Here is a 55586-nt window from a genome sequence, read left to right as displayed (position 1 = left end):
ATGATCAGGCGCCGCCGCGACAAGCCGCTGATCGCCGCGGTTGAGGGCCCGGCGTTCGGCGGCGGCTTCGAGATCGCGCTCGCCTGCGACCTCGTGGTCGCCGCGCGCACCGCGCGCTTCGCGCTTCCGGAAAGCAGGCGCGGAGTCGTCGCATCCTCCGGGGCTCTGTTCCGCGCGATGCGCGCCCTGCCGCTCAACGTGGCCAGGGACCTGCTGATCACCGGGGCAGTGCTTGAGGCGGAGCGCGCCTACCAGATCGGCTTCGTCAACCGGGTCACCGATCCCGGCCAGGCGCTGACGGCGGCGCTCGAGCTGGCCGCCGACATCTGCGACTCCTCCCCCGTTTCGGTTTCCGCGAGCCTCACCGCGCTCGCCGCGCAGCACGAGGCGGACGACGCCGCGGGCTGGGCCGCAACCGCCGAGGCGGTCGAGCGGGTCAGGGCCAGCGACGACCTCAGGGAAGGTGTCACCGCCTTCTTCGAGAAGCGCGCGCCCCGCTGGACAGGTCACTGACGGAGCGGCTACGCGGGTTTGCGCGCGTGAAAGCGGAAGTCCAATTCGCCATGTTCCACGGCGATCCCGGTGAATCCGATAGCGCCGAGCCACCGCGGCAGCTCATCGGGGTCAACCGGCACGAACTGGTCTCCGGCGTGCGCGCGGCGGGTCCGCTCGTTGTCATAGCCCTCCGACCCGACCAGGATTCCGCCGGGACGCAGCACCCGCAGCAACTCGGCGAAGATCTGGTCCTGGACGGCGGCCGTCTCGGTGTGGTGGAGGACGGCGAAGCAGGCGGCGGCGGAGAACCGGTCCGCCGCCAGTCCCGTTCGCTCCGCACTGGCGTTGATGACCTCAACGTTGCTGCCCGCGAGGCGGCGGGCGAGCTGCGCCGCCAGGCTAGCGTCGACCTCCACCGCCGTGATCCGGGTCGTCAGCGTGAGCAGCAGATCGGTGGTCAGGCCCGGCCCCGGGCCGATCTCAAGCACGTCGTCGCCAAGCTCGCCCACCGATTCCAGCCAGGGCAGCACATGCGTTCGCAGTACCTCGGCCCAGCGCGGGCTGGCCAGCATCCGCAGGTGGTCCTCGTTCACTGGGGCTCGATGATCGAGACGGTCTTATAGCGCAGGAACTCGTCGATGCCGGCCCGGCCGCCTTCCTTGCCGTATCCGCTGATGCCCAGCCCGCCGAACGGGGTGTGCGGAAGGTTCTGCCGGGCGCCGTTGACGTAGACCCCGCCCGCCTTGAGCCGCTCCGCCAGCCGGTGGACCCGGGTCAGGTTGGCCGACTGGATATTCGCACCGAGACCGTAGGGGGTGCTGTTGGCCAAGTCGACCGCCTCCTGCTCGGTAGTGAACGGGAACACGAGCAGCACTGGGCCGAAGATCTCCGTCTGCGCGATCTCGTGGTCGGGATCGGCGTCGACGATGACCGTGGGCTCGACGAAGTTCTTGCCCGCGAGGTCACCGCCGGGCCGCCCGCCGCCGAGCACTATCCGCCCGGCGTTGTCCCGCCTGGCCCGGTCCAGCATGCCGCAGACGCGTTCGACCGCGGCCGCATTGATCAGCGGCCCCACCTTGACCTCGGGGTCGAACGGGTCGCCGACCTTGTAGGACGCGGCCGTCACGGTGACCAGCTCGACCATCTCGTCGTAGATGTCGGCGTGCACGATGAGGCGGGTCGGCACCACACAGCCCTGCCCGGCCAGCACCCCGATGCTGTCCCTGACCGCGCGCTCGGCGACCTCCCGCAGGGCGCCGGCGTCGGGGAACACGATGCTGCCGGTCTTGCCGCCTAGCTCGAGCACGGCGGGCTTGAGCTGCTCGGCGCACACCTTCGCGATCTGCTTGGCCGCGGCCGGCCCGCCGGTGAAGCTGACCTTTTCCACCTTCGGGTTGCGGACCAGAGCCGTGCCCGCCTCCGGGCCGCCCGCCAGGATGCTGCACACGCCGGCCGGGACGCCGGCCTCGCGCAGCAGCCGCCCGTAGAGATCAGGCGCGAACGGGGTGAACTCCGACGGCTTGGTCACCACGCAGTTGCCCGCGGCCAGGGCGGGGATGACCTTCATGCCCAGCGACACCACCGGGCCGTTCCAGGTGACGATCGCGCCGATCACCCCGTACGGCTCCGGTGCGGTGTAGGAGAAGTAGCCGCGGGTGTCGAGGGTTGAGATGAGTTCCCCCGACAGCTTGTCGCACCAGCCCGCGTAGTAGCGGGTCCAGTTGACCGAGTTGTCGATGATCCGATGCCCGAAGTGGGTCGGTGTGCCGCCGTCGAGTGCCTGCAGGGCGGCGAACTCGTCCCGGTGCTCGTCGAGCAGGGCGGCGAACCGCATCAGCACGTCACGGCGCCGCTCTGGTGCCCACCGGCGCCACGACTCGGCCTGCGCGGCGGCGAGTTCGACAGCCTCGTCCACCTCGGCCGCGCCGGCCAGCGGTATCTCGGCCTGCAGTTCGCCGGTGTAGGGGTTGAGGTGCTGGTGGATCCCGCCGGAGCCGGAATCGAGGACCTTGTCGCCGTAGCGGAGGCGGACCTGGGGCGCGGTGACGGTCATGGTGTCCTTTGCAGGTCAGTGTGAGCGGGCCAGGGAAGTACCGCCGTCGTCAGCGGATGGCGAATCCGGCGTCGAGCGGCAGCTGGATGCCGGTGATGTAGGCCGCCTCGTCGGACACCAGCCAGGCGACCGCGTCGGCGATGTTCTCCGCCTGCAGGATCGGGATCGGCAGGGCGTTCTGCATCGCGCTGATGGTGTTCTTGCCGCCCGCGGCGGCCTCCGCCATCAGCTTCTCCATGGCTGGGTTGAGATTCATCCCAGTCGCGACCCCCGTCGGGTGGATGGTGTTGACCCGGATCATCTCGGGCGCGTACTGGTTGGCGAGCACCTGCATGAGGCCGACAAGGCCGCGCTTGGCGGCCGTGTAGGCCTGGGCACCCGCCTTGTCGGTACCCACGCCCTTCATGCCCGCCGTCGAGCTGGTGATCACGATCGAACCGCCGCGGCCGCCCGCGCGGATGGCCGGGAGCACGACCTCGATGGTGCGCCATACCCCCGTCAGGTTGACGTCGATGATGTCGACCCAGGTCTGGTCACGGTCGCCGTCGGGTGACAGCCGGATGATGCCCGCGTTGGCCAGCAGCACGTCTACCCGGCCGAAGCGGTCCAGGCCCATCGCGAGGACCCGGCGCAGGTCGTCATAGCTGCGCACGTCGCCCTTCGCGGCGACGATCTCCCCGCCCGCCGCCTCCACCAGCTTGACGGTCGCGCGCAGGTCGTCCTCGGTCGCGTTGGGGTAGTCCATCGACGGGATGTCGGCGCAGATGTCCAGGCCGATGATGTTCATGCCCTTGGACGCCAGCTTCACCGCGTGCGCCCGCCCTTGGCCGCGGGCCACGCCGGTGATGAACGCCACCTTCTTCACGGTCACTGTGGTCGCCTCCAGCTGCATCCAAGGTTCTGCACTGCGTGTACCGGCCCGATGCTTGCCCGGGCACCTTGCCGACGCTAACATTTTTAGTTAGATGTTTACAATAAGTGGGCGATATGGAAACGGCAGCGCCCGTCCTCGGTGGTGGTCTCCAGTCGCGACGTCGGGCATATTGGGTGACCGCAGCCAGTCGAAAGGAGAGGCCCGCCCATGACGGAGCCGACCGATTTCCGCCGGTCCGAGGACAACGGCGTACTCACCATCACCTTCACCAGGGACGACAAGCTCAACGCGGTCTCCCCGGCGATGATCGACGGCCTGCGGGCCGCCGTCGACGACCTGGGCGACAGAGACGACCTCAAGGTGCTGGTGCTCGCCGCGGAGGGCCGTTATTTCACCGCGGGCATTGACCTGCGTGACAGCGGCGCCGGCGGCCGGCGCGGGTACGCGCCAGACGGCAGCTTCAGCCCCCGGCGACTGCGCCGCGGCTACCGCAGCTTCCACCTGCTGATGGACGAACTCGAGGCCATCGAGAAGCCCTCAGTGATCGCCGTGCACGCGCGCTGCCTCGGGGTCGGCCTGGAGATCGGCGCCTCCTGCGACTTCCGGCTGGCCGCGGAGGGCGCCAGCTTCGCCCTGCCGGAACTGCCCAACCTAGCCGTGATACCCGGATCAGGCGGCATCAGCCGGGTGACCCGGCTGGTCGGTCCGCACTGGGGCAAGTGGCTGGCGTTCGGCGAGGAGGTCTCGGCGGAGCTCGCGCTCACGATGGGGCTCGTCCACGCCGTGTACCCGGCCGAGTCATTCCGCGAGCGCGTCACCGCGTTCGCGCGCAAGCTCGCGGCGCTGCCCAGCGAGGCGGCCGGGGTCACCAAGACCGCGGTCGACATCGCCGCGAGCGTGGACCGCGGCACCGCTCGCGACTTCGACCGCTACGCGAACACCATCCTGCTCACCTCCGACGAGCACCGCGCCAAGCTCGAGGCGTTCAAGAGCCGCAAGCGCCCGCCGGCTGGCGCGGCTCCAGGAGATCAGGCGGAATAGCGGTGGACTCCCCGTCGCTTGCCGCGCACATCCGGGAAGGCGCCGCCGCCCACGACGGCTGCCCGCTGGTATTCGCGGGCGCCGACGGCGAGCGCGCCACGACGCTCGGTGCCCTGGTGAGCGACGCGGAGAGGGCCGCGGCAGCGCTGCAGGCCCGGGGCATCGGCCACGGCGACGTGGTCGCAGTCCAGCTGCCAGGCTCCTACGAGGGAGCGGTGATCCAGGCGGCCGTCGGCCTGTGCGGAGCGGTCCTGCTGCCGGTGGTGATGATCTACGGCCACCGGGAGATGGACGTCCTGCTGCGCCGGTCGGGCGCCGCCGCGGTCATCCTGCCCCGCGAGCACCGCGGCCGCCCGCACGCCGACGTCGTGCTCGGCGGGCTGTCCCGGCTGCCCGCGCTGAAATTCGCGGTCGTGACGGGCGACGACGGCCCCGGCCACGGTGCGATCGGCTACGCCGGGCTGCTCGCCGAGCCGGGCGGTACGTACCGGCAGCCGCATCCCGGCCCCGATGACCGAGCCGTGCTCATGTATACCTCGGGGACCACGGCCGAACCCAAGGGCGTGCAGCATTCGCACCGCACCCTGCTGGCCGAGGCGACCTCCCGGGTGTACACGCTCAACGGGCCGGGCGCCAGGCACCTGGGGCTCTTTCCGCCCGGTCACATGGCCGGGCTGCTCAGCTTGCTGCGGATCTTGCTGCTCGGCACGCCAACGGTGATCATGCAGGCCTGGGAAGCCGCTCTGGCCGCCGAGCTGATCGACAGGCACGCGGTCACGTCCTGCGGCGGAGCACCCGTCCAGCTGTCCGGCCTGCTCGACAGGCAGGCCAGCGGCGCCGTCAGCCTCGGCACGCTGCGCGAGTTCCTGACCGGCGCGGCACCGGTCCCGCCGAGCCTGGTCCGGCGCGCGGACGCCGCGGGAATCACCGCATTCCGCTCCTACGGCAGCAGCGAGCACCCGACGGTGACCGCGGGCACCATCGACGACCCGCTCGGCGTGCGGGCCGAGACCGACGGCCGGCTGCTCCCCGGCAATCAGGTCCGCCTGGTCGGCGCCGATGGCCGCGACGTGCCCGACGGGCATGAGGGCGAGATCGTCACCCGCGGCCCCGAGCTGTTCACCGGGTACACCGACCAGGCACTGAACGCGGCCGCGTTCCTGCCAGGCGGCTGGTTCCGCACCGGGGACCTCGGGCGGATCGACGAGGCCGGGCACCTGACGGTCACCGACCGGCTCAAGGACATCATCATCCGCGGCGGGGAGAACATCTCGTCCAAGGAGGTGGAGGACCTGCTGATCACCCACCCGGCGGTGGCGGACGTGGCGGTTATCCCGGTGCCTGACCCGGCGCTCGGCGAGCGGGTCTGCGCGGTGGTCGTCGCGCGCCCAGGATTCACCTTCGATATCGAACAGGCCAGGGCCCACGTCGCCGCGGCCGGAGCCGCCAGGCAGAAGACTCCCGAGGTCATCGTGCTGGCGGACGAGCTGCCGCGCACCCCCTCTGGAAAGGTCCGCAAGGACGTGCTGCGCGCTGGGCACGTCCCGTTGAGCGGGAGGCAGATGGGACGCGAGGCGTTACGTGAGGTACATATGAAGTGCGCAGCTACCGGTAGCGTCCGCTGGCCGCCAGCCCGGACCGGCCCGCATCGGCGGTCCCCTGCACAGGGAAAGGTCGAATGACAACCACCAGAGTGGCCCTCGTTACCGGCGCGGCGGCGGGCATCGGAGCGGCCTGTTCCATCCGGCTCGCTAAGGAAGGCATCGCCGTAGGCGTACTCGACCTTGACGAGGGGCGCTGCGCCGGCACCGTCCGGGAGATTGAGGCGGACGGCGGCAAGGCCGTCGCGCTTGGTGCCGACGTCTCCGATCGCGTCCAGGTGAGGGCGGCGGTGGCCAGGCTGCGTGACACCTTCGGCCCGATCACCATCCTCGTGAACAACGCAGGCGTCACCGACTTCACGCCGTTCGAGGACATAACCGAGGAGCTGCTCAGCTTCGTCTACAAGGTCAACGTCTTCGGCCCGATCATCGTGACGCAAGAGATCTTGTCCGATATGAAGGCGGAGCACTGGGGCCGGGTGGTGAACATCTCATCCTCCAGCGCGCAGACCGGCTCGAGCAAAATGGCGGCCTATTCGTCGTCCAAGGGCGCTGTCATCAGCCTCACTCGCACGCTGGCCCAGGAGCTTGGCCCGCACGGCATCACCGTGAACACCATCCCGCCGGGCTCGATCACAGGCACGATCATGGCCGATGAGAACATCAGCGAGGCGAGCAAGGAAAGGCTCGCGGCGACGCTGCCGGTGCGGCGCGTCGGCCGCCCCGAGGACATCGCCAATGCCTGCGCATTCCTGTGCAGTGAGGCATCGAGCTACGTGACCGCACAGGTGATCGGTGTCAACGGCGGTCGCGTCGTCACCTGACAAGACGGCACCGCATCGTTTACGGGGCAGCGGGCGCGGCGGCGGGGTGAAGGGATCAGGGCTCTAGCCGCAGGTGACGACATCGAAGCGCGCGTCGCCGGCGCCGAGCCGGTGAGCGTCCATGACACAAGTGGCGAGCTGCGGAACCTTGCGGTGGTCAGCGGCCAGGGCACGGAGCATGCCGGGCGCGTTATCGATCGCGAGCACCGCCCCGCGCGGACCGACGGCCAGGGCGGCAGGTGCGGTCACCGCGTGCTGGGCCGGCTTGGTGCCGCGTCAGGAAGGCGGAACGGCGCGGTAGCGGTCCATGAGCAGGCGGCGCAGCATCTTGCCCGACGGCAGCCGCGGCAGTTCGTCCTCGAACGAGACTGAGCGGGGCGCCTTGTAGTGCGCGATCCGCGAGCGGCAGAAGGCGATCAGTTCGGCGGCCAGCTCAGGGGTGCCGCTGCCGGGGACCGCTGGCTGCACGACCGCGTGCACCCGCTGGCCCATCTCTTCGTCCGGGATGCCGAACACGACGATGTCGGAGACGGCCGGGTGGAGGGCGAGCGCGTCCTCGATCTCCCGCGGGTAGATGTTCACCCCGCCGGACAGGATCAGGTCGGTGCGCCGGTCCGCCAGGTACAGGTACCCCTCCGCGTCGACCGAGCCCATGTCACCGAGGGTGCTCCAGCCCTTGTCGTTGTACACGCCGGCCGTCTTCGCTGGGTCGTTGTGGTAGCTGAACCGTCGCGTGCCGCTGAACCATATGGTGCCGATCTCGCCGGACGGCAGCTCGTCGCCGTCGTCGGAGCAGATGTGCACCTGGCCGGCAATCGGCTTGCCGACCGAGCCCCGGTGGCGCAGCCACGCGGGACTTTCGATCAGGCAGAACCCGTTACCCTCGCTGCCCGCGTAGAACTCGCTCAAGATCGGCCCAAGCCAGGCGATCATCTGTTCCTTGACCTCGACGGAGACCGGCGCGGCGCTGTGCACGACCAGCCGCAGGCTCGAGGTGTCGAACGCGGACCGCTGCGCCTCGGGCAGCTTCAGCATCCGGACGAACATGGTTGCCACGAACTGGCCGTGGGTCACCCGGTGGTGCTCGATCAGCTCAAGCGCGCGGACCGCGTCGAAGCGCTCCATCACCACCACGGTGCCGCCGTTGCGGATCGTGCCGAGCGACCAGCCGATCGGCGCACCGTGGTAGAGCGGCCCGGTGCTGAGGAACACCGTCTCCGGCGAGAACCCGAAGAAGTTCTTCATGGTGGAGTCGATGTTCAGGCCGGCGCCGAAGGGCTGGCCGGTCAGCGCGGGCAGGATGCCCTTAGGCTGGCCGGTGGTGCCGGACGAGTAGAGCATGTAGTAACCCTCAAGCTCGTCCGGTACCGGCGTGTCCGGCATCGGCGCGATCGCCTCCGCAAGCGACTCCACGCCGGGAACCGGCGGCCCGACGCTCAGCCTGCCCTCAAGAGCGGGCGCCGAGGCGGCGGCGGAGGCCGCCAGGTCCTCCAGGTCGCCTGAGGCGACGAGCAGGCGCGCACCGCAGTCGGCCACGATGTAGGCGGCCTCGGCCGCGGACAGGTGCCAGTTCACCGGGGTGTAGAACAGCCCGGAACGCTGCGCCGCCCACACGACCGGGAAGAACTCGGGCCGGTTCTCCATGAGGACCGCGATGTGGTCGCCCGGACGCAGGCCGCGGGCGCGGAACAGCTGGGCGATCTGGTTGGACTGCCGTTCCAGCTCCGCGTAGGACAGCCGGGCGCCGGATCCGGCCATGATGACGGCCGGCTTGTCGCCGTACTCGCGGGCGAGTCGGGTCAGGTGCATGAGGCCTGCTTAAGCTGCTCGATCAGCCGGTGCTTCATCATCTTGCCCGCCACCGAGCGGGGCAGCGAGCCGACGACGATGACCGACTTGGGGCATTTGTAGTGCGCGAGACGCGCCCGGGTCCAGTCGATGATGTCGCGCTCGAGCACAACGCCGCCGGTGTACCCTTCGCGCAGCGTGACGACCGCCTGCACCGACTCGCCGTACTCGTCGTCGGGCACGCCGATGACCGCGACGTCGTCGACCGCCGGGTGCTCGATCAGCAGGTCCTCGATCTCCCGCGGGTAGATGTTGACGCCGCCGGAGATGATTGTGTGGTCGGAGCGGCCGGTGATGAATAGGTACCCGCCGGAGTCGAGGTGGCCGATGTCGCCCATCTTGGCCCAGCCCTTGTCGTTGTACATCGCGGCGGACTTGTCCGGGTCACCGTGGTAGGCGAACTTGTTGGCCGGGCGGGTGAACCAGATGATGCCGTCCTCGCCCGGTGGCAGCTCCCGCCCGGCGTCGTCGGTGATGGCCACCGAGCCGGGGGCGACCCGGCCGACCGAGCCGGGGTGCTCCAGCCATTCCTCGCTGCGGATGGAGACGTGGCCCGCCGCCTCGGTGGCGGAGTAGTACTCGCTGATGACCGGGCCGAACCACTCGATCATCCGCCGCTTGACCTCGACCGGGCAGGGCGCGGCGCTGTGCGCGATCGCGCGCAGGCTGCTGACGTCGTACCGGCGGCGCACCTCCTCGGGCAGCCGCAGCAGCCGGATGAACATCGTCGGGACGAACTGGGCGTAGGTCACCCGGTACCGCTCGATCGCCTGGAGCGTCTGCTCGGCGTCGAACCTCGGCGGCAGCACCACGGTGCCGCCGTTCCTGTGCGTCGACATGGCCGACACCAGCGGCGCGGCGTGGTAGAGCGGGCCCACGTTCAGCGTCACGGTGTCCGGGTCGAGCCCGTAGCGGTTCACCCAGAGGATGTCGCCCTCGACGTCGCCGAACCGCCGGGCGATGTCGATCTTGGCGTGCACGATCCCCTTCGGGCGGCCGGTGGTCCCCGATGAGTAGAGCATCGCCTGGCCCTCGAGCTCGGGGCCGAGCGGAGTGGTTCCTGCCGCACCGACCGTCGCCGCGTAGTCCTCCCAGCCCGCGGGGACCGCGTCCGCGTCCGCGCCAACGAGCAGCCGCAGGCCGAGCCCGGGGAGGCCGGCGGCCGCCTGGCCGGCCACGCCTGCCAGGTCGGCCGAGACGATCAGCGCCTTCGACTCCGAGTTCTCCAGCATGTAGCGCACCTCACCCGGGGTGAGGTGCCAGTTGATGGCGGTGTAGTAGTAGCCGGCCCGCCGGGCCGCCCACACCACCTCGAAGTACTCGGGCACGTTGGTCATGAAGATCGCCACGTGGTGGCCGGGCTCAAGCCCGCGGGACCGAAGCACGTTCGCCAGCCGCCTGGACTGGTCGACCATGGTCCGGTACGAGATCCGCTGGCCGGTGGCCGGCACGATCACCGCGGCGGTATCCGGTGCCTGGTCGGCATGGTCGTCGGGGCGTAGCATACGAGTAGCTTATAAAGATTAGTAATCTGATTCAACGGTGACGATGCCGGATCCGTGCACGGCTCGGGGTCCCGGCGGGCGGTGCCAGAGTCAGCCGCACCCGTTCTGGATGCTAGAGAATGAAATCCTCGATCAGCCGGGCCAGCGCCAGCGGCTGGTCGCTCTGGATGGCGTGCCCGGCGCCGGGCACCACCTCGACCCGGGCGGCCGGGAGCCGCCGGCGGAACTCGGCCACGTCCTCCTCACCGGTGAACGGCGAGTCGGCACCGAGCACCAGCAGGACGGGGACGGTGATGGCGGAGACGTCCGCCCACAGCCCGGTGTGGTCGCCAACCGACGCCGGGCGGTCACCGAACAGGTCGTACCGCCAGGTCCAGCGGCCGTCGGGGAGCCGCACGGCGTTGTGCCGCACGCCGCGCTCAACCGCCGACCTGGGGCGGCCGGGACTCGCGGCGACCGCCGCGGCGGCCATCGCCTCAAACGACTCGTAGACAGGCGGCCCGCTGACCAGGGCGACCGCGCCGCGCTTGGCTTGCGGCATGGCGCGTGAGCGGACGCCGCTGTTGGGGGTGACGTCGACAATCACCGCGCGGTGGACCAGGCCGGGACGGGTGGCCGCGAGCCGGATGAGGGTGGACCCGCCAAGCGACATGCCGACCACCGCGCGGGCGGCGGGCGCGGCCCGCTCCATGACGGCGGCGACCGCCTCGGCGTTGCGCCAGGGGCCGTAGTCGCGGTCCGGCAGGCGGCCGGAGTGCCCGTGGCCGGGCAAGTCGACCGCGAGCAGCGGGCGGCCGAGCGCGAGCGCGAGGGTGTCCCAGGTGTGCGCGTTCTGCCCGCCGCCGTGCAGCAGCACGAGCTCCGGCTCGGCATCGCCCCAGGCGAGGGCGGATATCGCCTGCCCGCCGGCCAGCGTGAAGTGCCTCCTGGTGACCGGCGGGATGGCGCTCAGCGCAAGGCCCGCCTCGGCGGCGTTGTCACCGAGCATCCCGAACTCGTCGTAATCGTCAGCTTCACCGCTCATGCTGTCCAGCCTGTCAGATGGCCGCGGATTCCACGGCGTCAGCTCATTCGCAGGGAGAGCCGGATCGCGTCGCGGCCCGGAAGCTGGCGCGACAGCATGCGCAGCGCGTCGCCGAAGCCGTCGACGGTGACGACCTCGCCAAGGAGGTCGGCGGTGGGGACCATGCCCTGCCTGATCAGCTCGACCGAGGTCTTGACGTGATCGCCGGGGAAACCCGCGTGCAGGTGCAGCTGGCGCATCGGGATCAGGTCGCTGATGAAGCCCTCGACCGGCTTACGGTCCTTCAGACCGCCGATGACGACGGTGCCGCCGCGCCTGGCCATCTGCATGCCCTGGGTGACGGTGGCGGTGGAGCCGGACGCGGCGTCGATCACCACGTGGACGCCGTCGCCGGTGAGCTCGCGGATACGCTCGACAGGATCGGCGGCGCCGATGTCGATCGCCTCCTCCACCCCCAGCTTGCGGGCCGCGTCGAGCCGCATGGCGTCGGCCGGGGTGCCGGTGATGAAGACGCGCTCCGCGCCGGCCGCCCGGGCGGCGACGATCGAGGCGAGGCCCAGGTGCCCGGGGCCGAGGATGGCCACCGAGTCGCCCGGCTTGACCGCGGTCGCCCAGCGGACGGCGATGGCGAGCGGTTCCCAGACGGTGAGCTCGGCGGCGGGGATGTCGTCGGGTAGCGGTTCAACCAGGGTCTCCGGCAGCAGCTCCATGTAGTCGGCGAATCCGCCGAACAGCCCGGACCGCTCGTCGATGGCGTAGTCGTGGCCGTAGACGCGGATGCCGCCTGGCAGCGGCACCGACTCGCGGACGGCGACCCGCTGTCCTTCGACGACGCCCCAGCGGGCGGCGGTCCCCTCGCCCAGGGCGTGGATGCGCCCGACGATCTCGTGCCCGGCGATCGACGGGTACGCTCCGCCCCACGGGGTGTGCACGATGCCGTGCATGTGGTCGACGTCGCTGTGGCACATGCCGACGGCTTCCACCCGCAGTACCGCGCCGCCAGGCTCCGGGTCGGGCACCGGCAGTTCGCGCAGTTCCCAGGTTCCGTCACCGGGCATGACGAGTGCCCTGCTCATCTGGGCCATCGGGCTCCTCCTTATCGCTTCACCGCTACAGTCCGGCGTTGGCCAGCATCGCCGCGGCGGCGGAGACGCCGCGGCGGATGACCGGCCCGTACCCCTCGCTGTCGCCGGGCGGGCCGACCAGCTCGAGCTCGAGCGGGCCGGCGTAGCCGGTGTCCTTGATGTCGGCCAGGATGCGCGCGACCGGCAGGTCGCCCTCGCCGAACGGCACCCGGCCGCCCGACGGCGGGTCGTCCGGGCTGAGCACGGCGCCAATCGAGACGTCGGTCAGCTGCACGAGGCCGATGTGCGGGGCCGCGCGCAGCAGGGTCGCCCGCAGGTCGCGCTCCATCCAGAAGTTGCCGATGTCGGCCACGATTTCCAGCCCGGTCCGCTCGGCCACGTCAACCGCGTCGGCCAGGTTGTTCACGAACGACACCTCGGTCCGCTTGGACGGCTCGAACGCCAGCCGCAGGCCGCGGTCGCGCGCGTACGCCACGCTCGGCGCGGCCGCCTCCGCGAGCCGTTCGAGCAGTTCCTCCCAGAGGTCGCCGGTGGGGCGGCCCGGGGTCAGGTATACGGACCAGCCGTCGTACTTGGCAACCGCGTCGATCCACCGGCGGTGCGCCTCGTGCGTCGCCGCCCAGCTGGCGCGGGCGCCCAGGTCGAACCGGGGGACGATCACGGTGGAGACCCGGATGCCCGCCTCGGCCAGAGCGGCGGTGCCGGCCTCGATCCCGTCGCCAAGCTTGGCCCCGATCAGGCCGGCCCAGCCGAGGCCGAGATCCCGCCACAGGGCAAGATCCTCCTCGAAGGACCAGCGGACGGAGCTCATCGCGCTGACGGAGATGCGCGGGTGGGCTGGCATCAGGCGGGCACGCTGCCGGTATGGAGGCGGGCAAGGTGCAGCCCCTCCTCCTCGGTCGGCGCCTCGACCAGCCATTCACCGCACGAGCACCAGCACTTGTAGTGGTCGCCCTCGGGGACGATCGCCTGCCCGTCATGCTCGCCGCCGGTGATGCCGATGCTGGCCAGAAACTCCGACGGCTTCTCGTCGAGCGGGCTTTCCCCGTCGAAATCACTCACGCGCGCTCCTTGACGGCAGGGCCGGGGACAGGCGAGCCTGCCACCCGGAACACGGGCAGTAGCCAGCCGTCGGAGACCGGGTGGAAGTCGACCGTCAGCGCGGTGCCGATCGAGACGTCGGCCGGGTCCACGTCGATGACGTTGGTGACCAGCCGGGCGCCTGGTGCGTCGGGCAGGTCGACGACCGCCGGGACCAGGGTGATGTCCGGCAGCCCGGGAAACCCGTGCACCACCGTGAACGTGTATACGGTGCCCCGGCCGGACAGCTCTGTCCAGTCCACGGCGGTCGACTGGCAGTGCGGGCAGAACGGCGACGGCGGCAGCCGGAACCGGCCGCAGTCCGCGCACCTGGGGGCGACCAGGCGGCGTTCCCGCGCGGCCAGCCAGAACGGCTCGGTGCTCGGGTCGGTGGCGATCTTGACCGCGCCGGCCGGCAGGGCGGTCGCCAGCGTGGGTGTGCTCATCGGTCACGTCCCAGGATCAGCCCGCTGTTCGGGATCGCGGAGGGGCCGCCGGTAACCAGCGCGAGCTCGGCCCCGGCGACCTGGTTGACGGCGGTGCCGCGCAGTTGCTCGACGCCTTCCAGGATGTGGGTGGCGCCGATGACGTAGGCCTCGGAGAGCTGGCCGCCGTGCGTGTTCACCGGGATGCCGCCAGGCTTGCGCTCCGGCGTGTACCTGATCGCGCCGCTGAGCACGAACGGGCCGCCCTCGCCCTTCTTGCAGAAGCCGTAGTCCTCGAGCTGCATGAGCACCATCGGCGAGAAGTGGTCGTAGATTAGCGCCACGTCGATGTCCTGGGCGGTGATCCCGGCCCGGGCGTACAGCCGGTCGGCGATGGGCTTGTTCCCGGACGAGGCGAAGGTCTCGTCGTCTGGCATGCCGAACCAGGAGAACGCGCGTCCCCACTCGCGGGTGCCGCCGTGCGCGGCCGCGACCACGGGCACCGGCGGCTGCCGCAGGTCACGGGCGCGCTCGATGGAGGTGGTGACGATGGCGACCGCGCCCTCGCTCTCCAGGCAGAAGTCGTACAGGCAGAGCGGGTCGGCGATCATCCGCGCGGCGAAGTACTGCTCGCGGGTGAGCGGCTCGCGGTAGCGTGCCTTCGGCCGGCTGAGCGCGTTCTGCCTGGTGGAGATGGCGATCTCGGCGAACGCGTCGCGCGTCGTCCCGTACTGGTACATGTGCCGCCGGGTCAGCAGCGACATCAGGTGGCCGGGCCCGGCCAGGCCGGACGGCTGCACGAAGGAGCTGACCGGGGTGACCGCCTTAGTCGCAACCACTGTGCCCAGCCGGGTCCGCTGCTGCAGCGCCATCACGGTCACCACGACCGAGGCGTCGCCCGCCACGATCGCGGCCCTGGCGAGTCCGATCGCGCCCGCCGAGCCACCGCCTCCCCCGGTCAGCGCGGCCGAGAACTTCAGCTCGCGGATCCCGAGGGTCTCGACCAGCTCGCCAGCTTCCATCTGCTCGCCGTAGCCCGCCCGGGCGAGCGAGTAGAACGCCAGGCCGTCGACGTCGGTGACCGAGACGCCAGCGTCCGCGCAGGCGGCAAGGATGGCCTCGCCCGCGAGGTGGGTGATGCTCTTGTCCGCGGTCTCGCCGCGCTTGTAGTAAGGCGTCGCCCCGATGCCGGCGATGGCGACGTCGCGCACGCCGGTGTCTCGCGCCACCGGTTAGACCTCGTCCGCGGGAGCGGGCGGCACGTGCGGGAACAGTTCGGCGAAGGCACCCTGGGTGATCCGCAGCCGGGTCTCGACGGGCACGCCGTCGAACAGCTCCTTCAGGGTGTCCTGGGTGTGGCCGTAGGTGCCCTCCATGTGCGGGTAGTCCGACCCGAACATGACGTTCCGGTAGCCCATCGCCGTGTAGGCCGCCACCGCGCTCTCGTCGTGCTGGAAGGACGCGTAGACCTGCGTCATCAGGATGTCCTTGGGGTCGCGGGTCAGCTTCGGCCTGACCGCCATGTGATGCTGCCGGTAGCCCTCCCGCATCCGGTCACCGAGGAACGGGATCCAGCTGGCCCCGCCCTCGGAGATCAGCACCTTCAGGTCCGGGTGCCGGTCCAGCGCACCCGACGCCACCAGCTTCATGGCGAACCGCTGACCCGAGAAAGTCGTCTCGGTGTAGTTCATGACCGCGCCGCCCGGGCCCCGGTAGGCGACGCCGACCTTGCCTGACGTCAGGTCGACTGGGTCGGTGCCAATATGGATGGCGAGCACCATGCCCGCCTGCTCGGCCGCCCGCCAGAGCGGCTCCCAGTCGGCCATGTGCCAGTCGGGGGCGCTCGGGTGCGGCCGGGTCGGCAGGAACACCGACCTGAAGCCCTGCCCGGCCGCCCACTCGAGTTCCGTGACGGCGTCCTCGACCACGAGGGTGGAGACCTGGGCGGTGACGACGTAGCGGTCGGATACCGACGCGACTTCCTCGAGCGCCCACTCGTTGCTTGCGCGCATGCACGCCTTCAGCAGCTCCGGCGTGCGGAAGGTGGACGACCACATGCCGAGCGAGGGGAAGATCACCTCGCCCCAGACCCCCTCGTGGTCGAGGTCGCCGAGCCGCAGCCGGGCATCCCTGATGCCCTCGGCCTTGCGGGTGTTCTCAAGGAACTGCACCGCGGCGGAGGTGGGCAGCTTGCGGCGGAACGTCTGCCCGTCCACCCGCACGGTCTCGTACTCGCCGTCGGGGTCCTTGTCCGCCTTCGGCGTGAGGTCGGCCAGCCGCCTGGGCAGCCGAGACTCCCACAGGTCAGCGGGCTCAAGGAAGTGGGAGTCGCCCGAGTTGGTCCAGATCTTCGGCATGATCCGAGCATTTCACTAACTGATTCAACTGTCTAGAGTTTCTAAGAGCAACTCATTATCTTTTCCATGAGACGGCATGGCCCGCTGATACGATGAACCATGACTGCGCAAGCGCAGAACGCGCGGAGCCGACGCCCCCATGCCACCGGCGAAGCGACCCGTGAGCTGCTCATGGTGGCCGCGGAACGCCTGTTCGCGATGAACGGCGTCGAGGGCGTCACACTGCGCGAGATCCAGACGGCCGCCGGGCAGGCGAACGCCTCCGTGATCACCTACCACTTCGGGTCGCAGGCCGGCCTGGTGCGCGCGCTGCTCGAGTTCCGCTACCGCAAGATCAACGCACGCCGGGCGGAGCTGCTGCGGGAGGCGCAGGAACGCGGGGTCCTCGGTGACCCACGCGAGGCGGTGTGGATCATCGTGCGCCCGCTGATCGAGAGCATCGACGCGGGCGAGATGTTCGTGCCGTTCCTGGCGCGAGTCAGCGCCAATACCCGCACGTTCGCGGAGTACCTGCCGCCGCAGACGCTCGACAGCACCGCCGGCGTGCTGCGGGACGCCGTGCCCGGCCTGCTTTCCGGCTTGCCAGAGCGGGCCAGGGCCGGCCGCGAGGTGCAGCTTTACAACAGCGTGCTCAACCTGCTGGCCGAGCTCGCGCGCGGCCATCAGCGGATCAGCCAGGCCCAGCTCAGCAATTACGTCGACGGCTGGGTGGGGATGCTCACCGCGCCGATGTCACCCGCCACCGCCGAGCTGATGACGCCGGAGTAGCGGGCGTCGCTACGCGCTTGAGCCGCGCCGTTCCCAGCCGTCGATCCCGCTCGACGCCATCGCGTCGTCCAGCTCAGCCGAGCTGTAGGTGAAGAAATCAACCGGGGTGAACTCGATCACCACCCGGGCCGGGGTGTCGAACAGCTCCATCAGCTGTGCGCGGGACTCCGGGTCGGGCCCGAGGCCGGTGCGGTCGAAGAACAAGGGCAGCAGCCAGCGCACGAGCTCACGGTCGCCATGATGGACGGTGGCGCGGGTCTTGGCGGTGACCATGGCCCCGTTCATCTCGGTGCCCTTGCTCGTGACCACGATGCAGCTCTCCGGGCGGGCGGTGAGCGCCTTTACGCGCGCGCGCCTGGTCGTGGTGTGCACCCAGAACTTGCCGTCCGACCATACGAACGAATGCGGCATGCCGACCGGCCAGCCGCTGGAGTTCGTCCAGCAGACGACGCACTCGTTAGTCAGGGCGAAGAGCCGCTCCCGCCCGGCGGCCGAGAGCTTGAAGGTAGAGACATCGTCGAGGTCGCGCAGAGGCTGGTCCATGGCCGGAAGGTAACCCCGCCAGCAGGTCCGTGCTACCTGCCGGTCCCGGCCAACGGGACTAGATCCCTGGCGGCCTCAGCCTGCGTCCGCGTGACCGCCGATGGGCCGGCCGGCCGCGCCCGGCATGTGCGCCAGCAGGCCGCCGTTGACGTCGATGGTCGCGGCCTGCACGTACCTGGCATCATCCGAGGCGAGGAACGCTACCACCGGGGCGATGTCCTGCGGCCTCGCCAGCTCGGTCATGCAGACGTCTTCCAGCGCCGCCGCGAACAGCCCGCGCTGCGCGTCGGTGAAGTTCTCGTCCGCTCCGGTCCAGCCCGTCTCGATCGTCCAGCCGGGCACGATCGTGTTGCAGCGGATACCCCGTTTGCCGTACTGGGTGGCGATGTACTTGGTCAGCACGACCACGCCGGCCTTGGCCGCTCCGTACGCGGCGGCGGTCGCGCTGCCGGCCAGGCCGTTGCCGGAGGACACGTTGATGATCGACCCGGTACCGTTGCGCAGCATGTGCGGCAGTACCGCCCGGGCGCAAAGGAACTGGCTTGTCAGGCAGGTTCTGATCGTCCAGTCCCACGCGTCGAGGCTGGTGCCGATCAGGTCGGTCGCGGCGCCCGGGTGGACCGCGTAGGCGTTGTTGTACAGCGCGTGGACCGCACCGAAGCGGCCGACCGCCGCCTCCACCAGCTGGTGCACGTCGTCTTCGGCGGTCAGGTCGGCAACCTGAGCCAGCGCCGTGCCGCCCGACGACTCGATCTCGGCGGCAACGGCATGGACGCCGTCAGCGTTCAGGTCGGCCGCGACCACCGCCGCGCCGCGCGCCGCGCACAGCAGCGCCGCCGCGCGTCCCATGCCGGACGCCGCGCCGGTGATGATCACCACCTTGCCGTCCAGCGGGCTGACCGGGTAGCCCATCGTCATTGGCAGCCTCCGTCGGCGATCGTCACCGTGTAACGGCCGAACTCCGGCCCGCGGTCAGCCCGCGGGCCGGAGTTCCGTCAGTCAGGATTCGTCAGCTCGCCGTCTTGCTGGGCTGCCGGTCGACCGCCAGCTTCTTGCTCGCGTCGAACCCGGCCACCTTGGCCAGGGTGCCGCCGAGGATCGCGGCGCGGTCCTCGTCGGACACGGTGCTGTCAAAGTGCTCGGCGATGACCTCTTCGGTGCCGTTGAAGGTGCCCTCGGCGTGCGGGTAGTCGTTGCCCCAGACCACCGTGGACACCCCGGTGATGTGCCGGGCCTGGACCGCCACCGGGTCGTCGGCGAACTGGATGTGGAACTGCCGCCGCACGTACTCGGTCGGCTTGAGCGGGTACGGCCACTTCTCGTTGATGTTGAACAGGCGGCCCATGGCGGGCTGCTCGTAGGGCGACTTGCCCTCCTCCCAGAAGCCGAGCCACCAGTTCGGGTCCTGGCCGGTGCCCCGGCGCCACGACTTGTCCATGAACGCCATGTACGACACCAGCCAGCTGGCGCCGAACTCGACCAGGGTGAACTGCAGGCCCGGGTGCCGCTCGGGAACCCCGCCGCCGATCAGGTCGGCCATGATCTTCGACGGGCTGGCGGCCGCGGTGTTCCCGCCGCCCATGGTGCGGCCGGCCACCATGTCATCGGTCAGCTGGCCCTTGCCCATGTTCATCGCGGTCATCATGCCCTTGACCGTGCTTCCGGTCTTGGACGCGTCTTCCTTGACCATGACACCGCCAGTGGCCACGTGGAAGAAGATCGGCAGGCCGTGCGCCTCGGCGCAGTTCCAGACCGGCTCGTACCTGCGCGACCAGTACGGCTCCGGCGGGATTTCCGGGATCATGATCGCCTGCAGGCCGAGCTTGACCGACCGCTCGATCTCGGCCACCGCGTCCGCGATGTTGGTCAGCGGAATGGCCGCGACGGGGCGCATCCGGTCCTTGTACTGCAGGTAGGTCTCGGCGACCCAGCTGTTCCATGCCCGCGCGTGGGCGATGGAGAGCTCGTGGTCGTCGGTGAACAGCACGAACAGCGCCAGGTTGGGGAAGTACACGGCGGCGTCGACGCCTTCCATGTCCATGTCGGCGATGATGTCATCAGGAATCCAGCCCGGCGTCGTGCCGTCATGGCCCTCGAACTGGCGGTACTTCGACACCGTCCAGCCGTCAAAGCCAATCGTGTGCAGCTTCCTGAACTCGGTGTGCCCGCCAGGGACGATCGGCTCCTCGAGGGTGAACTCCTCCTCCCACAGCGCGCGGTCGCGCATGTTGGCGGGGAGCCGGCTCTTGAACAGGTCGGGCGGCTCGATGATGTGGCAGTCGCCTGAAACGAGGAACTCTTTGTACGCGGCCATCGGCAGGCCTCTCCCTTGAGCAGTTACCTGGACACCAGATAGTCGGGCTTCCATGTATTAACATAGAGGCGGATGCGGGCGGCGGTCAACCCGTGTTGCCGGGGCCGCAGGGATCGAACTCGATGTGCAATTCCTCCATCGCCCGCAGCATCCAGGTCGGCTCGTAGCTGAATCGGCGGTCGGCGGCCGGGCCGTGATGGGTCTCCGACAGGCGGATGTTGCGGGTGCGCCGCAGCAGGCGCTCGATGGTGATCCGGCCTTCGGCGCGGGCGAGCGGGCTGCCGGGACACGTGTGGATGCCGCGGCCGAAGGCGAGGTGCTGCCGCGCGTTGGGACGATCGGCCTGGAACTCGTCGGGTGACGGGAACTTGCGCGGGTCGTGATTGGCCGCGCCAAGAAGCACCGCCACGGTGGATCCGGCTGGGATGCTGACGCCGGCGACCGTGCTGGTGTGCCGGGCGAGCCGGCAGTCGGTCTTGGTCGGCGATTCGATCCGCAGCGTCTCCTCGATCAGGTTGGGTATGCGCTGCGGATGCTCGCGCAGCTCGTCCTGCAGTGACTGATCCTCGGCGAGGTGGCGGACCGCCTGGGCGAGCATGCGGGCCGAGGTCTCCTGGCCCGCGGCGAACAGGAACGTGGCCGTGCGCACCACGGCGGCCACCTCGGGCGTGGAGCCGTCCGGGTACTTGGCCAGCGCGAGTCCGGACATGACGTCGTCGCGCGGATTGCGCCGCCGGTCCTCGATGTAAGCGGTGAACGTGCCCGCCAGCCAGCGGAGCGAGTCACCCTGGGTCGGCCGGTCCGGCTGCCGCAGGTTACCGGCACCGTCGCTCAGCCCGAAGCCGGCTCGTATCTGGCCGAAGTCCTCCTCCGGCACGCCGAGCAGTTCGGCGATGACCAGGGTGGCCAGCGGGGAGGCGTACTCGTGGATGAACTCGCAGCGGCCCGCGCCGATGACGGACTCGAGCTGCTGGTCGGCCAGGACGCCGATGAACTCCTCGTTCTCGCGGAGTCTGCCCGGCGTCAGCAGCCGCATCAGCAGCGCGCGCTCCCGGGTGTGGGCCGGCTGGTCCATGGTCACCATGTGGTCGTTCTGCGGCAGCCGGTGCCGGTGCCGCTCGATGAGCTCGCTCACGTCGTCGCCGGAAAACGGCTCAGGGAAATCAGCGAACGGGCCCACCACCGTGACGCAGGCTGAGAAGTCATCGTGCCGGCGGAGGATCTCGGAGGCTTCCTCGTATCCGGTCACGGCGACGACGTCGTGATGCGGGGTCGGCTGCACCGGGCACTGCGATCTCAGCTCGGCCAGGTATGGGTACGGGTCTTGCGCCAGCGATTCGTCGGCGAACCAGTTGCGCGGCTCATCACCCGTCATTTGGGCTACCGCCTGTTCAGCGAGCCGGCGTCGACCGGCAGCACCGTGCCCGACACGTACCGTCCCTCGTCGGACACGAGCCAGGCGATCGCGTTGGAGATGTCGATCGGCTCGACCATCTCGACCGGCAGCGAGTTCGACATCGCCCGCGCCAGCGCCGGATTGACCTCGAAGAGTCGCTCGAGGGAAACGTTGGCCGCCATCGGCGTGCGGACGGCGGTCGGCGCGATGCAGTTGACCCGGATGTTGTGCGGGCCCAGGTAGTTGGCCCAGCTGCGCATCAGCCCGACGACGCCCGTCTTCGCCGCCGTATAGCCGAGCAGCCCGGTCTCGTTGGTGCCGACGCCGAGCAGGCCGGCGGTCGAACTGGTGAGCACGATCGAACCGCCCCGGCCGGCCTCGATCATGGCCGGAATCGCGATGCGGCCCGTATTCCAGACGCCGGTCAGGTTGACCGCGATTACGTCGTGCCAGTCCTGGTCGCTCGAGTTCGGGCCGCCGACGCCGATGCCGGCGTTGGCCAGCACGATCCGCGGGACCCCGAGCTCGGCGATGCCGTCCTCCAGGGCGCTGCGCAGGCCCTCGACGTCACGCACGTCGGCCTGGCGGGCGACGATCCGCCGCCCGGTGGCCTCGACCTCTTTCACGGTCTGCGCGAGGTCGTCTGGGGTGGACATCGCGTAGGACACCGAGGAGATCTGCGCGCAGATGTCGACGGCGATGATGTCGGCGCCCTCCTGCGCGAGCCGAACCGCATGACTTCGACCCTGGCCCCGCGCCGCGCCGGTGATGAACGCGACCTGACCCTCAAGCTTGCCCACGTGCCCACCTCACTCAAGCCAATCACGCGTGAACGTAGTCAGGCGCCTGGCCCGGGTCAACGGGCACGTGCCGGCCAACGGAACGCTAGCTGTCAGGCCGGTCGGCCCTTCATGGGAAAGTCCCGCCCGGCGTAGCCGGGCGGGACTGGTGGTCAGGGTCAGTGGGCAGACTGGAATTCGTGGATGGGCACCCGGGCGAAGATGGCGTCGGTGAACGGGGCCGCGCTGTCGCGACCGTCCGACCAGACCACGTAGACGTTCCCGTTGGCCAGGTCGATCGACCGTCGCGGTGAAAACGAGATTGTTCGGATCGCGGGGGTTGACGGCGATGGTGGGCCGGCCGTTCAGGTCAGTCGGTGAGTTCGTCACGTTGACTTCGAGTGCTTGGTTACCGCCGCCTTGCCCGCTGGCTTGGGACGGTGCGGCGATTGCGACGGAAGACCCGCCGAGCAGGGCCAGCACCGCCACGACGGACAGCACGAACGTGCGCCGCCGGCCGATTCTGAATCTTGACTTCTGAGAGAAAATCTCGGGTTTCGGCATGTGATCCCTCATGTTCACTTCGTCGGAAATAGGGCTCGCGTCGCACGCCTGCGTTCCGAGGCTAGAAGTGAGCACCGGGCATTACATGGACCCGGAGGAGACAATCACCGCCGACCGCTGGTACTTGGGTACCAGGTGCGTCCTGATCACGATAGCTGCCTGGCGAGGGCGGGGACGGCGGTCAGCGCCCGGAGCATGTCGTTGAGGTGGGTGCAGCCGAGCGGGCCGCGCAGCCGCTCGAGCACCGCGCCGCGCAGCCCGCTCAGCGGCAGCCCGGCCAGGGCGGTGACGTTGACGACGGCCAGCGGGCACTCGTCGTAGGGCAGCACCCGCGGCACCGGGGTCACCGCGCGCACGGTCCCCGTCTCCAGGTCGGCCTCCGCGGTCAGGGTGTACTCGTGGATCGACACCCGCCCGCCCTCGGGCAGCGTCGAGGAGTCCTGGAAGAACGCGTCGACGTGAATGACCGGGCCGGCCAGCCACACGTCGATGCGGCGGGCGCGCCGCATGGCCACCCCATCGGGGTGTGCGTGATGGTGCCACGCGAGGTCGTCGTCCACGGCGTCGATGTCCACCGCGAGCCGGCGGTCCTGGCGCCAGCGCAGGGTTCCGTCCGGCTGCAGCGCGCTTGAGCCCTGCTGGTAGCCGGTGCACACGTCGGTCATCACCCGCTGCGCGACGTCGGCCTTGATCTCCAGGTAGCGGTCCATGTCGTACCAGCGCTGCCAGGCGGCCCCGGAGACCAGGGTCGCTCCTGGCACGTCGTCGAGCAGCTGGTACAGCGGTGTCCCGGCGGCGGTCCCCTCCCCGGTCGCACCAGCTACCCCGGTCGCGGCCAGCCGCCGCCTGAACCCCGACATCGCCGACTCGCCCGCCAGGCCCCGCAGCGCGCCATCGCCGGCCGCCGAGCTGACCTCCTTGATGACCCGGCGCGGGTCGGTTACCATGCGCAGCGAGGCCGCGGCGAGGACCGTCGCCGTGCCGTCGCCGCCGGTGCGCAGGTCACGCGCGCGCCCGTCAAGGACCGTGTCCCCTTCCATGCCGTCGGGCCAGGTGAAGTCCATGGTGACGGTGCGGCGGACGGACCCGGGCCGGCGGGCCGGCGCGGATGCCACCGAGCCGCGCGGCTTCAGGGCTTCAGGAACCGGGATGGCCATGTGTCCTCCTTTACCGCACGACGTCGCGCTTGCGCAGGCCGGCGATCTGTTCGTCGTCGTAGCCGAGCTCGCGCAGCAGCGCGTTCGTGTGCTGCCCGAGGCGGCAGCCCGACTCAGGCTTGGTCGCGGACCGGGAGAAACGGTTGAGCGGTGCCGCCCTGCGGTGCTCATCGAAGATCGGGCTGACCACGTCGGCGGCGTAGCCGGCCTGGTAGAACTCGTCGTCCTGCATCCGCCACTCGGCGTTCACCTGGGCGACGGCGACGCAGCCGACGTCGGCGGCGGTCAGCTGCGCTTCCCATTCGTCCTTGGCCCTCGTCACGAAGATGGCTTCGAGCGCCGCCGTGAGGGCGGCGGCGTTGGCCGCGCGGCCGGCCTCGGTGGCGAAGCGCTCGTCGGAAAGGCTTCCGTAGCCGGCCAGCGCCTCCGCCAGGGCGGGCCAGTCCCGCCCGGCCGGCGCGGCGAGGAACACCCACCCGTCCGCCGCGCGGTACATCCGGTACAGCGGGCCGAGTCCGCGGAACTCGTCGTCCACTCGGCTTAGCGGCTGGCGGCCCTGATAGCCGGTGTTGCGGCTGATCAGCGCCTGGGTGCAGCTGCCGAGCATGGTCGTGGTCAGGTCGGTCAGGGTGATACCCCGCTGCCTGGCGTACAGGCCGAGCAGCAGGCCTGAGGCCACGCCGAGGGCGGCGATGCCGTCGGACTGGACGGCAGGCACGGTGCCGCCCGCCCGCAGGTTGCGCGCGCCGCTCAGCAGCTGCTCGCGGGTTTCCGGGCGCGCGCCGCCGAGCGGTGCGTCGGTCAGCGAGACCCCGGACGCGGCGCCGATCGACGGCGCGTAGGCGGGCTTGCCGCCGTACGGCCCGTCGATGCCGTATCCCGGCGCGTTCAGGTACACCAGGTGCGGGTTGACGGCCTTGAGCGCGGCCTCGTCGATCCCGATGCGGGCCGCCACGCCGGCCCGGTAGCACTGCAGCACCACATCGCAGAGCCTGGCGATCTCGTGGACGATTGCCAGGCCCTCGTGCGTGCGGATGTCGAGCGCGATGCTCTCCTTGCCCTGGAGCACCTTGCCGCCGCCCGCCTCGGGGAAGGCCATCATCCCGCGGATGGCGTCGCCGTCAAGGGGCTCGATCTTGATGACGCGGGCGCCAAGGTCGGCAAGCACGGTCGCGCCGAACGGGGCGGCGAACATGCCGCCGAGTTCGAGCACCGTCACGCCGGCCAGCGGACAGGCGGGGCTGGCGGGCCCGGCACCGCGCTCCACCGTTCCTCCTGCTTCATGTCGTGCGTCCTGCGGCACCGCGGCGCCGGCCAGCCGGCGGATCTCGGCGGCGTCCTCATCCAGCCGGGGTGCGCGGCGGATCTCGGTCAGCGGCCGGCGGCCGGCGTGCACCATGGTGGAGGGCTGGCGCACCGGCCCCAGGTCGGGGTCGTTGACCGTGACCACGCGGCCCTCGTGGACAAGCTGCGGGTGCGCGAGCGCCTCATCCGGCGTGCGGAACTGCTCGGCGAACACGTTGGAGTTGCGGTCGAACACCGCTTCCCACTCCGCGAGCGTCCGCTCCCCCACTTTGGCCAGCATCTTGTCCCACCACTCCTGGCGCAGCTCCGGCGTCGGCAGGTCGGGGAAGCCCGCCCATTTCGGTTCCCGCACCTCGTCCGCCAGGCCCAGTTCCTCAAGGAATGCCCGCGTGAGGTGGGGTGCCGACTGGGCGAACTGCAGCCAGGTGCCGTCCTTGGCGGCCGCGACGAGCAGGGCGTACATCAGCCGGGTCTGCGGCCGGCCCTGGTCGTCGAAGGCGTCGGGCAGCGGCTTGAATGCCTCCGGGTAGCGGCGCAGGATCATCTCGTAGAACCAGTTATAGGTGTCCATGGCCCCCACGCCGGACACCAGGTTGGCCTCCACCACCTGCCCGAGCCCGCTCGACTCGCGCTCGAGCAGCGCGGCGAGGATGCCGTGGACGGCGGTCTGCCCGGCCGCGAACGAGGCGTAAGGCACCGACACGTATGCCGGGTCTGGGCCGGACGTCAGCTGCCGCTTGGAGTGCAGCACGCCCGTCTTGGCCATGATCAGCGCCTCGTAGCCCTTGTAATCAGCCCATGGGCCGCGGCTTCCCCAGCCGGTGATCATCGCCGCCACCAGCCTCGGGTAGTCCGCGGCGAGCCGCTCGGCGGACAGGCCGAGCCGGACAGCGGCGGCGGGGCGCATGGTGGTGACCAGCACGTCGGCCTGACGCAGCAGCCCGTTGAGTACGGCCCGGTCGCCGTCGGCACTGTCATCGTCGCGGTGCAGTTCGAGCGCGATGCTGCGCTTGCCGCGCAGCAGTCCGGGCCAGCCGGGGTCGGACCGCAGCGGGCTGCCCTCCGGCCCTTCGACCAAGATGACGTCGGCGCCCGCGTCCGCGAGAAACTGCGTGGCCTGGGCGCCGGGCAACGTCGTCGACAGGTCGACGACGGTGAGCCCGGCAAGAGGCCCTTCCTGGGCGGTAGTGACGGTCACGAACGGCTCCCCTCAGGCCGGCCGGGTCGCCGCCACGATCCCGCCGTCGACAAGCAGGTCCGTGCCGGTGATGTAGGAGGCGCGGTCAGAGGCGAGAAACTCGATCGCGTCGGCGGTCTCGACCATGGTGCCCTCGCGGGCGATCGGCAGCTGCTGCATCAGGTTCAGCTTCACCTCGCGGCTTGGTCCGTCCAGCTCCTTGGCGCCCATCGGGGTGGCGATCGGCCCCGGCGACATGGAGACGATCCGCGCGCCCTTGGCGCCCCAGGCGCCCGCCCGGCGGCGGCACATCCGGTTTAGTGCCCACTTGGACAGTCGGTAGGCCTGCAACGAGGTCTGCTCCTCCTTGGCGATCACCTCGTCAAGGCGGTCGAAGAACCCCGGTGCGAGGGGGTCGTCGAGTACGGCCACGATGTCCGCGGCCGGGTACTCAAAAAGATGGCCGGCCGACGAGGAGACGAACACCGCCGCGGTGCCCTGGACCGCGAGTTCCAGGCAGGCCCGCTCCATCAGCGCGGTCCCGATGAGGTTCACGCCGAAGATCTGGTGCCAGTCCCCCATCGACGGCGAAAGCCCGGCCACGTGCGCCAGCGTGCGCAACTGACCTCGCTGTGCCACGAATTCGGCCAGCCCGGCCACCGACCCGGCATCGGTCACGTCGAACTGCACCGCCACCGCGTCGATGCCGTCCTCGCGCAGCGCCGCCTCGCGGTCCGCGTTCTTCCCGGCCGACTGGCTCGCCAGCACCACCCGGTGCGACTGGCCGAGCCGCCTGGCAGTCGACATGCCCATCCCGCCGCCGCCGATCACCAGCGCGATCGGCAGTCCGGGGCGCTCGTTAGTTCCTGTCTGCACTGCTGTCCTCGCTAACCGCGAACTCGGCGAGTCCGCTGATGGCCACGCGGCCGTCGTCCTTGCGCAGCTGGACGGCCAGTTCCACCCGGGTTTCCCCATCGCAGTCGAACCGGCGGACCACCTCGGCCGAGGCGGTCAGCCGGTCGCCGCGGTACACGACCGCCGCGAAGCGGGTGCGGAAGCGGCGCACGGTCTCCTCGCCCAGGTGCTCGGTGCAGTAGGCGGCCAGCCAGCCGGCGCCGAGCATGCCCACGCTGATCGCGGCGGGGAACCCGGCCGCCCGCGCGAACTCGTCGTCGTGGTGAATCGGGTTCATGTCTCCGCTCGCGCCCTGGTAGCGGACGATATCGGTCATCGTGACCGGGCCGAAGACGCGTTCCGGCAGCCGGGCGCCGGGGGCGAGCCCGGTCACGAGCCCTCCTCCGCTCCGGCGGGACGCTTTACGTAGGCCGAGGTGTAGTGGCACTCCGCCCGCAGGTCGCCGCGCTCGTCATGGAAGGAGACGGTGAACCGGATCACCACCATGGGCCGGCCGTCGCGGGTCCGCTTCACGGTGATGTCGCTCAGCCGCTCGGCGGTGCGCAGCGTCTCCCCCGCGTGCGGCGGCGTCCCGTGGTACACGTACTCCTGCTCGAGCGACAGCAGGCTGCCAAGGTCGGCCCGCACCCCGGCCTCGGCACAGGCCCTGAGTACCTCGGGTGACCGCACCGTGTCGCCGATGGGCATCCAGAACACCACCGTCGCCAGGAACGTGGGCGGGACAGGCGCCTTCGGATCGTCCAGGTAGGCCGGGCGGGCAGCCCCGGTCGCCGTCGCGTACTCGCGGATCTTCCCCCGCTCGATCGGCATGATCGTCATCGGCACGCCCCTCGGCTGTCGGCATCGGCTAACTTAAGAGTTTGTCATTAATAGTTAGCTGATCTGACCCTATACGAAACACCCCCCGGCGCGCTAGCCGCGCCGGGGGTGTTTCACTGCCTGCCTGGAGGGAGCCAGACGTTACTTCTCCTTGCCAGCCCCCTTGCGGTCGGTGACCGGTTCCGCAAGCCCTTGCTCGTCGACCGCCACCTGCATCCGGGCGATGGTCTCCACCAGCCCGTCACCGATCCGCGGGCCGGGGGTGAAGGTGGCGGGCAGGTGCTTCATGCCCTGGATGATGCCGATCGTCTGGTAGTGCTCGGCGCCCGCGGGGTCGCAGACGTAATCGGGCATCCGGTCGAGTACCGCGATGACCATCCGCTTGAACACCATGCGGGCCACGTTGGACCCGATGCAGCGGTGCAGGCCGAGGCCGAAGCTGTGGTGCCGGTTACCGGTGCGGTCCAGCTCAACCTCATTGGGGTTGGGGAAGACCTCAGGGTCGCGGTTGGACATCGCCCACGACAGCCAGAGCCGCTCGCCCTCCTTGAACTCCTGGCCCGCGATCACGCAGTCCTGGGAGATGGTGCGCCCGTCGCCGGGTGCCGGGGTGAAGAAGCGCAGGAACTCCTCGGTGGCCGGGTTGAGCAGGGTGTCCCGTTCGGCCGACAGCCGGGCCCGCTCGTCCGGGTGCTCGGACAGCCACTCGAGCGAGCGCGCGGTCAGCGCGGTGGTGGTGTCGAACCCGCCCCCCATGAGCAGCGCGATGATCCCGAGCAGCTCGAAGTCCGGCGGCACGGCGCCGTTGATCTCGCCCCGCGCGAGCGCGTCGATCAGGCCGGGCCTTCGGTTGGCCCTGATCTCCGCGAGCTGGGCGAACATGTCATTGCGCATGGCAAGGCGTTCCTCGGCGATCCGCGCCTGGTCGGGCGAGTTCGGCGAGGTGTAGACCGAGGCGTGGATCGGCTCGACGTAGATGTCCCAGTTCTTCAGCGGCATCCCGAGCATCCCCATGGTGAGCACCGCGGGGACGATGTTGGCCAGGTCGTCGACGAAGTCGATCCGGCCGGTCTCGATCTTCTCGTTCAGGCTGGCGCGGACGAGCTCGTCCACCAGTGGCTGCCACCGGGCCACTGCGGCCGGCGACAGGTACGGGTTGAGCAGCTGCCGGTAGTGCCGCTGCTCGGGCGGATCCATCTCCAGGAAGCCGCCGCGGAACCCCACCTCGGGGGTCGGGATCGAGATGCCCTTGTAGCCGCGCCGCTCGCCGGCCGGGTCGTGGTCGTTGGACACGTAATCGGCCGACCGGGCCAGCTCGAAGACCTCCGAGTGTCCGGCCGCGACCCAGTGGCCGCCGTAGGTGTCGCTCCAGGCGACCGGGCACTTGTCCAGCATGTCCGCGGTAACGTCGGCGAACTGCTCCCGGTACTCGGGCGTGTGCCGGTCGAAGTGGTAGCGGTTCTTCTTCCGCTCGGCGTCCTCGCCGACGACGGGTTCGGTGGTCATGGGGGCCTCCTGCCCGGCTAAGGGATGACCGAGATTGCTTGTTCCGGACATGAGCGGATCGCCTCGGCCGCCTTGGACTCCAGGTCGGCCGGGACCTCACCGTCGATGGCGGTGGAGTGGCCGTCCTCGTCGTCCAGGGTGAACAGGGCGGGGGCGATCATGGAGCAGAGCGTGTGCCCCTGGCACCGCTCCGGGTCGACGCGCAGCTTCACGCCGGGTTTCCCTTCTTCTTAGTCCGAACGGGTGCGGCTGACCGTGGCCCCGTCCCGAATTCCGTCAGGCGTGGTAGTCGTACCACTTGAGGTACCCGCCGGCGTCCACCCGCAGCTGCACACCGGTCACGTAGCGGGCCTCGTCCGAGGCGAGGTACAGCACCGCGTTGCTGATGTCCACCGGCTCGACCCACGGGATCGGCATCGCCTGCTGTACGTGGTAGGCCGGCAGCGCGTCCTCCAGGGTCGGGTGCTCCAGGTCGGGCCGGAAGGACCGGAACATGGGCTCGACGCGCATCATGTCGGTGTTCACGTTCGTGGGGTGGACAACGTTGGCGCGGATCTGCCGCGGGGCCAGCTCGCGGGCCAGGTCGTGCATGAAGCTCGACACCATCCGCTTGGCCACCATGTAGGCGATGCCGCCGGAGTCGGTGCCCACCTGCTGCATCGGCAGCGTGTTCATGAAGGCGGCGGTGGAGCCGGTCGCGATGATCGAGGCGCCCGCCTGCAGGTGCGGCAGCGCCGCGTGGACGGCGTTGATGATGCCGAGCCCGTTGGTGTCGAACACATCAGCCCAGGCATGCAGGGGCTGTTCGCTCTTCTGGCCGATGACGCCGGCGTTGGCAACCACGATGTCGAGTTTGCCGAACTCCGCGATCCCGCGGTCGATCGCTTCCACAAGCTGCGCCCGCTCGCGCACGTCGGCCTGCACCGCGACCACCCGGCGGTCCAGGGCCTCGATCAGGCGGGCGGTCTCCTTGAGGTCGTCCGGGCTGGCCAGGTGGTAGGGGAGGCTGTCGACGTCATGGCAGATGTCGACGGCGATGATGTCCGCGCCCTCCTCCGCCAGCCGCACCGCGTGGCTCCGCCCCTGACCGCGGCCGGCCCCGGTAATGAAGGCCACTTTGCCTTGGACGCGTCCCATGGGTATCCCTTCCTGGATGCTTCCTGCCTGAATGCTTCGTTGATGCAAGAAGCTAGCGCACACTCATTACTACAAGGATGAATAGTACTCTGATTATACTTTTACGGAAGCCCCCCGCGCCGGCGCGAGAAGGAGACCTGGATGCACCGCATGCTCATCGACGGGAAGCTGGTCACAGCCGACCGCACCTACCCGTCGGTCAACCCGGCCACCGGGCAGGTACTCGACCACGCGCCTGACGCGTCGGTCGCCGACGCCCAGGCCGCGATCGCCGCCGCACGGCGGGCCTTCGACACCACCAGCTGGGCGACGGACGCCGAGTTCCGCGCCCGGTGCCTGGACCAGCTGCACGCGGCGCTGGTCTCGCAAAAAGAAATGCTACGCGAGCTGACCATCGCCGACGTGGGCGCGCCTCGGGTGCTCACCAACGGCCCGCAGCTCGAGGAAGCCATCGAGATCGTCAGGTACTACGCCGACCTGCTCCCCGGCTACCCGATGACGCAGGAGCTCGGGCTGACCGAGTTCCGCGGCCAGCAGCACCGCCGCTGGGTAGAGAAGGAGCCCGCCGGCGTGGTCGCCGCCATCATCGGCTACAACTACCCGACCCAGCTCGCGCTGGCCAAGCTGTCCCCGGCCCTCGCCGCCGGCTGCACCGTAGTGCTCAAGGGCGCGCCGGACACCCCGCTGATCACGCTCGCGCTCGGCGAGCTGATCGCCGAGCACACCGACATCCCGGCCGGCGTGGTCAACATCCTTACCTCCACGGACGTGGCCGTGGGCGAGGCCCTCACCACCTCACCCGACGTCGACGCCGTCACGTTCACCGGCTCCACCGCGACCGGCCGCCGGATCATGGCGGCGGCAAGCTCGACCGTCAAGCGCGTCTTCCTCGAGCTCGGCGGCAAGTCCGCCCTTGTCGTGCTCGACGGCGCCGACCTCGCCGGGCCGATCGGGACCGCCGCGTTCGCGACCTGCTCGCACGCGGGGCAGGGCTGCGCGATCCCGACCAGGATGCTGGTGCCGCGCGCGCAGCATGACGCGATCGTCGCCCAGGTCGCCGGCGCGATGGGCCATGTCACGTACGGCGACCCGTCCGACGGTAACAACTACATGGGCCCGCTGATCAGCGAGCGGCAGCGGGACAAGGTGGACGGCATGGTGCGGCGCGCCGTCGAGGCCGGCGCGACCCTGGTGACCGGCGGCCAGAAGGTGGACGGCCCAGGGTACTTCTACACCCCGACGGTGCTCACCAATGTGGACCCGGACAGCGAGATCGCGCAGGAAGAAGTGTTCGGGCCGGTGCTGGTGATCATCCCGCACGACGGCGACGACGACGCGGTTCGGATCGCCAACAACTCCATCTACGGCCTGTCCGGCGCGGTGTTCGGCCCGGAGGAGCGCGCCCTCGCGGTCGCGCGGCGGATCAGGACCGGCACCATGGGCGTCAACGGCGGCGCGTGGTTCGGCCACGACGTGCCGTTCGGCGGCTACAAGCAGTCCGGAATCGGCAAGGAGAGCGGCGCCGCCGGGCTCGAGGAGTTCCTCGAGTCCAAGTCGCTGGCCATTCCGGTCTCCTAGCCGGCCTCGCCACCGAGGAGAGCTGATGGAACGCCAGAACGAGGCAGGTCTTTCCGGCAAGGTGGCGATCGTCACCGGCTCAAGCCGCGGCATCGGCAAGCGCACGGCACTCGCGCTTGCCCGCCGCGGCGCGCGGCTGGTGGTCACCGCCCGCACCGTCGAGGAGTCAGGCGGCGAGCTGCCTGGGACCATCGGCCAGACGGTCAAGGAGATCGAGTCCCTCGGCGGCGAGGCGGTGGCGGTCGCCGCCGACCTGTCGGACGAGGGGCATCTGGAGCGGATCGCGCGCACCGCCATCGACCGCTTCGGCGGCGTCGACATCCTCGTCAACAATGCCGCCGTGACCGTCGGCTATAACTGGTCGGCGCCGTTGCTTGAGATGCCACGGGCCGACTGGCTGCACCACTTCGCGGTCAACGTGCACGCACCGTTCACCCTGGCCCAGCTGGTGGTGCCGAGCATGGCAGCGCGCGGCGGCGGGCGGATACTCAACGTCACCACCGGCAGCGCGGAAGCGCACCGTCTCATCGAGGAGCCCTCGCCCGCGTCCAGCGTGCGGTATTACCACGGGGACGAGACCGGGGGCATCCCGGCGCCCGGCGCCAGCATGAACATCCCCGCACTGTGGTCGCCGGCCTACTTCGCGAGCAAGCGGGCACTTGACCGGATGTCCAACGTCCTCGCGCCGCAGCTGGTGGCCAAGAACGTGTTCATCATGGGCGTCATGCCCGGATGGGTGGCCACCGAGAGCGCCGAAGCGAACACCGAACTCGGGGAGCGGCAGGACGCGAAGATGGTGTCGATGGACGTCCCGGCCCGGGTGCTTGCCTACTTCGCGGCCTGCGAGAACCCGCTGGAGTACACCGGCCGGGTCTTCTTCGCCGAGCGCGAGCTAACCGAACTCGGCCTGGAGACCGACGACTGACCGGCGGCCCGGCGGTGCCGCCCGGTCCGGGAAGGCCGGGTGTCAGCGCCGGGCGGCGCCGGCGCCGGCGCCCCGCAGGGTGAGGTTGGCGTTCCAGATCGCGGTCGCGGTGCCCTGAACTGCCTCGGTGACCACGCTCCAGCGCATGCGGCCGGCCGGCCCGGTGACCGAGACGGCCGCTATCGCGTGTCCTGCTGAGCCGCGGATCGGCGCCGCGACGCACTCCAGCTCGGCGTAGGCTTCGCCGCGGTCGAACGCCACCCCGGCGCCGCGGACCCGCTTGAGCTCGGTCCACAGGGCGACCGGCTCGGTGATCGTCTTCGCTGTCTTCCGCGGCATCGGTCCGGCGGTCAGCGCACGCATGGCGTCGTCGTCGTAGGCCGCCATCGCCTTGCCGAGCGCGGTGCAGTAGGCGGGCTTGCGGCCGCCGCGGCGGGTGGGCAGCCGGATCGGGCCGACCACGATCCGCTCCAGGTACACCACCTCGGTCCCGTCGAGTATGGCGAGCTGCGCGGCTAGCCCGGTGCGCGACGCGAGCGCCTGCAGGTGCGGGAACGCGGCCTCGTGCAGCCGGTTCCCGTCCACCGCGAGCGTGCCGAGCTCGAACATCCGCAGGCCGATGCGGTAGCCGCCGCGATCCCGTTCGAGCCAGCCAACGTGGCATAGCTGGTCGACCAGACGGTGCAGTGTCGACTTCGGCAGCCGCGTACGCTTGTTCAGGTCGGCCAGGCTCAGCACGTGCTGGCCGCCGTTGAACGCCTCCATGATGGACGCGCTCCGCCCAAGGACGGTGTGCTCGGGAGGCCGGCGGTCGCCGTCTTCCTCCCCGCGGGCCCGCGGCATCGGGGACACCCGCGGCCCCGCGCCCTCGACCATCGATGTCATCGACACAGCCTACGCCCCTTCATCGGAATCAGGCTGAAATCATATTAATGAGTATTCTATTAATAATCTGCTATCTGGCGCCGCGCTGTCAAGAGCAGCGGGAACGGATGAGTTCCGCTTGGCGGGACCGGCGCTGGACGGACTGCCCACGTCGGCGCACAGTCGTTGGATGCGATCGCTGAGTGATCTCTTCCGCTACTTCGTGCAGCTCGGGTACGTGACCGACGACATCGACGCGGCGGCCGCGTACCTCGAGTCGGCCATGGGCACCGGCCCGTGCGTCAAGAGCTACGCCTCGTCGCTGGGGGGCGGGCGGCCGCCGGCCAGCGCGAGCGACCCCCGGACCGCGTTCGTCGTCGTGGACGGCCGCCCGGCCGACGAGTGGCGGATCGACGTCGCCCTGGTCAACGCGGGCCCCACCAACCTGGAGGTCATCCGCCCGGTGGACGGCGCGGTCGATCTCTACCGGGACGCGGTGCGGCCCGGAGAGCCAGTCACCCTGCACCACGTGGGCTTCGTGGTCGACGACTTCGATGAGGCGTCCGCCGTCGTCGCCGCCAGCGGCCGCACCTGGAAGCAGTTCGGCGACAACGGCACGATCCGGTTCGGCTACCTGGACATGCGGGCTGAGCTCGGCCATTTCGTGGAGGTCATGGAGCTGGGGCAGCCGGCCGAGCGGTGGCTCGCCCAGATCGACGCCGCCTGCGCGATTGCAAATTGCTCGTCAACTAATCCACGATGACGAAAGGCATGGCGACATCGCAGACCTGCTGGTCGGCGGTGGCGAATAGCGGCTCGACATCGGCCCGGTAGACCTCTCTGGGCGCTCCGGCTTGCCTGCGGCCCGGCGCTGCTACCCAGCGCGCCAGCTGGTCATAGACCGACCAGATCGCCGGAATCTCGAAATGCGCCTTGCTTACCGAGATGAAGGCTTCCTGGTGCGCGGGCTCGATCCGCCAGGCCAGCTCGGCCGGATCCTCGGGCGGCTGCCCGACCGGAACGCACACTTCGACCGGACCGTCACTGTCGGCGGTGACGATGCCGTGGAAGATAACGAAACGCTCGGCCGCCATGCCACCGCATCGCGCGGCGTTTGCGCTGAGCCGGGCGGCGGCTTCCCGGGTCCAGGTCAGCTGATCGATGTAGACGTGCCGCTGCTCGGTAAGCACCGTCTGTTCCGCTACGTCCCGTTCGCGGACAGCCAGCTCTGGGGCGGGTATCACCGACGCGGCTACGCTTGGGCTGAGAATGCCCATTAGCTGCCGCTGGGCGGCGAAACGGCTTTCCACCGACGCCCAGTACGTGTCGATGATTTCGGCGCCTTCGGTGCGGGACGCGGACACCACCTTGCCAACCTCCGACAGGGGCATTTCCAGCATGCGCAGCATGACGATCAGGCGCGCAGTATAGAGCTGACTCTCGTGATACCTGCGGTAACCATTTCGCTCATCGACAGCTATGGGCCGCAGCAGCCCCAGGCGCTCATACAACCGGAGCGCCTTTAGCGAGAGCTGGGAGCGCCGGGAGAACTCGCCGATCGTCATCTCCGATGCTGGACGGCCCACATGAGATGTCTACCGCACGGGGAACGCCACGTCGAATACCTCGTCATCTGCTGCGGCGGAGAAAAAGTCGGTCCAGTACGTTTCCCGGGGCGCGGCGGCGACTTCCAGGCCCTGGCCTTCGATCCAGTTCTCGATCCCCACGTAGACGTCACCGATCTTGCCGGACTGCACAGTTTGCTTCTGGACGCGCACATAGGCTTCCCGGTGCGCGGGGATCATCCGCGTAGCCACGCCGTCCGGTGCTGTTCCGCCTGCATGCAGGGGGGTACAGCAGTCGACTGCTGTCTCGCCCTCGTTCGGGTTGCCCTCGTAGATCACGATGAACACCGGCTCGTCGGCCACATGGTTCCGGAGCAGATATGGCTGCTCCACCGTCCCGGCGGCCTCTCCGGCAGCCTTGTGGACCCGTGCCATCGCCTCGGGAAGCCAGCGCTCCAAGGCTTCCTGGTCGACCATCCGCTGCTCGGTGACGACGATCTGCTCTGGCACCTCTCGCGTCCGAACGTCCATGGCACACCCTTTCGTGTTCGCGCCTACCGACGCGCCTAGGATCCAGCCTGCCCTTAGGGCAGGGTCAAGTGTGCTCGGATGAAACGACGTCTTGAGTAAAGCAGGATGCCCGCAACGCCAAGGCCTGCAGCCGTCCCCATATCCAGGCGAAGGGGACGGCTGCACGGGACGTGCCGGGCCGTCAGGGAAGTGACTGCACGGTGATGTTCGGATAAGGCGCGGCGAGCGACGCGAGGTCATCGGGGTCGCCGGTGAGCACGACGCCGCCGCCAGTCTCTACGGCCGCCGCGACCACGTGCGCGTCGGCCAGGTAACGAGAGTCCGCCTTCGCCCCGGTGAGAACGCCGCCCACCAGGCGCGCCAGCGATCGATCGGTGTCACGGACCCGGATCCCCGTCTCGCGTGCCAGGCAGGCGTCCACCGCATGATTGCGGCCGGCGCCTCGGTAAAGCTCCGCGAGGATGACCGCGGGAACGATCACGTCCCTGTGCATGAGCGCGGCGGCTCGCATAGCGGCCCTGACCTCCTCCTGCCGCCTCGACGGCCGGCCGCCCAGCGTGGCCAGGGCCTCGGAATCGAGGATGAGCGCGCGGCTCACAGCAGCTCCGTGTACTTCGCGACGAGCGCTTCGTCAACCGGCCCGTATTCGGCGTCAAGCGAGTCGAGCATGCCCGTCAGCAGGCGGTTTCGCCGCCGCCGCTCGACCTCAGCCCGGATGGCCTCGTTCACCTGCCCGGACAGCGCCTCGTCAGCGGCCTCGAGCTCCGCGACAAGATCCTCGTCAAGCGAGACGGAGACTTTCCGCTTTGCGGTCATACCAGAAGAGTACCACGGTATTACCGAGCCTCTTGTGCCGGCACGGTAGGGCACGCCTTGCCGTTAGCTGGCGGTACGGGTGCGGAGGTAGCCCTGGAACATCTCCGCGACCTTCTCGTCGAAGTACTCGACGCGGACGCCGTGCAGCGCCTCGGGACGAGTGAGGACCACTCGCGGCACCCCGTTGTCCCCGGGTGCGATCAGGTCCACCTCGTTGCCGAAGAGCGCGCAGCGCCCGGCCATGTCCTGGTCGGAGACGCCGATGTGGTGAAAGCCCTCTGGCTGCTCCGGTGACCAGCTGCCGGACCCGGTCATCTCGCACAGCTCCAGGTAGGGCGGGCCCTGGAGCGAATAGCAGAACCTGGTCGTCTCGCCGGTGGCGATCTGCTGGCTGTGCACCGGCTCGAATTCCACCCCGAGCTTGGCGGTGAAATCAGCGCGCGCGGCCTCGACGTCCCTGACCAGGATCCCGATGTGGAAAAACGGCTCGTTCATCATTTATGCACCCATTTTCGCTGAGAGAAAGGTTATGGCGTCATTCCAGGCGGCGTGACCCGCCTCTTCGTTGCGCATTGGGCCCCACGGGCAGGTGAACGAATGGCCCGCGCCTGAATACAGGTTGACCTGAGCGTCGACGTCCCAGTCGCTGATCCGGGCCCGCATGTCCGCGAGCAGGCCGGGAGTCAGCAACTTGTCCTCGTCGCCGTAAATGAACAGGGCCGGGCAGGTTAGTTGCCAGAGCAGGTCGATGGGGTGGACGGGCGTCCGCGGGCTCAGCGCCGCGAACACCGGCTGGCTGGGAAAGTACAGGACGGCTGCCGCCAGGTCGCCGCGCAGGCAGGCGGCCAGCCAGGCCAGCGTTCCGCCGGTGCAGTAGCCCCAGACGGCGACCCGCCGCGGGTCGACGCGCGGCGTCGACCGCAGCGCGTCGACCGCCGCAGCCAGGTCACGGGCCCCGCGGATGAAGTCGAGCCCGCGGATGTAGCCGGTCACCTCGGTGAAGTCGTCGTAACTGTCTTTGCCTGCCGGGCCGTCGCCGCGGTAGTAATCCGGCACCGCGACGGCGTACCCGAGCTCAGTCAGCCGCTGCTTGATGCCGCGGATGAACGTGTTCACCCCGAAGGCCTCAGCGCCGAGCACCACGGCCGGGTGCGGCCCGTCCCCATCGGGCAGGACGATCTCCGCGGCATCCGTCATCGCACGCTCCACAGGGTGTCCGGGGTTCCCTCGCCGGCGGCGCCGGGGGGCGGTCAGGTGATCGCGCCGGCGATCTTCAGCTCGATCAGCCGCTCGTCGCTGAGGCCGAGCTCGCGCAGCACCTCGTCGGTGTGCTCGGCGAACAGCGGGCCGCGGCTCAGCGTGGCCGGGGTCTCGTCGAACTGGACGGGGCTGGCGACCAGTTCGCGGCGGATGCCGTCGGCGTCGTCGAAGCTGCCGATCATGCCGTTCGCCCGCAGCGACACATCGTTGGCGACGCCCCAGGAGTCCTGCACGATGGCCCACTGGCCCTCGATGCCCGCCAAGATCTCCAGCCACTCGTCGAACGTCTTCTCGGCCATGACGCCCGCCACCAGCTCGCCCGCGGCCGGGGCGTTGGCCATCAGCTTCTCCACCGTGTTGAAGCGCTCGTCAGTGATCAGCTCTTCGTGGCCGCTGGCCTTGCAGAACTCCGCCCAGTAGCGGCCGGGCTGCAGCATCGAGAACAGGATCCAGCGGTCGTCCGACGTCCGGTACGGGCCGATCAGGGGGTTCCTTGCCGAGCCGTGCCGCGGCACCGGGGGCCGGGGCGGCACTCCCCCCGCCTGCAGCGCCAGGTTCGCGGTGAACTGGGTGGCCCAGGCGCCCACGCCGAGCAGCGACACGTCGATGACGGAGGTCTCGCCGGTGGTGGCGCGGGCGTACAGCGCGGCGGCGATGCCGCCCGCGATGGTCATCCCGCCGATGTTGTCGCCGTAACCGCCGGCCGGCATTGGGGACAGCCGGTCGGCGCCGGCCGGAGTGGCTCCGGCCCCGCTGCCGCCCCGCGCCCAGAAGGCGGTCATGTCGTAGCCGCCCTTGTCCGCCTCGGGGCCGCGCGCGCCGAAGCCTGAACCGCGTACGTAGATGATGTCGGGGTTGACCTTGCGGACGTCCTCGAGGTTGATGCGCAGCTTGGCCCGCGCTCCGGGCAGGAAGTTGGTGATGAAGACGTCGCTGCGCTTGATCAGCTCGTCGAGCACTGCCCTGGCCTCCGGCACCTCCAGGGCGAGGCCAACGCTGCGCTTGCCGCGGTTGGGCCCCTCGAAGATCGGGGAGAACCTGCTCCCCTTCATGATCGCGTCCACCCCGAGTACGGTGGTCAGGCCGCGCTGCCCGTCGCCACGCTCGGCGTGCTCGACCTTGGTCACCTCGGCACCCCAGTCCGCCAGGATCGCGCCCGCCGCGGGCACGAAGGTGAACTGGGCCACCTCGAGGACGCGCACGCCCCGCATCGGCTGCAGCATCAGTAGTCCTTCCTCATTAGTCCGCGCCGCTAGGGACGCCGCAACAGCAGCGCGCCGCCGGGCGCGCCGCCCCCTGTCGTTACCACCGCGGTGCGGGCGCCCGGGACCTGACGGCCCGCTGCCTCGCCACGCAGTTGCAACATCGCCTCTCTGACGTGCCCGAAACCGTGCAGGCGGCCTGCCGACAGCTGCCCGCCGTGCGGGTTAAGCGGCAGCCGGCCGCCGTCGAGGGCGATGCCGCGGCCCTCGTCGATGAAGTCGCGGGCGCCGCCGGGCTCGCAGAACCCGAGCGCCTCGATCCAGGACACCGCGTTGAACGTGAAGCCGTCGTACAGCATGGCCACGTCCACGTCGTCCGGGCGCAGGCTGGTCCTGGTCCACAGGTGCCTGGCCGGCCCCTTGGTCTGCGGCTCGTGCGACAGCGTGTCCTGGTCCCAGCTCAGCCGTTCCATCATCTGGGTGCCGACCGCCTCGACGAGCACCGGGGGGCGCGGCCGGTCGGCGGCCGTCTCGACCGCGGAGACGACCACCGCCACGGCGCCGTCGACCGGCACGTCGCAGTCGTAGAGCCCGAACGGCGTGGTCACCATCCGGGCGGCGAAGTAGTCGTCGATGGTGATTGGCTCGCGGTAGACCGCTTCCGGGTTGCGGGCGGCGTTGGCGCGCGAGTTGACCGCGATCCAGCCGAGCATTTCGCGGCCGCCGCCGTAACGGTGGAAGTAGTGCGACGCGTGCACCCCGATCCAGTTCGCGGCCGATGCCGCGCCGAACGGCGTGAGGAACTCGGTCATCCCGGTCGCGCGCGACGGCGGCTGCGCCCACTTGCCCGCCCGCACCAGGGCCGCGAACGACGACTCCCAGAGCGTGCGGTAGCACAGCACGTGGCGGCACAGCCCGGAGGCGACCGCGAGCATCGCGGCGACGATGGCGCCGCTCTGCCCTGGCGTGTCGCCCGCGCCGTTGATCCAGGTCGGCTTCAGCTGCAGCGCCTCGGCGAGCGGGCCGATGCCGCCCTCGGAGAAGCCGGGCGACCCCATCCGGCTGGGGTAGGTGGAAAGTCCGTCGATCTCGTCGAGGGTGAGCCCGGCGTCCGCCACCGCGGCCAGGCAGGCGTCGGCGGTGAGGCGCAGCGGGTCGACCATGAGCCTGCGCCCGACAGACGACTGGCCGACCCCGGTAAGCGCAACCCGTTCCTCAAACTTATGGGCGGAAACCATCGGGCGGGGCGCGCCGATGTCACGGACAGCGGGGACGGCGAGCGTCTGTCCCGCCCGGTCCGGGTCGGGCTCGAACAGCGGGATGTAGACGTCGCCCGCCTTCTCGAACAGCACCCGGACGGGCAGGCCGACGCGCACGTCGTCTGCCGGGCAGCCGACGATGTTGGTGGTGAGGCGCGCACCGTCGTCCTCGTCAAGCGCCACCACGGCGATGACGTAGGGCGGCGGGAAGTCCGCCAGCCACTGCTGGTGGTTGACGGTGAACCCGGCGACCACGCCCCGGCCGGAGACCGGGGCCATGGTCATCTGGTCGCCGCGGCAGGACCGGCAGCGGGGCAGCGGTGGGTGGGTGTAGGCGCCGCAGTCCGCGCAGCGCGCGATGCGCAGCACTCCGTCGCTGCCCGCTGTCCAGAACTCGGCGCTGGCCAGGCTGGGCTGGGGAAGAGGTCGCTGGATGACGGTTTCCTCAGAGACGCGGGAAGTTGAGGACTGCACGGGCATTGAGCTCGACGATCTTGTGCGCCTCGTCGTCGGGCACATCCCGCAGCGACTCCGCGATCTGCTTGCGGCTGTTGGGCCAGTTGCTGTCCGAGTGCGGGTAGTCGATCTCGACGCAGATGCGGTCGATGCCGATCTCGCGGCGGTTCTTGATGCCGATCTCGTCCTCGATGTAACAGCCCCAGAAGTGCTTGTTGAACAGGTCGCTCGGCCGGGTGTCGAAGTCGATGGGCTGGTAGTAGCGGTGCCGGGACCAGACCTGGTCCATCCGCTCCCTGATGTAGGGGAACCAGCCGATGCCGCCCTCGGCGAGCATGAACTTGAGCTTCGGGTGCTTCTGCAGCTGTCCGGAGAAGACCAGGTCGGAGGCGGTCCACATCAGGTTGGTGGCGTAGACGACGAAGGAGGTGCACGTCGGGGCGTCGTCGTCGTTCTTAACGTTCCCGTCGGTGCGGGCCGAGACCGATTTGAACTCGCCGCCCCGGTAGTTGGGCGACAGCATCTTGGCGGAGGCCGAGAAGCCGGGGACGAAGCTGCCGGAGCCGAAGTGCAGGCTGACCACGACGCCGGTGTCCTCGAAGACGTCCCACAGCGGGCCCCAGTGGTCACTGTGGAACGACGGCAGGCCGAGCGGCACCGGGCTGTCCGGGAACGACACGACCCGCGCGCCCTTGGCGGCGACCCGCTTCAGCTCGGTCACGCAGCGCTCGATGTCCCAGATCGGCAGCAGCGCCAGCGGCACGTACCGGCCGGGGGCGCTGCCAGACCACTCGTCGATGCTGAAGTCGTTCCATGCCTGCAGGGACGCGAACGCCAGGTCCTTGTCGGTCGCGTTCAGGAACACGCGGCCGCCGAAGCCGGGAAAGGAAGGGAAGCAGCAGGCGGCATGGACGCCGTCCACGTCCATGTCCTTGACTCGCTCGACCGGGTCGTAGCAGCCGGGGATCATGTCGTCGAAGCGCAGCGGCTCAAGGCCATACTGCTCGGGCGTCTTGCCCGCCACCGCGTTGAGACCGATGTAGGGGAAGACCTTGTCCTCGAAGTGCCAGATGTGGCGGCCCTTCTCGTCCTCGACGATGCGCGGCCCTTCCGCGAGGTACTTGGCGGGCAGGCGGTCGGAGAACACGCGGGGATGCTCGATCAGATGGTCATCCACCGAGATGATCTGCATGTGGTCCTGGAGCGGCATCGTCCCATCCTTCGCTTTCGTGCAGTGGGTCTATCATATAACCTATTGTGCTATCTGGTAAAGGGAACTGCGACGCTGGGAGGCCCCGCGTGGGGGATGAGCTCGCTCGTGACGAAGACGACCACGACCTGCTGACTTTCAATGAATCCGCCATCCGGCTGCGCGAGGAGATCGCCGCGACGGAGGCGGCGCTCGGCGAGAGCCCGACGGCGGAGCGGCGGGCCGCCCTCGAGGCACGGCTTGCCGCCCTGGCGGGCGCGCTCGAGCGCAACACCCGGCTGGCGGGCAAGAACCCGGGAGGAACGGGCTTCCTGAACTATACGCCGCCCCCCCGCGCCGCTGCGGAAGGCGAGGGACAGGCATGACGGAGCGGGCACAGCGCCGCGGCCGGGCCATCGCCATGACGGCGACGGAGGTCGACGAGTTCCTGACCGCCGAACGGACCTGCCGGGTGGCGACCTCAGGCAAGGACGGGCGCCCGCACGTGGTGCCGTTGTGGTTCGTCTGGGACAGCGGCGCGCTGTGGCTGAGCTCGGTGGTGCGCAGCCAGCGGTGGACCGACCTGATGCGCGACCCCCGGGTCGCCGTCGTCATCGACGCGGGCGTCGGGTACATGGAGCTGCGCGGGGTTGAGCTGTCCGGTGAGGTAGTCCCGGTCGGTGACATACCGCGCACCGCCACCATCGATCCCGTCCTCGACCAGGTGGAACAGCTGTTCGCCGACAAGTACACCGGCGGGGTCAAGGCACCGGCCGACGGCCGCCACGCCTGGCTCAGGCTGACCCCGGAGAAGCTGGTCAGCTGGGACTTCCGCAAGCTCGCCACCCTGTCCAGGTAACAGAAAGGCCCCGTGCCGTGCTCTCTTACCAGCTCTACATCGACGGTGCGTGGACCGGCAGCGACGGCGATGCCGTGCTGACGGTGCTGAACCCGGCGACCGAGGAGGCCATCGGCACGGTCCCCGAGGGGACGGTGGCCGACATCGACCGCGCGGTCGCGGCCGCCAGGCGGGCCTTCGACGAGGGCCCGTGGCCGTGGCTGGCCCCCCGTGAGCGCGCGGCCATCCTGCTCAGGTTCGCCGAGGAGCTGGAGGCGCGGACGGCGGACCTGGTCGAGCTCAACGTGCACGAGGTGGGCTCGATCCGCTCCTGGGCCGAGTTCCTCCAGGTCGGGCTGCCGATGCAGCACCTGCGGGACATGGCGGAGCGAGTGCTGCCGCAGTACCCGTTCGAGAAGCCGATGGCGCCGACCTACGGCGGCGGCACCTTCGGCTCGTCGCTGGCCCAGGGGGTCGTCCGCCGCGAGCCGTACGGCGTCGCGGCGCTGGTATCGGCCTACAACGCGCCCACCATGCTGAACCTGGTCAAGCTGGCGCCGGCGCTGGCGGCTGGCTGCACGGTGGTGCTCAAGCCCGCCCCCACCACCCCGCTCGAGACGTTCGTGCTCGGCGAGGTGGCCGACGCGGCGGGGCTGCCGCGGGGGGTGCTGAACATTGTGACCGGCGACATCGCGGCCGGGCAGGCGCTGACCAGCCACCCAGGGGTAGACGTGGTCAGCTTCACCGGGTCGGACGCGGTGGGCCGCCTCGTGTACAGCCAGGCCGCCCCCAGCTTGAAGAAGGTGATCCTGGAACTGGGTGGGAAGTCGGCCAGCATCATCTTGCCGGACGCCGACCTCGACCGGGCGGTGCCAAGCGTGGTGGTGAACATGACCGCGCAGGCCGGGCAGGGCTGCTCGCTGCTGACCAGGACTCTGGTGCACGAGTCGCTGTTCGACGAGCTCGTCGGCCGGGTCAAGACGGCGCTTGACGCGGTCAAGGTGGGCGACCCGGCCGATCCGGCGACCACGATGGGACCGCTGATCAGCGCCGCCCAGCGGGCCAAGGTAGAGGGGCTCATCCAGGCCGGGCGGGACGAGGGAGCCCAGATCGCCTACGGCGGCGGGCGGCCGGCCGGGCTTGACCGCGGCTTCTTCGTCGAGCCGACGCTGTTCGTCGACGTCGACAACTCGATGACGATCGCGCAGAAGGAGTTCTTCGGCCCGGTCGGCGTGGTGATCCCGTTCAAGGACGAGCAGGAGGCGGTCCGTCTCGCCAACGACAGCGAGTTCGGGCTGGCGGCCGGCGTGTGGGCGGCTGACCCGGTGCACGCGTACCGGATCGGCACCCGCATCAGGGCCGGGCTGATCTACATCAACGGCGGCGGGGCGGGGTCCAGCCCGCACACCCCGTTCGGCGGCTACAAGAGCAGCGGACTCGGCGTGGAGCGCGGCGAGTACGGGCTCGAAGAGTTCCTGCTGGCCAAGAGCATGATCTGGAGCGCCCGCTGACATGGAGATCGGCGAGGTGTGCGACCGGGCGGAGATCAGGCAGCTGATGGACCGCTACGCGGTCGCCTGCGACACCGGCGACTGGGACGCCTTCCGCCAGCTGTTCACCGCCGACTGCGTGCTCGACTACACCGAGTTCGGCGGCGGCCGCGGCGACCTGGAGAGCACCGTCGCCTGGCTCAGCTCCGGCCTGTCCCGCTACGCGGGCCTGCACCACAACATGACCACCCACCACTGCGAGCTGAACGGGCGGACAGCCCGGGCGGTCACCTACTTCATCGCCTACCACACGACGGTCGACGCCGACGGCGGCGAGGCGATGATGGTGCTCGGCGGCTTCTACAAGGACCAGCTGGTGAAGCAGGCCGACGGCTGGCGGATCAGCGAGCGGGCCGACCTCGCGACCTGGATCGGGACGCCGCTGCCGCCGCGGCTGAGCCCGCCGCCCGCCTGGTACGGCACGATGAACCACCACCGGGCGACGCTGCCCGGTGAGTGAGGCCGCGGCTCGCCGTCAGCGGGCGTTTGGGTATTCCCCCGAACGGATGCGCGGTTCCCAGTAACGCACGACTTGCTCCAGTCCGTCGCGCCAGCCGACCGCGGCGGGGCCGGTGATGCTGGCGCGGAGGACCGCGCTCGGCGCGCCACCCGGGCGGGCCCGGTCGTCGTCGTAGACGAACACCGGGTCGATGCCGACGAGCGAGCCGAGGTAGCCGATCCACTCCTCGCCCTTCAGCGCCTCGTCTCCCGACCAGTTGACGGTGGTGACGGGTACCGACGCCGCCGCCAGCGAGGGCGCGATGAAGGCCCGCAGATCGTCCTGGTGGACGAGTGCCTTGACCCAGTCGTGGGACCCGGGCAGCACGATCGGCACGCCGGCACCTCGGCGTTGGCGCGCATCCCGTCGTCGAAGTCCTTCGGGTAGACGGCGGCCGCGGTGTGCACCACGTAGTCGAAGTCGGCAGGCAGCCCGCCGTAGTCGTCGGCGGCCAGGTCGACGACGTACGGGCGCACCCCCGCGTGCCCGCCAGCTTGCCAGTGCCTCGTCGGTCGCCTCGACCGCGACCCCGGTGACCTCGTTGTCGGCCGCCAGGTACTCGGCGAAGGCACCGCCGAGCCGCCCGGTGAAGCCGGTGACCAGGATCCGCTGGCCGGTCAGCTTGTCAGGTGCCATCGGCGGCCTCCTCGGGCTCGTCAGCCGGCGTCGGCGGCGCCGCGCAGCCGCTCGAAGGTGGCGGTCACCATCGCCGACTGGAGGTACTCGATGCGGATGCCGTGCAGCGCCTCCGGGCGGGTGAAGATCACCCGGGCCTCGCCGCCCTCGCCGCCGTCCACCACGGTGTCGGCCTTGCCGCCGAAGGCGGCGCAGGTGCCTGGCACATCCGGGTCGGCGAAGGCGATGTGGTGCAGCCCCTCGCCCTGCTCGGGGCCCCAGATGCCGAGGCTGGTGTCGGCCATCTGGACGAGCTCGATGAACGGCGGGCCCGCCAGCGAGTAGCGGAAGCGCATCGGCTCGCCGGTGACCAGCGGAGCGCTGCGCACCGGCTCGAACCGCAGCCCGAGGAGCTTGCCGAAGTCGACGGCGGCCTGCTCGATGTCGCGGACCAGCACTCCGACGTGGAAGAAGGGAGCGTAACCGGCGTTCACCCGGCCCGCACCGCCCACGCCAGCGGCAGCGTGTTCACGCCCGAGCTGCGGCCGAACTCGGTGATCGGCTCGCCCTCGCCGAGCCCATAGTCCGGGATGAGCCGGTGCCACTCCTCCAGCGCGACCCGCAGTTCCCTGCGGGCCAGGTGCGAGCCGAGGCAGCGGTGCGGTCCGGCCCCGAACGCCAGGTGGTTGCTTGTGCCCCGGTCGAAGTCGACCGTGCTCGCGTGGTCGTAGAAGCTGTCGTCGCGGCCGGACATCTTCAGCGCCAGCTGCACCATCGAGCCGGCCGCGACCGGGCAGCCGGCGATCTCGGTGTCCCTGGTGGCCTTGCGCCCGGTGACGATGAACGAGAATGCGCGCATCATCTCCTCCATCGCGGCCGGGATGGTCTGCGGCTGGTCGACGATCCGCCGCCGGTCGGCCGGATGCGTCGCCAGGTGGTGGAAGAAGTAGCCGAGCATGCCCGCCACCGAGTCGAGACCCGCCTGGATCAGGAACTGCCACCAGTTCAGCAGCTCGTCGTCGGTGACCGGCCGGCCGTCGATCCGCATGTCGAGCGACTTGGTGATCAGGTCGTCGGCGGGCCGAGCCCGCCGCTGCGCGATCTTCTCGGCCAGGTACTGCTTGACCGCGCCGATCGCGGCGACCTTGCGCCGTACGACGTCGTCGGGGTCGCCGATCGCGTGGTTGATGTCTTCCTCGAGCGCCATCAGGAAGGGCAGGTCATCCTCGGGCAGCCCGACGATCTCGAGGACGACCGCGGTCGGGAACTTCAGCGCGAAGTCGGTCATCAGGTCGCACGAGCCGCGCCCGGCCAGTTCCTCGATGAGCCCGCGGGCGCGGGCCCGCACCCGGGTGTCGACCCTCTCGATCTCGCGTGGTGAGAAGTAGGGGCCGAGCTGGCGGCGCCACTGCCGGTGCTCCTCGCCGCCGATCATCGCCGGGATCCACTTGTAGCTGGGATCGGGCTCGTAGGCGACCAGGGCCTCGGAAGAGAACGTCTCCGGGTCCTGCAGCACGGCGAGGATGTCCTCGTGCCGGGTGGGGATGAAGTAGCCGCGGCCGAACTCGTTCTTGACGACGGGCGCCTCGTGTCGCAGCTGGTCGTAGAACGCGGTCCACTCGCCGAGCGGCTTCAGCTCGTAGGGGGTGTAGTCGTGTACCGGGCAGGAGGGAGCGGGTTCGGGCTTGGCGCTGGTCACTGGCCACTCCTTTGCTGGTCAGCGGAGGCTGACGGCCTTTGTCAGTGGAGGCTGATGGCCCGCTCGGGGCACTCGTTGACCGCCTGGCGCGCCTTGTCCTCGGCGCCCGGCGGGATGTCGATGTCCGCGCGCAGCGCGTACCCGCTGTCGTCGAGCTGGAAGAGTTCGCTGTCGACGGCGTAGCAACGGGCATGCCCGCAGCACTTGTCCAAGTCGATGCTGACCTTCACCGCGTGCTCCGTCCGGTCGGCTGGTTCAGGGATTGGCCGGTGCTTTCAGGGATTAGGGAGCGCCGGCGTGTGCGTCAGCGCGCAGCCGCCGTCGACCCGCAGCTGCTGGCCGGTGACGTAGCGGGCTTCGTCGGATGCGAAGAACAGCACCGCCTCGCTGATGTCCCGCGGCTCAAGCCAGGAGATGGGCAGCGGGAACATCGCCGCCGACGCGGGCTCGAAGTCCTCGGGCGTGACGTCGTCCAGCTCCGGCCGGAACACCTTGTACATCGCCGCGTTGTGCAGCATGTCGGTGTTCACGTTGCCCGGGTGGACGGCGTTGACCCTGATCGACTCGGGCGCGAGAGCCAGCGCCAGGTCGTGCACGAACCGGGCTATTTCCCGCTTCGACAGCGAGTAGCCGGCCCCACCGGGACCCTGCTGCCTGATGTCGGTCGCACCGCGGAACATGGCGGCGACCGAGCCGGTCGCGATGATCGAGGCGCCGGCCCGCAGATGCGGGTAGGCGGCGGTGACGACGTTGACCACGCCCTGGAAATTAACGTTCACAGTGTCGAGGAAGGCGCTGCCCGACAGCGCGGGCCCAAGCGCGGTGATGCCCGCGTTGGCCACGACGATGTCCAGGCGGCCCAGCTCGGCGACCCCGCCGTCGACGGCCTCGCGCACCTGCGCGGGCTCGCGCACGTCGGCCTGGTAGGTCACGCAGCGGCGGTCTTCCTTCTCGACAAGGTGCTGCGTTTCCGCCAGATCGGCCGGGCTGGCCAGCGGGTACTGGACGCTCTCGATGTCCGCGCAGATGTCCAGCGCGATGATGTCCGCCCCGGCCCTCGCCAGCGTCACCGCGTGGCTGCGGCCCTGTCCGCGCGCCGCGCCGGTGACGACCGCGACCTTGCCATCGAGCTTGCCCATGTGCGCTCCAGGGGACTCAAGGAGTCAAGTAGACGCCCAAGTGAAATCAGTCAACCAATATAACTGACCGTTAGGACGGAGGCTAGGCCACGGGAGCCGATCCGTCAACGCCTCGATACTTAAGCCGCGTAGCCTAAATGGACATTCCAGTCATACCCGGCATGAGGCACGTCGGCAACTCCTGCTGCCAGAACAAATAAGCCGTCTGTTTTATTGACATCAGGAAGGCGGCCGTTCTATACCTCAGTTAAATCATCTGCCTACTTGGCGGTGGCAGCGAGCAATCGTGCCGCCTGTCCTGCCAGCGAGGATGGGACTGATGTCAGCGAAAAATGGCAGCGACGCCGGGCGGGCTTCCCGCCGCGTTCCGCTGGTTCCCCTTACCGTGTTGGCCGCCCTGACACTCGCGGGCGCGGCCGCCTGCAGCAGCAGTTCAAGCACCGCCAGCGCCGGCGGCGGTTCGAGCAGCACCGCGACGTCCGCCGCCAGCGGCTCGGCAAGCGCGAGCTCGACCGGCAGCGCGTCGGCCGCCCTGGCGCCGTTCCTCCAGGGCAAGAAGGCGACCGGCACCCCGGTCAAGATCGGCCTGATCAACAACGAGGGCAGCTCGGCGGTCGCCGAGCCCGCGACCGGCGACGCGGCCGTGGCCGCGGCCGACTACGCCAACGACGAACTCGGCGGGATCGCCGGGCACTCGATCCAGGTCGACCGGTGCAGCGAGAGCGAGGACACCGCCTCCGCCACCGCCTGCGCCAACAAGATGGTCCAGGACAACGTGGCCGCGGTCGTCATCGGCACCACCGGCTTCGGCAACACCATGGTCCCGATCATCACCAAGGCGGGCATCCCGTACGTGTCGGCCACCGGTTCCAGTTCAGCCGAGCTGACCACGGCGGGCACGTTCATGTGGACCGGCGGGTTCCCCGCCGACCTCGGGGGCATGGCCAAGTACGCAGCCTCGCAAGGCATCAAGAAGGTCACCGCGTACGTGATCAACGCCCCGTCGGCGCTCGAAGGGGCGCAATCGGTCGGCGGGCCGCTGTTCAAGGCGGCCGGCGTCGCCCTCACCATTGAGCCGGTTCCGTACGGCGTCGCCGACGCCACGCCTCAGGTGACCGCCGGCCTGGCAGGAAAGCCGGGTGCGGCCGCGATCGTGGCGGACGCGTCCACCTGCACCTCGATACTCAAGGCGCTGACCACGGTCTCCCCTGGCCTGCCGACGATGGGCAACACCTCCTGCCTGAACACCTCGACCCTGACGGCGCTGGGCAGCGCGATGAACGGCGTGCGGATAATGGGCCGCTCCGCCACGCAGTCCGATGACGGGGAGGCGCAGCTCTACCGCTACGTGATGGCCAAGTACTACCCGGCCGACAGCCCGAGCGGGGACGCGGTCACCGGCTACCAGGGGATGCTCGGCCTGATCCGCGCCCTGTCCACGCTGACCGGCGACCCGACGCCCGCCACGATCACCACCGCCATCAAGGCGGCGAAGGACGTGCCCGTGCCGGCCGGCGCGGGGCTCACCTTCACCTGCGACGGAAAGGCGATGGCGGGCCTGACGTCAAACTGCAGCGGGGGCGACGTGGTGCTGACGGTCCAGGACGGCAAGGCAACCAACCCGCAGGTCATCAAGTAGGCCCTGGCCTGACGTAGAAAGGCGGCCGTGCCGGCATGAGCACTACCGTTCTGTTCCTGATCCTCGGTCTTGGCTCCGGTGCCGTCTACGCCTCCCTGGCGCTCGGCCTGGTGGTCACCTACCGAAGCTCCGGTGTGGTTAACCTCGCGTCCGGCGCGGTCGCCCTCTACATCGCCTACACCTACGCCTACCTGCGGATGGGGCAGCTGGTCGACCCGATACCAGGTCTCAGCCCCACCGCTGACCTCGGCACCGGCCCGCTCGGCTTCTGGCCCGCCCTGCTGATCTCGCTGGCCGTCGGCGCCGTGCTTGGCGGGCTGCTCTACGTGCTGATCTTCCGTCCGCTGCGCGCGGCGCCCGCCGCGGCGAAGGCGGTCGCCTCGGTCGGGGTCATGATCGTGCTGCAGGCGCTGCTCGCCACGCGGCTCGGCTCGGCCGCCGTCACCGTCGCGCCCATCTTCCCTGCGCACGTCTACCAGATCCTCGGCAGCCGGGTACCCGGTGACCGGCTGTGGTCGGCGGCGATCATCGTCGCGGTGTCGGTCGCTCTGGGACTGTGGTTCCGGCTCACCCGCTTCGGCCTGGCCACCAGGGCCGCGGCCGAGTCGGAGAAGGGCGCCTTCGTCACCGGCCTCTCGCCGCAGCGCATCGCGCTGGTGAACTGGGCGCTGAGCACCGCCATCGTGGGCATCGGCGGTGTCCTGATCTCCCCCATCGTCCCGCTCACCCCCGCTTCCTATTCCCTGTTCATCGTGCCGGCGCTGGCGGCGGCCCTGGTCGGGAACTTCTCCAAGATCGGCGTGACGGTCGCCGCCGCCCTGGCCATCGGAATGCTCGAATCCGAGGCCACCTACCTGCAGACCAAGAGCTGGCTGACCTCCGCGGGACTGCCCGATCTCGTTCCGCTGCTCGTCATCCTGGTATTTCTCGTCCTGCGCGGACGGGAACTGCCGGCCCGCGGCGCGATCATCGCCAAGACGCTGGGCCAGGCGCCGCGACCGCGCGGCTACCTGGTGCCCGGCGTGGTGATCGTCGTGCTCGGGCTCGTCTCGCTGACCGCTACCCACGGAGCCGACCGGGCGGCCGTCATCACTACCCTCGTCATGGCCGTCATCGCACTCTCCCAGGTGGTCGTCACCGGGTTCACCGGCCAGATCTCCTTCGCGCAGCTGACGCTCGCGGGCGTGGGCGCCTTCTCCCTGACACGCATTCAGCACCAGCTGCACGTGCCGTTCCCGTTCGCGCCGCTGCTCGCGGCGGTCATCGCCATGATCATCGGCGTGGTGGTCGGCCTGCCCGCGCTGCGCATCCGGGGGCTGCCCGTCGCGGTCACCACCCTGGCGCTGGCGGTGGCGCTGCAGGACTTGTGGTTCAACAACCCGGACTTGAACGGCGGCTACGCCGGCGCCCCGGTCGCCGACGCGCGGATCTTCGGGCTTGACCTGGGCGTGGGCGCGGGCCGCGGCTACCCGCAGCTCAGCTTCGGCATCCTGTGCCTCATCGTCCTGCTCCTGGCGGCGGGCGGCGTTGCGGTGGTGCGGCGGAGCAGGCTCGGGGCGGAGATGCTCGCGGTGCGGGCCAACGAGCGGTCGGCCGCGGCCGCCGGGGTGGCGGTCTCGCAGGTGAAGCTGATCGCATTCGCCATCGGCGGCTTCCTGGCCGGGCTGGGCGGCGCGATGCTGGCCTATCAGCAGACAAGCGCCGACTACAGCTCCTACACGGCCATGGGCAGCGTGACCTTCTTCGCCACCGTCTACATCGCAGGCATCACCTGCGTCTCCGGCGGGATCAACGCGGGGATCATCGCCGCCGGCGGCATCATCTACACCCTGATCAACAAGGGCGTTCCGCTCTGGATCTACGTCCTGCTTGTCGGTCTCCTGCTGGTCGGCATCGTGCAGCTGGTCCGGCCGAAGGCCGCTCGGGCCGCGCTGGCCGTGGTCGGGCTTGTCGCCATCGCGGCCGCGTTCCACCATGGCCCGGTGCAGCTTGGCGTGTACTACGCGGCCATCAACGGCGTCCTGCTCATCCTCACCATCATCCTGAACCCCGAGGGGATCGTCGGACCGGTGCACGCCCAGCTCGCGGCCCTGCGCGCGAGGCTGCAGGCGCGCCGCTCCCCGGCGCGGGCTCTCCAGCCAGTCGCGGCCGCCGTGCCGGCGCAGGCCGATAAGGCAGACGAGGCCGCACCGGCCGCGCGGGGGCGGCAACCGCACGACCCCGCAAGACCGCTGCTGACGGTGTCCGGTGTGAGCGTGCGCTACGGCGCCGTGGTCGCCAACGAGGACGTCAGCTTCGAGGTCTTCCCCGGCGAGATCGTCGGCCTGATCGGCCCGAACGGCGCGGGCAAGACCACCTTGATCGACGCGGTCAGCGGCTACGCGCGGGCCACCGGCTCGGTCGCGCTGCTCGGCCGCAAGCTGGACGGGCGCAAGCCGTTCCAGCGCAGCCGCGACGGGCTTGGCCGCACGTTCCAGGGCATCGAGCTATACGACGACCTCAGCGTCAGGGAGAACGTGGAAGTCGGCACGACGGCGGCGCGCTCGGCCGGCGTGGACAGGGCCCGCGCGGACAGGGAGCAGCCGTCGCTCGGCATCGACGCCTACTTCGAGATCCTCGGCCTGCAGGCGGTCGCCGACGATCCGGTCCGTGAGCTGTCGGTGGGCCAGCGCCAGCTCGTCTCCGTCGCCCGCGCGCTGGCCGGCCGCCCGACGGTCGTGCTGCTCGACGAGCCCGCGGCCGGTCTCGACGCCGCGGAGAGCCGCTGGCTCGGGGAGCGGCTGCGCGCGATCCGCGACGCGGGCACCACCATCGTCATGGTCGACCACGACATGGGCCTCGTCCTCGACGTGTGCGACCGCATCGTGGTGCTCGACCTCGGCCGGGTGGTCGCCGTCGGCACGCCGGCCGACATCGTCGGCAATGACGAGGTCAAGCGCGCCTACCTGGGCACGACGCACGCGGGAGTGGAGTCGGCGTCATGACACGCCGGGAGAACACGCGCCGCCTTCCTGGCGGACCTGACATCGCGGAGGTGGTCCAGTGAACGCCCTACTGACCTGCAGCGGGGTCGACGCGGGGTACGTGCCAGGCTGCCCCGTGCTGCGCGACGTGAACATCACCCTCGAGGCCGGCCAGGTGCTGGCGCTGCTCGGCCCGAACGGCGCGGGCAAGACGACCCTGATGCTCACCATCGCGGGGCTCCAGGCACCGCTGGCCGGGAGCATCGGGCTCGGCGGAGTCCCCGTGCGACCCGGCTCGCCCCGCGCCGCGGTCAAGGCGGGGCTGGTGCTCGTGCCCGACGACCGCTCGCTCTTCAAGGAGCTGACCGTCGCGGAGAACCTGCGGCTGGCGTCACGGCGCGGTTCCACCACGACCGAGACCATCTTCGAGTACTTCCCCGAGCTCAAGCGCAGGGTGAAGGTCACGGCGGGCAACCTCTCCGGCGGCGAGCAGCAGATGCTGGCCATCGGGCGGGCACTCATGCAGGACCCGAAGGTACTGCTGGTGGACGAGCTCAGCATGGGACTGGCCCCGGTCATCGTGGAGAAGCTGCTCCCGGTGATCCGCAAGGTGGCCGACGACACCGGGGCCGCCGTGGTGCTGGTAGAGCAGCACGTCATGCTCGCGCTGGAGATCGCCGATACCGCGATCGTGCTCGCCCACGGCGACGTCGCGCTGCACGGCGACGCGAAGGCACTCGCCGCCGACGAGACCCAGATCGAGCGCGCCTACCTCGGCCAGGCAACGCACTCCTAAGGAGTAGGCCAGTGACAGCACCCAATCCGCCTGCGCGCGTCCCGGCCGAGCCGCGGGCGCGGCGGTTCGAGGGCCAGGTGGCCTTCATCACCGGCGCCGCCCGCGGGCAGGGCCGGGCCGAGGCGGTCCGGCTGGCCGCCGAGGGAGCGGACATCGTCGCGGTGGACATCTGCGCCGACCTGGCGACGACCACCTACCCAGGCCCGACGCCAGACGACCTGGCGGAGACCGCGCGGCTGGTCGAGGAGCACGACCGGCGGGCGGTCACTGCCATCGCCGACGTGCGCGACTACGCGGCCCTCAGCACCGCCCTGCGCGACGGGGTGGCTGAACTCGGCCGGCTCGACGTGGTAGTGGCCAACGCCGGGATGACGACGGTCGGACGGGCATGGGAGATCCCGCTTGAGAACTGGGACGAGACGATCGGCGTCAACCTGACGGGCGCCTACTACACCGCCCGGGCCGCGATCCCGATCATGATCGAGCAGGGGACCGGCGGCGCCATCGTCTTCACCAGCTCGGTCGCCGGCCTGCGCGGCCTGCCGCTGATCGCCGACTACGTGGCGGCCAAGCACGGCGTCACCGGGCTGGCCAAGAGCCTCGCCAACGAGCTGGCGAAGTACCGGATCCGGGTGAACTCGGTCCACCCGTTCGGCGTCAACACCGGCCTCAAGCCGGGGATGCGGCAGCTCATCGAGGAAACGCCCGAGGTGATCCCGTTCTACCTGGGCTCGCTGCCGGACCAGGTCAGCGAGGCCGAGGACATCGCCGCCGCCGTGGCGTGGCTCGCGTCGAACGAAGCCAGGCACGTCACCGGCATCCAGCTCCCTGTCGACCTCGGCCGCACCAACCGCTAACCCGGCTGAAGGGGGATGAATGGGCATGCCGGCGCCGCGCCCGCTCATGCTCTGCCATTTCACCGCGGTCGAGGTAGAGCCGCCGGACTTCGTCGACCTGGCCGCGCGGGCCGGCTTCGCCGCCGTCAGCCTGATGATCCAGTTCCCGCGGGCGTACTCACCCGGCTTCCCGATGACCGGCGACACCCGGATGCGGCGGGAGACCAGGCGGCGGCTCGACGCGACCGGGGTGACCCTGTTCGACGCCGCCACCTGCCGGCTTGAGCCGGACACCGGCCTCGATGACTTCCGTGCGCTGGTCGAGACCGCCGCCTACCTGGGCGCGCGCGGGATCGACGTGAACGGCAACGATCCCGACCCGGCCCGGCTCGCTGACCAGTTCGCGGCGCTGTGCGCGCTGTGCGCGGAGCACGGCCTCGGGGTCGGTATCGAGTTCATGATGTCCACCCAGGTAAAGACGCTGGGCGACGCGCTGGCGCTGATCGAGCGGTCCGGGGCGGACAACGCCGCCGTCACGGTCGACGCGCTGCACCTGGCCCGGTCCGGCGGCTCGCCCGCCGACGTCGCCGCGCTTGACCCGGCGCAGATCTCCTACGTCCAGCTGTGCGACGGCCCGGCCGCACCGCCCGCCGGCGAGGCCTACGCCCGGGAGGCGTCGGGCGGACGACTGCTGCCGGGCGACGGCGACCTTCCGGTGCGTGAGCTGGTCGACGCGGTCGGCCCGGACGTCATGCTCGGCGTCGAGGCCCCGTCG

At 70.1% G+C, this 55586-nt stretch carries 58 protein-coding genes (2 of these 58 running past the window's edge); 17 read left to right on the top strand and 41 right to left on the bottom strand.

Annotated elements, in window-relative coordinates; all coding sequences use genetic code 11:
• Positions 1 to 513, top strand: the 3' portion of a protein-coding gene (locus EAS64_RS27020) for an enoyl-CoA hydratase-related protein (RefSeq protein ID WP_145857466.1). Its footprint begins 300 nt before the window's first position; only the last 513 of its 813 coding nucleotides appear in the window; the start codon falls outside the window, past its left edge; its stop codon occupies positions 511 to 513.
• Between the two features lie 8 nt (positions 514 to 521).
• Here EAS64_RS27020 and EAS64_RS27015 read toward each other — a convergent pair whose 3' ends face one another.
• From EAS64_RS27015 to EAS64_RS27005, 3 genes are read right to left on the bottom strand one after another with little or no spacing between them, the layout of a single operon-like run.
• Entirely contained in the window at positions 522 to 1088 is a 567-nt protein-coding gene (locus tag EAS64_RS27015; RefSeq protein ID WP_145857464.1) for a class I SAM-dependent methyltransferase, read from the bottom strand.
• Positions 1085 to 2548 carry an aldehyde dehydrogenase family protein gene (locus tag EAS64_RS27010; protein WP_145857462.1) on the bottom strand — a complete coding sequence of 488 codons (1464 nt, stop codon included), beginning with the start codon at positions 2546 to 2548 and terminating at the stop codon, positions 1085 to 1087. The genes EAS64_RS27015 and EAS64_RS27010 overlap by 4 nt, the downstream gene beginning before the upstream one ends.
• A 49-nt stretch (positions 2549 to 2597) precedes the next feature.
• Positions 2598 to 3419, bottom strand: a complete 822-nt coding sequence (locus EAS64_RS27005; RefSeq protein ID WP_246115873.1) for a mycofactocin-coupled SDR family oxidoreductase — start codon at positions 3417 to 3419, stop codon at positions 2598 to 2600.
• A 210-nt stretch (positions 3420 to 3629) separates the two neighbouring features.
• Here EAS64_RS27005 and EAS64_RS27000 point away from each other — a divergent pair, with 210 nt between their 5' ends.
• From EAS64_RS27000 to EAS64_RS26990, 3 genes are read left to right on the top strand one after another with little or no spacing between them, the layout of a single operon-like run.
• On the top strand, positions 3630 to 4463 hold the full coding sequence (locus EAS64_RS27000; protein WP_145857458.1) for an enoyl-CoA hydratase/isomerase family protein: 834 nt from the start codon (positions 3630 to 3632) through the stop codon (positions 4461 to 4463).
• 2 nt (positions 4464 to 4465) lie between these two features.
• Positions 4466 to 6145 (top strand): AMP-binding protein, encoded by a 1680-nt coding sequence (locus EAS64_RS26995; RefSeq protein ID WP_222849636.1) that lies wholly within the window; start codon positions 4466 to 4468, stop codon positions 6143 to 6145.
• Positions 6142 to 6888, top strand: coding sequence for an SDR family NAD(P)-dependent oxidoreductase (locus EAS64_RS26990; protein ID WP_145857455.1), 747 nt, complete (start codon positions 6142 to 6144; stop codon positions 6886 to 6888). Before EAS64_RS26995 ends, EAS64_RS26990 begins: the two co-directional genes overlap by 4 nt.
• 63 nt (positions 6889 to 6951) lie before the next feature.
• Here EAS64_RS26990 and EAS64_RS26985 read toward each other — a convergent pair whose 3' ends face one another.
• The 10 genes from EAS64_RS26985 to EAS64_RS26940 all read right to left on the bottom strand — a co-directional run bounded on the left by EAS64_RS26985 (position 6952) and on the right by EAS64_RS26940 (position 16212).
• On the bottom strand, positions 6952 to 7137 hold the full coding sequence (locus tag EAS64_RS26985; RefSeq protein ID WP_145857453.1) for a methyltransferase domain-containing protein: 186 nt from the start codon (positions 7135 to 7137) through the stop codon (positions 6952 to 6954).
• A gap of 27 nt (positions 7138 to 7164) precedes the next feature.
• Entirely contained in the window at positions 7165 to 8697 is a 1533-nt protein-coding gene (locus tag EAS64_RS26980) for an acyl-CoA synthetase (protein ID WP_145857452.1), read from the bottom strand.
• A complete protein-coding gene (locus tag EAS64_RS26975) occupies positions 8688 to 10241 on the bottom strand; it encodes an AMP-binding protein (RefSeq protein WP_145857450.1) in 1554 nt (517 codons plus the stop codon). The genes EAS64_RS26980 and EAS64_RS26975 overlap by 10 nt, the downstream gene beginning before the upstream one ends.
• A 112-nt stretch (positions 10242 to 10353) precedes the next feature.
• A complete protein-coding gene (locus EAS64_RS26970) occupies positions 10354 to 11265 on the bottom strand; it encodes an alpha/beta fold hydrolase (protein WP_145857448.1) in 912 nt (303 codons plus the stop codon).
• 38 nt (positions 11266 to 11303) lie between these two features.
• On the bottom strand, positions 11304 to 12350 hold the full coding sequence (locus tag EAS64_RS26965) for a zinc-dependent alcohol dehydrogenase (protein ID WP_222849635.1): 1047 nt from the start codon (positions 12348 to 12350) through the stop codon (positions 11304 to 11306).
• A gap of 25 nt (positions 12351 to 12375) precedes the next feature.
• The gene (locus EAS64_RS26960) at positions 12376 to 13194 is read right to left on the bottom strand and encodes a sugar phosphate isomerase/epimerase family protein (protein WP_187366207.1); all 819 of its coding nucleotides are present in this window, start codon (positions 13192 to 13194) and stop codon (positions 12376 to 12378) included.
• Positions 13194 to 13412 carry a hypothetical protein gene (locus tag EAS64_RS26955; protein WP_145857445.1) on the bottom strand — a complete coding sequence of 73 codons (219 nt, stop codon included), beginning with the start codon at positions 13410 to 13412 and terminating at the stop codon, positions 13194 to 13196. The genes EAS64_RS26960 and EAS64_RS26955 overlap by 1 nt, the downstream gene beginning before the upstream one ends.
• A complete protein-coding gene (locus tag EAS64_RS26950; protein WP_145857443.1) occupies positions 13409 to 13876 on the bottom strand; it encodes a Zn-ribbon domain-containing OB-fold protein in 468 nt (155 codons plus the stop codon). Before EAS64_RS26950 ends, EAS64_RS26955 begins: the two co-directional genes overlap by 4 nt.
• A complete protein-coding gene (locus EAS64_RS26945; RefSeq protein WP_145857441.1) occupies positions 13873 to 15084 on the bottom strand; it encodes a thiolase C-terminal domain-containing protein in 1212 nt (403 codons plus the stop codon). Before EAS64_RS26945 ends, EAS64_RS26950 begins: the two co-directional genes overlap by 4 nt.
• Before the next feature lie 3 nt (positions 15085 to 15087).
• Positions 15088 to 16212, bottom strand: coding sequence for an amidohydrolase family protein (locus EAS64_RS26940; protein WP_145857440.1), 1125 nt, complete (start codon positions 16210 to 16212; stop codon positions 15088 to 15090).
• Between the two features lie 99 nt (positions 16213 to 16311).
• Between EAS64_RS26940 and EAS64_RS26935 the strand changes: the two genes are divergently transcribed.
• The gene (locus tag EAS64_RS26935; RefSeq protein ID WP_145857437.1) at positions 16312 to 16980 is read left to right on the top strand and encodes a TetR/AcrR family transcriptional regulator; all 669 of its coding nucleotides are present in this window, start codon (positions 16312 to 16314) and stop codon (positions 16978 to 16980) included.
• A 9-nt stretch (positions 16981 to 16989) separates the two neighbouring features.
• Here EAS64_RS26935 and EAS64_RS26930 read toward each other — a convergent pair whose 3' ends face one another.
• The 13 genes from EAS64_RS26930 to EAS64_RS26870 all read right to left on the bottom strand — a co-directional run bounded on the left by EAS64_RS26930 (position 16990) and on the right by EAS64_RS26870 (position 30592).
• On the bottom strand, positions 16990 to 17523 hold the full coding sequence (locus EAS64_RS26930) for a pyridoxamine 5'-phosphate oxidase family protein (RefSeq protein ID WP_145857435.1): 534 nt from the start codon (positions 17521 to 17523) through the stop codon (positions 16990 to 16992).
• 75 nt (positions 17524 to 17598) lie between these two features.
• A complete protein-coding gene (locus tag EAS64_RS26925) occupies positions 17599 to 18441 on the bottom strand; it encodes an SDR family NAD(P)-dependent oxidoreductase (protein ID WP_145857433.1) in 843 nt (280 codons plus the stop codon).
• 91 nt (positions 18442 to 18532) lie between these two features.
• Positions 18533 to 19837: an amidohydrolase family protein gene (locus tag EAS64_RS26920; protein ID WP_145857431.1), complete on the bottom strand. Its 1305-nt coding sequence runs from the start codon at positions 19835 to 19837 to the stop codon at positions 18533 to 18535.
• Positions 19838 to 19922: 85 nt separating this feature from the next.
• Positions 19923 to 21212: a cytochrome P450 gene (locus tag EAS64_RS26915; protein ID WP_145857428.1), complete on the bottom strand. Its 1290-nt coding sequence runs from the start codon at positions 21210 to 21212 to the stop codon at positions 19923 to 19925.
• A gap of 5 nt (positions 21213 to 21217) precedes the next feature.
• Complete coding sequence (locus EAS64_RS26910; RefSeq protein ID WP_145857426.1) at positions 21218 to 22033, bottom strand: mycofactocin-coupled SDR family oxidoreductase; 816 nt, start codon at positions 22031 to 22033, stop codon at positions 21218 to 21220.
• Between the two features lie 689 nt (positions 22034 to 22722).
• Positions 22723 to 23733: a DUF2889 domain-containing protein gene (locus tag EAS64_RS26905; protein ID WP_145857424.1), complete on the bottom strand. Its 1011-nt coding sequence runs from the start codon at positions 23731 to 23733 to the stop codon at positions 22723 to 22725.
• Between the two features lie 10 nt (positions 23734 to 23743).
• On the bottom strand, positions 23744 to 26236 hold the full coding sequence (locus EAS64_RS26900) for a CaiB/BaiF CoA transferase family protein (protein WP_145857422.1): 2493 nt from the start codon (positions 26234 to 26236) through the stop codon (positions 23744 to 23746).
• A gap of 12 nt (positions 26237 to 26248) precedes the next feature.
• Positions 26249 to 27091: an SDR family oxidoreductase gene (locus tag EAS64_RS26895; RefSeq protein WP_187366206.1), complete on the bottom strand. Its 843-nt coding sequence runs from the start codon at positions 27089 to 27091 to the stop codon at positions 26249 to 26251.
• Positions 27075 to 27503, bottom strand: coding sequence for a MaoC/PaaZ C-terminal domain-containing protein (locus tag EAS64_RS26890; protein WP_222849634.1), 429 nt, complete (start codon positions 27501 to 27503; stop codon positions 27075 to 27077). The genes EAS64_RS26895 and EAS64_RS26890 overlap by 17 nt, the downstream gene beginning before the upstream one ends.
• Positions 27500 to 27949 (bottom strand): FAS1-like dehydratase domain-containing protein, encoded by a 450-nt coding sequence (locus tag EAS64_RS26885; RefSeq protein ID WP_145857418.1) that lies wholly within the window; start codon positions 27947 to 27949, stop codon positions 27500 to 27502. Before EAS64_RS26885 ends, EAS64_RS26890 begins: the two co-directional genes overlap by 4 nt.
• Positions 27950 to 28090: 141 nt before the next feature.
• Entirely contained in the window at positions 28091 to 29455 is a 1365-nt protein-coding gene (locus tag EAS64_RS26880) for a cytochrome P450 (protein ID WP_145857416.1), read from the bottom strand.
• 17 nt (positions 29456 to 29472) lie between these two features.
• The gene (locus tag EAS64_RS26875) at positions 29473 to 29667 is read right to left on the bottom strand and encodes a ferredoxin (RefSeq protein ID WP_145857414.1); all 195 of its coding nucleotides are present in this window, start codon (positions 29665 to 29667) and stop codon (positions 29473 to 29475) included.
• 64 nt (positions 29668 to 29731) lie between these two features.
• Complete coding sequence (locus tag EAS64_RS26870; RefSeq protein WP_145857412.1) at positions 29732 to 30592, bottom strand: mycofactocin-coupled SDR family oxidoreductase; 861 nt, start codon at positions 30590 to 30592, stop codon at positions 29732 to 29734.
• 141 nt (positions 30593 to 30733) lie between these two features.
• Between EAS64_RS26870 and EAS64_RS26865 the strand changes: the two genes are divergently transcribed.
• Complete coding sequence (locus EAS64_RS26865) at positions 30734 to 32170, top strand: aldehyde dehydrogenase family protein (RefSeq protein WP_145857410.1); 1437 nt, start codon at positions 30734 to 30736, stop codon at positions 32168 to 32170.
• Positions 32171 to 32195: 25 nt separating this feature from the next.
• Positions 32196 to 33095 carry an SDR family NAD(P)-dependent oxidoreductase gene (locus tag EAS64_RS26860; RefSeq protein ID WP_145857407.1) on the top strand — a complete coding sequence of 300 codons (900 nt, stop codon included), beginning with the start codon at positions 32196 to 32198 and terminating at the stop codon, positions 33093 to 33095.
• 42 nt (positions 33096 to 33137) lie between these two features.
• Here EAS64_RS26860 and EAS64_RS26855 read toward each other — a convergent pair whose 3' ends face one another.
• The gene (locus tag EAS64_RS26855; protein WP_145857405.1) at positions 33138 to 33980 is read right to left on the bottom strand and encodes an IclR family transcriptional regulator; all 843 of its coding nucleotides are present in this window, start codon (positions 33978 to 33980) and stop codon (positions 33138 to 33140) included.
• 169 nt (positions 33981 to 34149) lie between these two features.
• Between EAS64_RS26855 and EAS64_RS26850 the strand changes: the two genes are divergently transcribed.
• Positions 34150 to 34722, top strand: coding sequence for a VOC family protein (locus tag EAS64_RS26850; RefSeq protein ID WP_222849633.1), 573 nt, complete (start codon positions 34150 to 34152; stop codon positions 34720 to 34722).
• Here the strand turns inward: EAS64_RS26850 and EAS64_RS26845 are convergent.
• The 9 genes from EAS64_RS26845 to EAS64_RS26805 all read right to left on the bottom strand — a co-directional run bounded on the left by EAS64_RS26845 (position 34709) and on the right by EAS64_RS26805 (position 42258).
• Entirely contained in the window at positions 34709 to 35524 is an 816-nt protein-coding gene (locus EAS64_RS26845) for a MerR family transcriptional regulator (protein ID WP_145857403.1), read from the bottom strand. The genes EAS64_RS26850 and EAS64_RS26845 overlap by 14 nt on opposite strands.
• Positions 35525 to 35554: 30 nt before the next feature.
• The gene (locus EAS64_RS26840) at positions 35555 to 36034 is read right to left on the bottom strand and encodes a GyrI-like domain-containing protein (RefSeq protein ID WP_187366205.1); all 480 of its coding nucleotides are present in this window, start codon (positions 36032 to 36034) and stop codon (positions 35555 to 35557) included.
• 202 nt (positions 36035 to 36236) lie between these two features.
• A complete protein-coding gene (locus EAS64_RS26835) occupies positions 36237 to 36653 on the bottom strand; it encodes a PIN domain-containing protein (protein WP_222849632.1) in 417 nt (138 codons plus the stop codon).
• A complete protein-coding gene (locus tag EAS64_RS26830; protein WP_145857399.1) occupies positions 36650 to 36871 on the bottom strand; it encodes a type II toxin-antitoxin system CcdA family antitoxin in 222 nt (73 codons plus the stop codon). Before EAS64_RS26830 ends, EAS64_RS26835 begins: the two co-directional genes overlap by 4 nt.
• Before the next feature lie 63 nt (positions 36872 to 36934).
• On the bottom strand, positions 36935 to 37366 hold the full coding sequence (locus EAS64_RS26825; RefSeq protein WP_222849631.1) for a VOC family protein: 432 nt from the start codon (positions 37364 to 37366) through the stop codon (positions 36935 to 36937).
• 3 nt (positions 37367 to 37369) lie between these two features.
• Positions 37370 to 38068, bottom strand: coding sequence for a dienelactone hydrolase family protein (locus EAS64_RS26820; RefSeq protein WP_145857395.1), 699 nt, complete (start codon positions 38066 to 38068; stop codon positions 37370 to 37372).
• Positions 38069 to 38121: 53 nt separating this feature from the next.
• Positions 38122 to 39354, bottom strand: coding sequence for a CaiB/BaiF CoA transferase family protein (locus EAS64_RS26815; protein WP_145857394.1), 1233 nt, complete (start codon positions 39352 to 39354; stop codon positions 38122 to 38124).
• Between the two features lie 29 nt (positions 39355 to 39383).
• Positions 39384 to 41072: a thiolase C-terminal domain-containing protein gene (locus EAS64_RS26810; RefSeq protein WP_145857392.1), complete on the bottom strand. Its 1689-nt coding sequence runs from the start codon at positions 41070 to 41072 to the stop codon at positions 39384 to 39386.
• Positions 41038 to 42258: an amidohydrolase family protein gene (locus EAS64_RS26805; RefSeq protein ID WP_145857390.1), complete on the bottom strand. Its 1221-nt coding sequence runs from the start codon at positions 42256 to 42258 to the stop codon at positions 41038 to 41040. The genes EAS64_RS26810 and EAS64_RS26805 overlap by 35 nt, the downstream gene beginning before the upstream one ends.
• An 89-nt stretch (positions 42259 to 42347) precedes the next feature.
• Here EAS64_RS26805 and EAS64_RS26800 point away from each other — a divergent pair, with 89 nt between their 5' ends.
• The 4 genes from EAS64_RS26800 to EAS64_RS26785 are packed head-to-tail and all read left to right on the top strand — an operon-like array spanning position 42348 to position 45085.
• Positions 42348 to 42623, top strand: a complete 276-nt coding sequence (locus tag EAS64_RS26800; protein WP_145857388.1) for a hypothetical protein — start codon at positions 42348 to 42350, stop codon at positions 42621 to 42623.
• A complete protein-coding gene (locus tag EAS64_RS26795; RefSeq protein WP_145857387.1) occupies positions 42620 to 43096 on the top strand; it encodes a pyridoxamine 5'-phosphate oxidase family protein in 477 nt (158 codons plus the stop codon). Before EAS64_RS26800 ends, EAS64_RS26795 begins: the two co-directional genes overlap by 4 nt.
• 17 nt (positions 43097 to 43113) lie before the next feature.
• Positions 43114 to 44586, top strand: coding sequence for an aldehyde dehydrogenase family protein (locus tag EAS64_RS26790; RefSeq protein WP_187366204.1), 1473 nt, complete (start codon positions 43114 to 43116; stop codon positions 44584 to 44586).
• Between the two features lies 1 nt (position 44587).
• The gene (locus EAS64_RS26785; protein ID WP_145857383.1) at positions 44588 to 45085 is read left to right on the top strand and encodes a nuclear transport factor 2 family protein; all 498 of its coding nucleotides are present in this window, start codon (positions 44588 to 44590) and stop codon (positions 45083 to 45085) included.
• A gap of 15 nt (positions 45086 to 45100) precedes the next feature.
• Here the strand turns inward: EAS64_RS26785 and EAS64_RS26780 are convergent, their stop codons facing one another.
• Genes EAS64_RS26780 through EAS64_RS26760 form a run of 5 tightly spaced genes read right to left on the bottom strand, consistent with a single transcriptional unit; the run spans position 45101 to position 48577 of the window.
• Positions 45101 to 45760, bottom strand: a complete 660-nt coding sequence (locus EAS64_RS26780) for a Rossmann-fold NAD(P)-binding domain-containing protein (protein WP_145857381.1) — start codon at positions 45758 to 45760, stop codon at positions 45101 to 45103.
• 20 nt (positions 45761 to 45780) lie between these two features.
• Entirely contained in the window at positions 45781 to 46233 is a 453-nt protein-coding gene (locus tag EAS64_RS26775) for a VOC family protein (protein ID WP_187366203.1), read from the bottom strand.
• Positions 46230 to 47438 carry a cytochrome P450 gene (locus EAS64_RS26770; protein ID WP_145857377.1) on the bottom strand — a complete coding sequence of 403 codons (1209 nt, stop codon included), beginning with the start codon at positions 47436 to 47438 and terminating at the stop codon, positions 46230 to 46232. Before EAS64_RS26770 ends, EAS64_RS26775 begins: the two co-directional genes overlap by 4 nt.
• Before the next feature lie 41 nt (positions 47439 to 47479).
• Positions 47480 to 47668, bottom strand: a complete 189-nt coding sequence (locus tag EAS64_RS26765; RefSeq protein ID WP_145857375.1) for a ferredoxin — start codon at positions 47666 to 47668, stop codon at positions 47480 to 47482.
• 45 nt (positions 47669 to 47713) lie between these two features.
• Positions 47714 to 48577, bottom strand: a complete 864-nt coding sequence (locus tag EAS64_RS26760) for a mycofactocin-coupled SDR family oxidoreductase (RefSeq protein WP_145857373.1) — start codon at positions 48575 to 48577, stop codon at positions 47714 to 47716.
• A gap of 319 nt (positions 48578 to 48896) precedes the next feature.
• Here EAS64_RS26760 and EAS64_RS26755 point away from each other — a divergent pair, with 319 nt between their 5' ends.
• The 5 genes in view from EAS64_RS26755 to EAS64_RS26735 are tightly spaced (at most 58 nt apart) and all read left to right on the top strand, a layout consistent with a single transcriptional unit that may run on beyond the window.
• Complete coding sequence (locus EAS64_RS26755; RefSeq protein WP_145857371.1) at positions 48897 to 50216, top strand: ABC transporter substrate-binding protein; 1320 nt, start codon at positions 48897 to 48899, stop codon at positions 50214 to 50216.
• Between the two features lie 35 nt (positions 50217 to 50251).
• Positions 50252 to 53200, top strand: a complete 2949-nt coding sequence (locus tag EAS64_RS26750) for a branched-chain amino acid ABC transporter permease/ATP-binding protein (RefSeq protein ID WP_145857369.1) — start codon at positions 50252 to 50254, stop codon at positions 53198 to 53200.
• Positions 53201 to 53258: 58 nt separating this feature from the next.
• Positions 53259 to 53975, top strand: coding sequence for an ABC transporter ATP-binding protein (locus tag EAS64_RS26745; RefSeq protein ID WP_145857368.1), 717 nt, complete (start codon positions 53259 to 53261; stop codon positions 53973 to 53975).
• Between the two features lie 11 nt (positions 53976 to 53986).
• A complete protein-coding gene (locus EAS64_RS26740) occupies positions 53987 to 54832 on the top strand; it encodes a mycofactocin-coupled SDR family oxidoreductase (RefSeq protein WP_145857366.1) in 846 nt (281 codons plus the stop codon).
• Positions 54833 to 54857: 25 nt separating this feature from the next.
• Positions 54858 to 55586: the 5' portion of a sugar phosphate isomerase/epimerase family protein gene (locus EAS64_RS26735; protein WP_187366202.1), read on the top strand. 102 nt of this gene lie beyond the right edge of the window; 729 of the gene's 831 nt are visible here — the first part of the coding sequence; its start codon is at positions 54858 to 54860; its stop codon lies beyond the right edge, outside the window.

The sequence above is a fragment of the Trebonia kvetii genome, from assembly GCF_007827045.1.
GTDB classification, from domain to species: domain Bacteria; phylum Actinomycetota; class Actinomycetes; order Streptosporangiales; family Streptosporangiaceae; genus Trebonia; species Trebonia kvetii.
Note: the sequence above shows the minus strand (reverse complement) of the source record. Positions and strands in the feature narration are given on the sequence as shown.

Excerpts from the sequence above, each read along its gene's own strand:
- EAS64_RS27010 (WP_145857462.1), bottom strand. The coding sequence starts at position 2,548 with ATGACCGTCACCGCGCCCCAGGTCCGCCTCCGCTACGGCGACAAGGTC.
- EAS64_RS27000 (WP_145857458.1), top strand. The coding sequence starts at position 3,630 with ATGACGGAGCCGACCGATTTCCGCCGGTCCGAGGACAACGGCGTACTC.
- EAS64_RS26990 (WP_145857455.1), top strand. The coding sequence starts at position 6,142 with ATGACAACCACCAGAGTGGCCCTCGTTACCGGCGCGGCGGCGGGCATC.
- EAS64_RS26980 (WP_145857452.1), bottom strand. The coding sequence starts at position 8,697 with ATGCACCTGACCCGACTCGCCCGCGAGTACGGCGACAAGCCGGCCGTC.
- EAS64_RS26975 (WP_145857450.1), bottom strand. The coding sequence starts at position 10,241 with ATGCTACGCCCCGACGACCATGCCGACCAGGCACCGGATACCGCCGCG.
- EAS64_RS26970 (WP_145857448.1), bottom strand. The coding sequence starts at position 11,265 with ATGAGCGGTGAAGCTGACGATTACGACGAGTTCGGGATGCTCGGTGAC.
- EAS64_RS26965 (WP_222849635.1), bottom strand. The coding sequence starts at position 12,350 with ATGGCCCAGATGAGCAGGGCACTCGTCATGCCCGGTGACGGAACCTGG.
- EAS64_RS26960 (WP_187366207.1), bottom strand. The coding sequence starts at position 13,194 with ATGCCAGCCCACCCGCGCATCTCCGTCAGCGCGATGAGCTCCGTCCGC.
- EAS64_RS26950 (WP_145857443.1), bottom strand. The coding sequence starts at position 13,876 with ATGAGCACACCCACGCTGGCGACCGCCCTGCCGGCCGGCGCGGTCAAG.
- EAS64_RS26940 (WP_145857440.1), bottom strand. The coding sequence starts at position 16,212 with ATGCCGAAGATCTGGACCAACTCGGGCGACTCCCACTTCCTTGAGCCC.
- EAS64_RS26935 (WP_145857437.1), top strand. The coding sequence starts at position 16,312 with ATGACTGCGCAAGCGCAGAACGCGCGGAGCCGACGCCCCCATGCCACC.
- EAS64_RS26930 (WP_145857435.1), bottom strand. The coding sequence starts at position 17,523 with ATGGACCAGCCTCTGCGCGACCTCGACGATGTCTCTACCTTCAAGCTC.
- EAS64_RS26925 (WP_145857433.1), bottom strand. The coding sequence starts at position 18,441 with ATGACGATGGGCTACCCGGTCAGCCCGCTGGACGGCAAGGTGGTGATC.
- EAS64_RS26920 (WP_145857431.1), bottom strand. The coding sequence starts at position 19,837 with ATGGCCGCGTACAAAGAGTTCCTCGTTTCAGGCGACTGCCACATCATC.
- EAS64_RS26915 (WP_145857428.1), bottom strand. The coding sequence starts at position 21,212 with ATGACGGGTGATGAGCCGCGCAACTGGTTCGCCGACGAATCGCTGGCG.
- EAS64_RS26905 (WP_145857424.1), bottom strand. The coding sequence starts at position 23,733 with ATGGCCATCCCGGTTCCTGAAGCCCTGAAGCCGCGCGGCTCGGTGGCA.
- EAS64_RS26885 (WP_145857418.1), bottom strand. The coding sequence starts at position 27,949 with ATGACGATCATGCCGATCGAGCGGGGGAAGATCCGCGAGTACGCGACG.
- EAS64_RS26880 (WP_145857416.1), bottom strand. The coding sequence starts at position 29,455 with ATGACCACCGAACCCGTCGTCGGCGAGGACGCCGAGCGGAAGAAGAAC.
- EAS64_RS26870 (WP_145857412.1), bottom strand. The coding sequence starts at position 30,592 with ATGGGACGCGTCCAAGGCAAAGTGGCCTTCATTACCGGGGCCGGCCGC.
- EAS64_RS26865 (WP_145857410.1), top strand. The coding sequence starts at position 30,734 with ATGCACCGCATGCTCATCGACGGGAAGCTGGTCACAGCCGACCGCACC.
- EAS64_RS26860 (WP_145857407.1), top strand. The coding sequence starts at position 32,196 with ATGGAACGCCAGAACGAGGCAGGTCTTTCCGGCAAGGTGGCGATCGTC.
- EAS64_RS26855 (WP_145857405.1), bottom strand. The coding sequence starts at position 33,980 with ATGACATCGATGGTCGAGGGCGCGGGGCCGCGGGTGTCCCCGATGCCG.
- EAS64_RS26850 (WP_222849633.1), top strand. The coding sequence starts at position 34,150 with ATGCGATCGCTGAGTGATCTCTTCCGCTACTTCGTGCAGCTCGGGTAC.
- EAS64_RS26845 (WP_145857403.1), bottom strand. The coding sequence starts at position 35,524 with ATGACGATCGGCGAGTTCTCCCGGCGCTCCCAGCTCTCGCTAAAGGCG.
- EAS64_RS26830 (WP_145857399.1), bottom strand. The coding sequence starts at position 36,871 with ATGACCGCAAAGCGGAAAGTCTCCGTCTCGCTTGACGAGGATCTTGTC.
- EAS64_RS26825 (WP_222849631.1), bottom strand. The coding sequence starts at position 37,366 with ATGAACGAGCCGTTTTTCCACATCGGGATCCTGGTCAGGGACGTCGAG.
- EAS64_RS26820 (WP_145857395.1), bottom strand. The coding sequence starts at position 38,068 with ATGACGGATGCCGCGGAGATCGTCCTGCCCGATGGGGACGGGCCGCAC.
- EAS64_RS26815 (WP_145857394.1), bottom strand. The coding sequence starts at position 39,354 with ATGCTGCAGCCGATGCGGGGCGTGCGCGTCCTCGAGGTGGCCCAGTTC.
- EAS64_RS26810 (WP_145857392.1), bottom strand. The coding sequence starts at position 41,072 with ATGCCCGTGCAGTCCTCAACTTCCCGCGTCTCTGAGGAAACCGTCATC.
- EAS64_RS26805 (WP_145857390.1), bottom strand. The coding sequence starts at position 42,258 with ATGCCGCTCCAGGACCACATGCAGATCATCTCGGTGGATGACCATCTG.
- EAS64_RS26795 (WP_145857387.1), top strand. The coding sequence starts at position 42,620 with ATGACGGAGCGGGCACAGCGCCGCGGCCGGGCCATCGCCATGACGGCG.
- EAS64_RS26785 (WP_145857383.1), top strand. The coding sequence starts at position 44,588 with ATGGAGATCGGCGAGGTGTGCGACCGGGCGGAGATCAGGCAGCTGATG.
- EAS64_RS26780 (WP_145857381.1), bottom strand. The coding sequence starts at position 45,760 with ATGGCACCTGACAAGCTGACCGGCCAGCGGATCCTGGTCACCGGCTTC.
- EAS64_RS26760 (WP_145857373.1), bottom strand. The coding sequence starts at position 48,577 with ATGGGCAAGCTCGATGGCAAGGTCGCGGTCGTCACCGGCGCGGCGCGC.
- EAS64_RS26755 (WP_145857371.1), top strand. The coding sequence starts at position 48,897 with ATGTCAGCGAAAAATGGCAGCGACGCCGGGCGGGCTTCCCGCCGCGTT.
- EAS64_RS26750 (WP_145857369.1), top strand. The coding sequence starts at position 50,252 with ATGAGCACTACCGTTCTGTTCCTGATCCTCGGTCTTGGCTCCGGTGCC.